Origin of the sequence: Bifidobacterium aerophilum, assembly GCF_010667685.1 — a bacterium.
GTDB lineage: Bacteria > Actinomycetota > Actinomycetes > Actinomycetales > Bifidobacteriaceae > Bifidobacterium > Bifidobacterium aerophilum.
Map to the genome: position 1 here is coordinate 1 of NZ_WHZW01000012.1, position 57,671 is coordinate 57,671.

General features: G+C 65.1%; 40 protein-coding genes and 2 tRNA genes (1 of these 42 running past the window's edge). 19 read left to right on the forward strand and 23 right to left on the reverse strand.

The genetic code is table 11. The features are described from left to right. Window positions 1–26 precede the first annotated feature (26 nt). Window positions 27–434: a hypothetical protein gene (locus GFD25_RS06535; RefSeq protein ID WP_163231144.1), complete on the reverse strand. Its 408-nt coding sequence runs from the start codon at window positions 432–434 to the stop codon at window positions 27–29. Window positions 435–694: 260 nt separating this feature from the next. Between GFD25_RS06535 and GFD25_RS06540 the strand changes: the two genes are divergently transcribed. After that, window positions 695–1,744 carry a helix-turn-helix transcriptional regulator gene (locus GFD25_RS06540; RefSeq protein WP_163231146.1) on the forward strand — a complete coding sequence of 350 codons (1,050 nt, stop codon included), beginning with the start codon at window positions 695–697 and terminating at the stop codon, window positions 1,742–1,744. A 156-nt stretch (window positions 1,745–1,900) separates the two neighbouring features. Here the strand turns inward: GFD25_RS06540 and GFD25_RS06545 are convergent, their stop codons facing one another. After that, window positions 1,901–2,509: a hypothetical protein gene (locus GFD25_RS06545; RefSeq protein ID WP_163231148.1), complete on the reverse strand. Its 609-nt coding sequence runs from the start codon at window positions 2,507–2,509 to the stop codon at window positions 1,901–1,903. 653 nt (window positions 2,510–3,162) lie between these two features. Further along, entirely contained in the window at window positions 3,163–4,230 is a 1,068-nt protein-coding gene (locus tag GFD25_RS06550) for a hypothetical protein (RefSeq protein WP_163231150.1), read from the reverse strand. A gap of 77 nt (window positions 4,231–4,307) precedes the next feature. Between GFD25_RS06550 and nusA the strand changes: the two genes are divergently transcribed. The 5 genes from nusA to ribF all read left to right on the forward strand — a co-directional run bounded on the left by nusA (window position 4,308) and on the right by ribF (window position 11,789). Beyond that, window positions 4,308–5,336, forward strand: a complete 1,029-nt coding sequence (gene nusA / locus GFD25_RS06555) for a transcription termination factor NusA (protein ID WP_163231152.1) — start codon at window positions 4,308–4,310, stop codon at window positions 5,334–5,336. Window positions 5,337–5,629: 293 nt separating this feature from the next. Next, window positions 5,630–8,536, forward strand: coding sequence for a translation initiation factor IF-2 (infB, locus tag GFD25_RS06560; RefSeq protein ID WP_163231154.1), 2,907 nt, complete (start codon window positions 5,630–5,632; stop codon window positions 8,534–8,536). Window positions 8,537–8,687: 151 nt separating this feature from the next. Continuing rightward, window positions 8,688–9,224: a 30S ribosome-binding factor RbfA gene (rbfA, locus tag GFD25_RS06565; RefSeq protein WP_163231156.1), complete on the forward strand. Its 537-nt coding sequence runs from the start codon at window positions 8,688–8,690 to the stop codon at window positions 9,222–9,224. A 5-nt stretch (window positions 9,225–9,229) separates the two neighbouring features. Further along, on the forward strand, window positions 9,230–10,378 hold the full coding sequence (gene truB / locus GFD25_RS06570) for a tRNA pseudouridine(55) synthase TruB (protein WP_204314807.1): 1,149 nt from the start codon (window positions 9,230–9,232) through the stop codon (window positions 10,376–10,378). A 196-nt stretch (window positions 10,379–10,574) separates the two neighbouring features. Next, window positions 10,575–11,789, forward strand: coding sequence for a bifunctional riboflavin kinase/FMN adenylyltransferase (gene ribF / locus GFD25_RS06575; RefSeq protein ID WP_163231158.1), 1,215 nt, complete (start codon window positions 10,575–10,577; stop codon window positions 11,787–11,789). A 246-nt stretch (window positions 11,790–12,035) separates the two neighbouring features. Here ribF and GFD25_RS06580 read toward each other — a convergent pair whose 3' ends face one another. From GFD25_RS06580 to radA, 7 genes are all read right to left on the reverse strand, one after another. Then, window positions 12,036–12,830, reverse strand: coding sequence for an amino acid ABC transporter ATP-binding protein (locus GFD25_RS06580; RefSeq protein ID WP_239512450.1), 795 nt, complete (start codon window positions 12,828–12,830; stop codon window positions 12,036–12,038). Beyond that, on the reverse strand, window positions 12,827–13,714 hold the full coding sequence (locus GFD25_RS06585) for an amino acid ABC transporter permease (RefSeq protein WP_163231160.1): 888 nt from the start codon (window positions 13,712–13,714) through the stop codon (window positions 12,827–12,829). The genes GFD25_RS06580 and GFD25_RS06585 overlap by 4 nt, the downstream gene beginning before the upstream one ends. A gap of 37 nt (window positions 13,715–13,751) precedes the next feature. Next, window positions 13,752–14,621 carry an ABC transporter substrate-binding protein gene (locus GFD25_RS06590; RefSeq protein ID WP_163231162.1) on the reverse strand — a complete coding sequence of 290 codons (870 nt, stop codon included), beginning with the start codon at window positions 14,619–14,621 and terminating at the stop codon, window positions 13,752–13,754. Between the two features lie 241 nt (window positions 14,622–14,862). Next, window positions 14,863–15,444, reverse strand: a complete 582-nt coding sequence (locus GFD25_RS06595; RefSeq protein WP_163231164.1) for a cupin domain-containing protein — start codon at window positions 15,442–15,444, stop codon at window positions 14,863–14,865. Between the two features lie 131 nt (window positions 15,445–15,575). After that, window positions 15,576–16,973, reverse strand: coding sequence for an amidohydrolase family protein (locus tag GFD25_RS06600; protein ID WP_163231166.1), 1,398 nt, complete (start codon window positions 16,971–16,973; stop codon window positions 15,576–15,578). A gap of 50 nt (window positions 16,974–17,023) precedes the next feature. After that, complete coding sequence (locus GFD25_RS06605; protein WP_163231168.1) at window positions 17,024–18,487, reverse strand: adenosylhomocysteinase; 1,464 nt, start codon at window positions 18,485–18,487, stop codon at window positions 17,024–17,026. Window positions 18,488–18,588: 101 nt separating this feature from the next. Continuing rightward, window positions 18,589–20,046, reverse strand: coding sequence for a DNA repair protein RadA (gene radA, locus GFD25_RS06610; protein ID WP_163231170.1), 1,458 nt, complete (start codon window positions 20,044–20,046; stop codon window positions 18,589–18,591). 92 nt (window positions 20,047–20,138) lie between these two features. Between radA and GFD25_RS06615 the strand changes: the two genes are divergently transcribed. Both GFD25_RS06615 and GFD25_RS06620 read left to right on the forward strand, forming a co-directional pair. Next, window positions 20,139–20,795 carry a hypothetical protein gene (locus GFD25_RS06615; RefSeq protein WP_163231172.1) on the forward strand — a complete coding sequence of 219 codons (657 nt, stop codon included), beginning with the start codon at window positions 20,139–20,141 and terminating at the stop codon, window positions 20,793–20,795. Window positions 20,796–20,903: 108 nt separating this feature from the next. Further along, complete coding sequence (locus GFD25_RS06620; protein WP_004268639.1) at window positions 20,904–20,993, forward strand: 30S ribosomal protein bS22; 90 nt, start codon at window positions 20,904–20,906, stop codon at window positions 20,991–20,993. Between the two features lie 286 nt (window positions 20,994–21,279). On the opposite strand, the gene rpiA is transcribed toward GFD25_RS06620, so the two are convergent. Both rpiA and GFD25_RS06630 read right to left on the reverse strand, forming a co-directional pair. Then, on the reverse strand, window positions 21,280–21,978 hold the full coding sequence (gene rpiA / locus GFD25_RS06625) for a ribose-5-phosphate isomerase RpiA (protein ID WP_163231174.1): 699 nt from the start codon (window positions 21,976–21,978) through the stop codon (window positions 21,280–21,282). A gap of 164 nt (window positions 21,979–22,142) precedes the next feature. Then, on the reverse strand, window positions 22,143–23,231 hold the full coding sequence (locus GFD25_RS06630) for an RNase H family protein (RefSeq protein WP_163231176.1): 1,089 nt from the start codon (window positions 23,229–23,231) through the stop codon (window positions 22,143–22,145). Window positions 23,232–23,824: 593 nt separating this feature from the next. On the opposite strand from GFD25_RS06630, the gene GFD25_RS06635 reads away from it, so the two are divergent. Continuing rightward, window positions 23,825–30,127, forward strand: coding sequence for a glycoside hydrolase family 84 protein (locus GFD25_RS06635; RefSeq protein ID WP_163231178.1), 6,303 nt, complete (start codon window positions 23,825–23,827; stop codon window positions 30,125–30,127). Window positions 30,128–30,253: 126 nt separating this feature from the next. On the opposite strand, the gene pgm is transcribed toward GFD25_RS06635, so the two are convergent. Further along, complete coding sequence (pgm, locus tag GFD25_RS06640) at window positions 30,254–31,930, reverse strand: phosphoglucomutase (alpha-D-glucose-1,6-bisphosphate-dependent) (RefSeq protein ID WP_163231180.1); 1,677 nt, start codon at window positions 31,928–31,930, stop codon at window positions 30,254–30,256. Between the two features lie 375 nt (window positions 31,931–32,305). Here pgm and GFD25_RS06645 point away from each other — a divergent pair, with 375 nt between their 5' ends. The 4 genes from GFD25_RS06645 (at window position 32,306) to ptsP (ending at window position 37,372) form a co-directional block, all read left to right on the forward strand. After that, a complete protein-coding gene (locus GFD25_RS06645; RefSeq protein ID WP_163231182.1) occupies window positions 32,306–34,396 on the forward strand; it encodes a glucose PTS transporter subunit IIA in 2,091 nt (696 codons plus the stop codon). 19 nt (window positions 34,397–34,415) lie between these two features. After that, the gene (locus GFD25_RS06650; protein WP_163231184.1) at window positions 34,416–35,261 is read left to right on the forward strand and encodes a PRD domain-containing protein; all 846 of its coding nucleotides are present in this window, start codon (window positions 34,416–34,418) and stop codon (window positions 35,259–35,261) included. Between the two features lie 90 nt (window positions 35,262–35,351). Then, window positions 35,352–35,624 carry an HPr family phosphocarrier protein gene (locus GFD25_RS06655; protein ID WP_163231186.1) on the forward strand — a complete coding sequence of 91 codons (273 nt, stop codon included), beginning with the start codon at window positions 35,352–35,354 and terminating at the stop codon, window positions 35,622–35,624. Window positions 35,625–35,680: 56 nt separating this feature from the next. Then, entirely contained in the window at window positions 35,681–37,372 is a 1,692-nt protein-coding gene (gene ptsP, locus GFD25_RS06660) for a phosphoenolpyruvate--protein phosphotransferase (RefSeq protein WP_163231188.1), read from the forward strand. Window positions 37,373–37,789: 417 nt separating this feature from the next. Here ptsP and GFD25_RS06665 read toward each other — a convergent pair whose 3' ends face one another. Beyond that, window positions 37,790–38,917, reverse strand: coding sequence for a diacylglycerol/lipid kinase family protein (locus GFD25_RS06665; RefSeq protein ID WP_204314808.1), 1,128 nt, complete (start codon window positions 38,915–38,917; stop codon window positions 37,790–37,792). 506 nt (window positions 38,918–39,423) lie between these two features. On the opposite strand from GFD25_RS06665, the gene GFD25_RS06670 reads away from it, so the two are divergent. The 3 genes from GFD25_RS06670 (at window position 39,424) to GFD25_RS06680 (ending at window position 42,276) form a co-directional block, all read left to right on the forward strand. After that, window positions 39,424–40,566, forward strand: a complete 1,143-nt coding sequence (locus GFD25_RS06670) for an ATP-binding protein (RefSeq protein WP_239512451.1) — start codon at window positions 39,424–39,426, stop codon at window positions 40,564–40,566. A 246-nt stretch (window positions 40,567–40,812) separates the two neighbouring features. After that, complete coding sequence (gene serS, locus GFD25_RS06675) at window positions 40,813–42,099, forward strand: serine--tRNA ligase (RefSeq protein ID WP_163231192.1); 1,287 nt, start codon at window positions 40,813–40,815, stop codon at window positions 42,097–42,099. A 92-nt stretch (window positions 42,100–42,191) separates the two neighbouring features. Beyond that, window positions 42,192–42,276, forward strand: a tRNA-Ser gene (locus tag GFD25_RS06680). A 319-nt stretch (window positions 42,277–42,595) separates the two neighbouring features. On the opposite strand, the gene tnpB is transcribed toward GFD25_RS06680, so the two are convergent. Both tnpB and GFD25_RS06690 read right to left on the reverse strand, forming a co-directional pair. Beyond that, the gene (tnpB, locus tag GFD25_RS06685; protein ID WP_163231194.1) at window positions 42,596–43,894 is read right to left on the reverse strand and encodes an IS607 family element RNA-guided endonuclease TnpB; all 1,299 of its coding nucleotides are present in this window, start codon (window positions 43,892–43,894) and stop codon (window positions 42,596–42,598) included. Beyond that, on the reverse strand, window positions 43,887–44,468 hold the full coding sequence (locus tag GFD25_RS06690; RefSeq protein ID WP_163231196.1) for an IS607 family transposase: 582 nt from the start codon (window positions 44,466–44,468) through the stop codon (window positions 43,887–43,889). Before GFD25_RS06690 ends, tnpB begins: the two co-directional genes overlap by 8 nt. A 181-nt stretch (window positions 44,469–44,649) precedes the next feature. Between GFD25_RS06690 and GFD25_RS06695 the strand changes: the two genes are divergently transcribed. After that, window positions 44,650–45,318, forward strand: a complete 669-nt coding sequence (locus tag GFD25_RS06695) for an HAD-IA family hydrolase (RefSeq protein ID WP_239512452.1) — start codon at window positions 44,650–44,652, stop codon at window positions 45,316–45,318. 174 nt (window positions 45,319–45,492) lie between these two features. Here the strand turns inward: GFD25_RS06695 and GFD25_RS06700 are convergent, their stop codons facing one another. Continuing rightward, window positions 45,493–46,194, reverse strand: a complete 702-nt coding sequence (locus tag GFD25_RS06700; protein WP_163231198.1) for a LuxR C-terminal-related transcriptional regulator — start codon at window positions 46,192–46,194, stop codon at window positions 45,493–45,495. A 61-nt stretch (window positions 46,195–46,255) separates the two neighbouring features. Beyond that, a complete protein-coding gene (locus GFD25_RS06705; RefSeq protein WP_163231200.1) occupies window positions 46,256–47,509 on the reverse strand; it encodes an ATP-binding protein in 1,254 nt (417 codons plus the stop codon). A gap of 281 nt (window positions 47,510–47,790) precedes the next feature. On the opposite strand from GFD25_RS06705, the gene GFD25_RS06710 reads away from it, so the two are divergent. Together GFD25_RS06710 and GFD25_RS06715 are read left to right on the forward strand one after the other, a co-directional pair. Next, window positions 47,791–49,692: a PspC domain-containing protein gene (locus GFD25_RS06710; RefSeq protein WP_163231202.1), complete on the forward strand. Its 1,902-nt coding sequence runs from the start codon at window positions 47,791–47,793 to the stop codon at window positions 49,690–49,692. A 23-nt stretch (window positions 49,693–49,715) separates the two neighbouring features. Continuing rightward, entirely contained in the window at window positions 49,716–50,633 is a 918-nt protein-coding gene (locus tag GFD25_RS06715) for a hypothetical protein (RefSeq protein ID WP_163231204.1), read from the forward strand. Between the two features lie 9 nt (window positions 50,634–50,642). Here GFD25_RS06715 and GFD25_RS06720 read toward each other — a convergent pair whose 3' ends face one another. The 5 genes from GFD25_RS06720 to GFD25_RS06740 all read right to left on the reverse strand — a co-directional run. Beyond that, window positions 50,643–51,260 carry a DUF4125 family protein gene (locus tag GFD25_RS06720; protein ID WP_163231207.1) on the reverse strand — a complete coding sequence of 206 codons (618 nt, stop codon included), beginning with the start codon at window positions 51,258–51,260 and terminating at the stop codon, window positions 50,643–50,645. A 128-nt stretch (window positions 51,261–51,388) separates the two neighbouring features. Beyond that, the gene (locus GFD25_RS06725; RefSeq protein ID WP_163231209.1) at window positions 51,389–53,533 is read right to left on the reverse strand and encodes a DUF4037 domain-containing protein; all 2,145 of its coding nucleotides are present in this window, start codon (window positions 53,531–53,533) and stop codon (window positions 51,389–51,391) included. Window positions 53,534–53,695: 162 nt separating this feature from the next. Next, window positions 53,696–54,883 carry an MFS transporter gene (locus GFD25_RS06730; RefSeq protein ID WP_163231211.1) on the reverse strand — a complete coding sequence of 396 codons (1,188 nt, stop codon included), beginning with the start codon at window positions 54,881–54,883 and terminating at the stop codon, window positions 53,696–53,698. A 96-nt stretch (window positions 54,884–54,979) separates the two neighbouring features. Beyond that, window positions 54,980–55,053, reverse strand: a tRNA-Pro gene (locus GFD25_RS06735). A gap of 119 nt (window positions 55,054–55,172) precedes the next feature. Beyond that, window positions 55,173–57,671, reverse strand: partial view of a glycosyl hydrolase family 95 catalytic domain-containing protein gene (locus tag GFD25_RS06740; RefSeq protein ID WP_239512453.1) — the 3' portion only. The gene runs 1,998 nt beyond the window's last position; 2,499 of the gene's 4,497 nt are visible here — the last part of the coding sequence; the start codon falls outside the window, past its right edge; it ends in the stop codon at window positions 55,173–55,175.

The following is a 57,671-nucleotide window of genomic DNA, read 5'->3' on the forward strand; positions in this document are numbered from 1 at the left end:
ATAGGTTTAGGCACCACCCATTCTGCCTAGAAGCCTCTAACTATTCCCACCCCTCCATCAGAACAGCAAACACGGTCCCTGTTCTCGTATTCGGTGAGCAGGTCGAGGCGCTCCAATATGAAGAAGTCGCTCTTCCCGTATTCTGATTCGTCGATAGGGTAGTCGTCGGGGAGCATGCCTTTCTCCAGTGTTGTCCTCCCGTCCATCCGATACAGGGCAACGAGCCTGGTGATCGATCCCTCGCCCGCGAAGACCATCCAATAGCGATGATTCTGACAGTACTTGCGGTCCTTCGGATTCATGATGGCGGTGCATTGGTCGACGAAACCCCGGTTGACGTACTTCTCTGTAATTTCCGTGGAATGCCGTATCAGAACCACATCGTTGGGTTCCAGTCCGATTTTCCTGATCAGATCGATCGTTCCCAGTCTCACGCCTGTCCTTTCGGTTGAGTGATGTCCATCTCCTATTGTCGCCCTGTACTTTGCTTCCATTGTCTCAGCTGCGCATCTCATCCGGTAGATATGTGGCGCACCGTCGCCGCAACCAGGACGACGTGGCCGGCGGCGGATATTCGGGAAAGGGACGTCGCCCGAGGGGTCGGCCGGTTCGCCTGGTTAAAATGAGCGGTAGTTTTCTACCGGTCTTGGCTTGGCGGTTGGTCGCCGTGATGCCGGGGATGGAAGGTGTGCGTATGGCAGTGGTGGCTCGTCCGACTCCTCCCACGTCGCAGATCGTGGTCGGCATCCTCGAATTGCTGGATGGCCACACGGATCGCGAGCATGGGGTGAGCGCGGCCTGGATTGCCGAACGACTCGGGGTGACCGAGAAGACCGTGCGTGGGCATCTACATACATTGGAGGAGATCCAGCCGTTCGGGCGCCGGATCGGACGGATCATGCGTCGTGATCTGGAGCATGCTGAGAGCGCCGATCCGAGGCCGGGCTGGTATATCGAGCCGGTGTTCGGTACCGCGCAGATGCGTCTGCTCGCGGATGGCGCGGGCATCTCCCGTTCGGATGGCGACTACCTACGTGATCTGATCGCCAAGGTGTATTCGTTCGCCGGCCGTTCCGCGCATGTCGACGACATGGGCGGAACGCGCACGCCGCGCAACTACAACCGTGAGTTCCTCAACAACATCGAACTGTTGAACGACGCCATCGACCACGAGAGATCCATCGGCTTCCATTACTGCACGTACGATGTGGACGGTTCGCTCGTGCCGCGGCGTGACACGAAGGGCGACGTAAGGGAATACCGTGCGGACCCGTACCGGCTGATGTACCGGAACGGCAAGTACTACCTGATCTGCCACATGCAGTCGTACGAGAGCCTGTCCTACCTGCATGTGGAGTGTATCCGTGACCTGAGGGTCGACGGGGATGACCATTCGGTCGAGCGTACGCTCGAAAGCTTCAACCCGCATCCTGGCGTCCCGTTTGACCTGGACCGGTATATGGGGGAGCGGCCGTATCCGATGAGCGAGACGGCCGTGCCCATTCACCTGAGGATCAGCAAGACGCTGGAGCCCGTTTATGACTGGTTCGACGACGCCAAGGTCACGCGGCTCGACGGGGACGTGTACGACGTGTGGATCATGGCCAACGAGTACGCCGTCCTGTGCTGGGTCCTGCAGTACGCCTCGACCCGGCTCATCGAAGTGCTCTCACCGCAATCCCTGCGCGAGTCGCTGCGTGATACGGGAGCCTATCTCGCCGGGCTTTACGCCGGGGCCGTGTAGAGAATCGCCGGCTTACGGCCGATCGCGTGATGTATGCACATATATGGATGATGGCCCGTCAAGGAGAATCTGCACAATATCGCCGAACGGTACCTTCTGGACTGAGGCAAACCGGTCTCGTCCGGAGCGGGCCGGTCCGCTCGCAATGGGTGCCGCCTATTCGGTTGCCGTGTGACGGGACATGCGGGAGATCCGAACCACGTCGAGTGCGACGGTCAGCCCACGCTTGAGGTCCCGCATCCATCCGGCGGTCAGGGGCAGCGTATGGCTTGACGATTGTATGGTCAGGAAACCGGTCGCGCATGTGGTCGCGCTCTCCAGTGTGGCGAGATGGTCATTGACGGGTTCCACCATCTGCTCCCATCTGGCCATCCTGACACGACTTCCGTCGGGCAGGGCGCAGGTGCCGGCGGAGAAGTTTATGCCCGTGATGCCCTGCCTGCCGATGCGGGCAAGATTGTCCAGCAAGGCAAGCAGGTCGTCCATCCGCCATTCGGCGTCATCGCAGGAGGATGCCGCGACGAAAGACTTCCACCAGTCGTGTTCGGTCTGTTCCGGTTCGTCCGATTCGAAGGCGGAGATCATGGTACGTCCGTTGATCCGGTCGATATCCGTGTCCGCGCCGATGACGGCGTCGATGAAGGCCTGCAGATGTTCGGTCGCGTGACGGCGGTCCTCCCGGGCCATGCTTTCCAGATGGTCATGGTCGAGCACGTCATACGAGTCGACCTTGATATCGGTTGTCCATTCGAGATAGGTGCACATGACCGGTCCCTCCTCCTGTGGCTGCGGATGTCTACAACATAGGCGGACATCCGATTAGGCGGTACATATCTACCGGGAAATGCGATTGATGAATGCGTGTGCCCTTGGTTCGCGCCCGCGTTCCCTCCGTGTTGCGTGGCGAGTCGCTCAGTTTGCACTTCTTTTGTGCCACGGTAGGGAAAAATCAGCGGAAAATCGTTGCCGTGGCACGCTCGTTTGCCACGGTAACGACGGCAATCGATTAACGCGCGAACCGGGACAATGCATATCTTCGCAAAACCGCGGAATTCCGCCATTCCTCAAAATGACGGCATTTCCCCACCATCGCGGTACTTGCCACGGTAGCCCAAAAACACCCAAAATCCGCTACCGTGGCACATCAACGCACACCAGCACACCCACCACGCTATAGGAATGACGCCAAATAGAGCACATGCCAGAGAACCCACAATTTGCCTATACCCCGTCATTAAGGGTGCGGCGTTCCTGACCAGGTGCTGCACCCGCAACCTTGAACCCGACGCGGCAAACGATCTGCGAGCGCTCGCCGGCCTGCGATGGATGTCGTGCGCAATGACGCGGCGGCACTCGGGATAAAACGCGGTTAACGAGGTACGTAAGTGGGTACGGCGAGCGTCACGTGGCCTGGTTGATCAGTCGAACAGGGCTTGATCGAAGGACGGATAGCCGGCGGAGAGCGCTGCGGCGGCGTGGGCGGCGATCAGACGGGCGAGGGCGCGCATGGATTGCGTGTGGGTTTCGGCGGCGGTGGTTGCGGAAGCCGATTTCGTCGTGGCCGCCGTGTCATTTCCGGTATTGTCCGCCGTCGTGCCGGCGGCATTGCCGGTGTCGCCCGACTGTCCGGCGATGGCGGTCAGTTCCTCACGGGCGCAGTTGATCTCGGTCACGGCGTAGGCGGTGGCTGCAAGTCCGGTGGCGGGGTCGGTGATCGTGCCGGTCGCGTCGGCTGCGTCAATCAGCTTGCTGACGTCATAGACCTTGCGCCGCGGGTCGTCAAGGGAGCCGGACGTGCCGGATTCGGCCAACGACATCAGCCGTTCCCCGATCGCCTTGTGCGTATCGGCCATGGACAGCGTCGCGTCTTCGGCGCCGCGCGCGGTCAGGACCTCCACGGCGAATCCTGCGCGATCCTCGGCCAATGCCATGCCGGTCAGCGCGTTCGGTTCAAGCATGCCGGTCGCGATCCTGTCTAGCTCGTCCCACGGCGAATCGTCGGTGAGCGTACCGTCGCCCGTACCGTTGTTCTCGGCATCCGCGTCGCCGGTTCCGGTTGTTTCGGACGCGTTGGAGTCATCCGAAGTCGTGCCGAACGGACCGGCGATGACAGTGGCGATCAGGTCTGCCTGCGCGGCGCGGATCGTTCCTTCGTCGAACCGGTCGGTGCACGTCGCGGCGACTTCGATCCATTGTGATCGCGCGACGTCGGCGGCATGGTAGCGCAACGGAGTCGGCTGCGCGGCGTCGCTCGCGATATCGTACTGTTCGGACGCCTGATAGTAGGCCTGTTCGCAGTCGCTCAGCGTCTGTTCGGATTCGGCGCGGCCGGCGAATCGTGGGGTCGTGCATCCGGACAACGATGCGAGCAGCGCCGCGGTGCAGATACCGGCAAGACACGCCGTCAGACGACGTTTGCGGACAGTGACCGTACGGCCGCGGGTAGCGGTTTCGCGCGGTGGGAACAACTGTCGGCGTGTCTGCATGATTTCCTACACTAATAGTTGACTGTGACCATAGGGGCCCTAGCGCTCGGAAATAACTTCATAGGAGGTCTTGACCCATGGAACTGGACCTGACGGGAATCCATCAGCTTGCCGCTGGACAAGGCATTGACACCGAGACGCTGGACGCTGCACTGTCCGAAGCGCTTCGTCTCGCTTATCTGAAAACTCCGCACGCCGCCAAGCACGCCCGCGTCGAACTCGATGCGCGCGCCGGCACGTTCACCGTCTGGGCGCAGGATGAGATCCCGTCCGAGCCCACCGAAGACAACCCGCATCCGGCTCCCACGCTGGGCGAGGAATACGACGACACCCCCAAGGACTTCGGCCGTCTGGCCGCCGCGACCGCGCGCCAGGTCATCACGCAGCTGTTCCGCAAGGCCGAGGACGACCGCATCTTCGGCGCGTTCTCCGGCCAGAAGGGCAAGCTCGTCACCGGCATCGTGCAGCAGGATGTGAAGGATCCGAGCAACGTGCACATCGCGATCGGCGACGTCGAGGCGATCCTGCCCCGCCGCGAGCAGGTGCCGGGCGAGCGTTACCGTCACGGCGAGCGTCTGCGCGTGTACGTGGTGAACGTGGCCCGCGGCATCAAGGGGCCGGAGATCATCGTGTCCCGCTCCCACCCGGAGCTGGTGCGCCAGCTGTTCGAGCGCGAGGTGCCGGAGCTCGTGTCCGGCGCGGTGTCGATCATGGCGATCGCGCGTGAGGCCGGCGCCCGCACCAAGATCGCGGTGCGCGCCAACACCGAGGGCGTCAACCCGAAGGGCGCGCTGATCGGCCCCGGCGGTGCGCGCGTGCGTGCCGTCATGGAGAACCTCGGCCCGGAGAAGATCGACATCGTCGACTGGTCCTCCGACCCGGCGAAGTTCGTCGCGTCCGCGCTGTCGCCGGCCGTGTGCACCGGCGTTCAGGTGATCAGCGAGAAGAACAAGACCGCGATCGCGTTCATCCACGACGACCAGCTGTCGCTGGCGATCGGCAAGGAAGGCCAGAACGCGCGTCTCGCCGCGAAGCTGACCGGTTGGAAGATCGGCATCGAGTCCGCGGAGGCGCACGCCAAGAAGCAGGCCGACTCCGCGCAGTGATCTTACGCGGATCTTACGTGTCCCGGTCCTTCTCGTCGAAGGATCGGGACACGTAAACTTCGGGCGTGTTGCACCACGCCCGCACATCCAATGGCACGAGTATGCTTATTTCGGAATCCGAGCATGGTCGCGCCGCGCGGTCATGCCTTGAGACGAATACGAGGTAAGCACGATCATGGTCGCACGATGAGACGTCGAATGATGAAACGTCGCACGGACACTCAATGTAGGCTCTCGACAAACACACAGTGACCGCCGTCTTCATACGCGCGGTTCGGATAGGAGAAAATTTAGTGGCGAAAGCACGCGTGTATGATCTGGCCAAGGAACTTGGCGTGGAAAGCAAGGACGTCCTTGCAAAACTGAAGGATATGGGCGAGTTCGTCAAATCCGCATCGTCGACCGTCGAAGCGCCGGTCGTCCGTCGCCTCAAGGCGGCGTTCCAGGGGGATACCAAGGGCAACGGCAAGGCTGGGGAGCCTGCCCGCAAGCCCGCCAACCATAATGCTCACAATGCCGGCAACGCCGCGCCCAAGGCTCCGTCCGCCCCGAAGCCGGCCGCCAAGCCCGCGGCTCCCGCGTCGTCCGGCCAGTCGGCTCCCGTGCCGACTCCGCATGTCCCGGTCGCCCCGAAGCCGGTCGCTCCGGTCCCGGGCATTCCGAAGCCCGCGCAGCACATGCCGCACCCGCAGCGCGACGACCGTCGTGACAACCGTCGTGACAGTCGTGACGAGCGTCGCGGCGAGCGTCGTGACAACCGCAACGGTCAGCCGCGCGGCGATCGCAACCATCAGCAGCCGCGTTCCAACGGCGGTGCCCGTCCGGGTGCCCCGGTGCCGCACGCGCCGCGTCCGTCCGGTCAGCCGGGCCAGAACGGTTCCCAGGCCGCGGCCGGCAACGGCGTTCCGACTCCGGGCCCGCGTCCGGGCAACAACCCGTTCAGCCGCAAGCAGGGCATGCGTACGCCGACGCCGGGCGATATCCCGCGTCCGCATCCGATGGCGCGTCCGAGCGCGAACAACAACGAAGGCGGTCGTGGCCGCGGCGGTCGTCCGGGTCAGGGCGGTCAGCGCGGTGGCTTCCGCGGTCGTCCGGGCCAGGGAGCGCAGGGCGCTCCGCGTCCGGGCCAGTGGGGCCATAACCGTCCGGGGCAGGGCGGTGCCCAGGGCGCTCGTCCGGGTCAGGGCGGCGGCAACCGCTTCGGTGCCGGCGCGCAGAACAGCTCTCCGAACAACGGTCCCGCACGCGGTGGCCGCGGCGGTCGTGGCGGTGCCGCGGGCGCGTTCGGACGTCAGGGCGGCAAGTCTTCGAAGGCGCGTAAGAACCGTCTCGCGAAGCGTCAGGAGTTCCAGGAGCTGAAGGCTCCGGTCATCGGCGGCGTGCGCATCCCGACCGGCAACGGACAGACCGTCCGCCTGCGTCAGGGCGCGTCCCTCGCCGATCTGGCCGAGAAGATCAACGTCAATCCGGCGGCCCTCGTCACCGTGCTGTTCCATCTCGGCGAGATGGCCACGGCCACGCAGTCGCTCGACGAGTCCACCTTCCAGATCCTCGGCGAGGAAATCGGCTGGAACATCAAGATCGTGTCCGCCGAAGAGGAAGACAAGGAGCTGCTCCAGCAGTTCGACATCGATCTGGACGAGGAGGAGCTGCAGGAGGACGAGAACCTCAAGCCGCGTCCGCCGGTCGTCACCGTCATGGGCCATGTCGATCACGGTAAGACCAAGCTGCTCGACACCATCCGTCAGACCAACGTCGTCGCACGCGAGGCCGGCGGCATCACGCAGCGTATCGGTGCGTACCAGGTGACCGTCGACCTCGACGGCGAGAAGCGCAAGATCACGTTCCTCGATACCCCGGGCCACGAGGCGTTCACCGCCATGCGTGCCCGCGGTGCCGAGATCACCGACGTCGCGATCATCGTCGTGGCCGCGGATGACGGCGTCATGCCGCAGACCGTCGAGGCCATCAACCACGCGCAGGCGGCCCACGTGCCGATCGTCGTGGCCGTCAACAAGATCGACAAGCCGGGCGCGAACCCGGACAAGGTGCGCGGCCAGCTCACCGAGTTCGGTCTGGTGGCCGAGGAGTACGGCGGCGACACCATGTTCGTCGACATCTCCGCGAAGCAGAACATCAACGTGGACAAGCTCCTCGAAGCCGTCCTGCTCACCGCCGACGCAGATCTCGACCTGCGTGCGAACCCGGATATGGACGCCCGCGGCGCCACCATCGAAGCGCGACTCGACAAGGGCCGCGGCGCCGTGGCGACCGTGCTCGTCCAGCAGGGCACCCTGCACATCGGCGACGCGATCGTGGCAGGCACCTCATACGGCCGCGTCCGCGCGATGCTCGACGAGAACGGCAACCACATGAAGGAAGCCGGTCCGTCCACGCCGGTGCAGGTCCTGGGCCTGACCTCCGTGCCGACCGCAGGCGACCTGTTCCTCGTCGCCCCGGATGACCGCACCGCGCGTCAGATCGCCGAGAAGCGCCAGGCCACCGAACGCGCCGCGCAGCTCGCCAAGCGCCGCAAGGTCGTCTCGCTCGAGTCCCTCAAGGAGCAGTTCGCCAAGTCCGAGGTCGACATGCTCAACATCGTCATCAAGGGCGATTCCTCCGGTTCCGTCGAGGCGCTGGAAGATTCCCTGATGAAGATCGAGGTGTCCGACGAGGTCGGCATCCAGGTCATCCACCGCGGCGTCGGCGCGATCACGCAGAACGACGTCAACCTCGCCACGGTCGACAAGGCCGTCATCATCGGCTTCAACGTGCGTCCGAACCGTCAGGTCGCGGACCTCGCCGAGCGCGAGGGCGTGGAGATCAAGTACTACTCGGTCATCTACAAGGCGATCGAGGACATCGAGGCCGCGCTCAAGGGCATGCTCAAGCCGGAATACGAGGAGGTCGTCACATCCCACTCCGAGATCCGCGAGATCTTCCGCTCCTCCAAGTTCGGCAACATCGCCGGCGTCATGGTGCAGGACGGTGAGGTCAAGCGCGGTACGAAGTGCCGTATCCTGCGCAACGGCGTCGCCACGGTCAACGATCTGGAGATCTCCTCGCTGCGTCGTTTCAAGGACGACGTGCAGTCGGTCGCGGAAGGCTACGAGGCCGGTATCAACCTCGGCACCTTCAACGACATCGAGGTCGGCGACATCATCGAGACCTTCGAGATGCGCGAGATCGAACGCAAGTAGCGTCTCTCTTGGCTCCCCCTGATAGGGGGAGCCGGCTGCGAAGCAGACTGAGGGGGGTCCACACGGCATATACGCTGGTGAGCCCCCTCAGTCGTCTACGACGGCATCTCCCTCTGGAAGGGGGGATACGGAACACGAGAAAAGGAACACCATGCCCGGAACCAACCCGCGCGCGGCCCGTATCGCCGCGCTCATCCAGCGCGTCATCGCGTCCAACATGGAGGCGCAGCTGCACGACAAGCGCCTCGCGAACGTGACCATCACCGAAGTGCGCGTCACCAACGACCTGCAGATCGCCAAGATCTACTGGACGCAGCTCGGTCACGAAGGTCACGAGGACGGCGAACGCAAGCGCGCCAAGCAGGCGCTCGAACAGGCCAAGGGCCGTCTGCGCTCGCTCGTCGGCACCAAGGCCGGCCTGCGCCTGACCCCGCAGCTGCAGTTCATCTTCGACGAGGTGCCCGGCGAGGCCACCGAGATCGAGGACATCCTCGCCGTCGCCCGCAAACGCGACGAGGAACTGGCCCGCGCGCGCGAGACCGCGCAGTACGCCGGCGACGCCGATCCGTACAAGCATCCCGAGGAGCGCGACGATGACGACTTCGGGGACGATGAGGACGGTTACGAAGACGACGATTTCGACGGCGATGATTCGTCCGATGACGCCGTTGAGGTCGAAGAGGCCTGAGCGACTTGGCTGATTCGCGACCATCCCAGCCGTCCGGGCTGCTCGTCATCGACAAGCCGCAGGGCGTGACCAGCCACGATCTGGTCGCGGCCGTGCGCGGCGCGTTGCACACCAAAAAGGTAGGCCATGCGGGCACGCTCGACCCGATGGCCACCGGCGTGCTCGTCATCGGATTCGGCAACGCCACGCGGCTGCTCAACGTCATCGTCGACCATGACAAGACGTACGAGGCGACGATTCGGCTCGGCCGGTCCACGGACAGCGACGACGCCGACGGTACGCTGCTCGAACCGGCCGAGGCTATGCCCGCATCGCTCGACGGCATCGACCGTGACCTCATCGAACGTACGATCGCCGAGCGTCTCACCGGTCCGATCGAACAGGTGCCGAACACGTTCTCCGCGATCAAGATCAACGGCCAGCGCGCCTATGACCTCGCCCGTGACGGCAAGGACGTCGAGCTCAAGGCCCGGCCGGTCACCATCCACGCGTTCGACGTGCTCGGCATGCGTGCCGGAGTCACCGATGCGACGCGCACCGACGGACCGCTGATCGGCCCCGACGACGCCGATGACGCCGGCGTGACCGTATTCGATGACGTCGCCGGCGGCGGTACCGACGAACCGTCACGGCAGCACGGCATGGTCCCGGTGATCGACCTCGACGTGCGCGTCAGCTGCTCGGCCGGCACGTATATCCGTGCGCTGGCGCGCGACCTTGGCGTGCTGCTCGGCTGCGGCGGCTACCTGACCCGTCTGCGCCGCACGCGCGTCGGCCGGTTCGACCTCGCCTCGCCGGAGTTCTCCGGTCGCGTCGCCACCGCCCATGTCGAATCGCGCACGTTCACGAACCGTGCGGGCGAAACCGTCACCCGCAACCGCGCCGTGCTCGACCAGACCGGAGACGAGCTGCTGGCATCGCATGCGCTGACCATGGTCGAGGCCGTGAAGATGACCATGCCGACGGTGGAAATCACCGGAGAGGACGCCGCGAACCTGCGATTTGGCCGCCGCATCCCCTATGACGTCCATGGACCGACCGCCGCGTATGTGCCCGATCCGTCCGGCGACGATCGGTCCGGCGACGTGGCCGCCATCATCGAGCGTGCCAAGCGTGGTGAGGCCAAGCCCGTCGTCGTGTTCGCCGCCGGCTGATCTTCCGGCTGATCCTTCCGCGCAGACCAACGCCGACAGTCGGGAACGCGTTGGCTTGCGCGCAGGATGACATCCCTCTAGGCCGCTCTGGGCACACCAGAATGAGGTCGAGTACACTGTCATAGGAACGCAACGCCCCCGAATCATACGAATTCATACGAAGCATACGAACCGAACGCCGAACAAGAGGAACATCATGAACATCACCCGACTCACACCCGATCCGACCGGACTGGTTGACTGGCCCACCCTGAGCAACGACCGCAAGTCCGTGGTGACGGTCGGCGTGTTCGACGGCATGCATCGCGGCCATCAGGCGGTGATCGGACGTGTCGTAGAACTCGCGAAACAGTATGATGCGTTCTCCGTCGTCGTGCTGTTCGATCCGCGGCCGGGCCTCGTGCACGGCTATGCCGCCGCTCACGACGGCGCGGAACCGGGCGACGACGTGCGCGACGTGCAGGCGCTCACCGGTGTGGACGAACGCCTGCGCATGATGCGGGATCTCGGTGTCGATCAGGTGCTCGTCGTACGGTACACGCTCGCCTTCGCGGCGAAGTCGTACCGCTTCTTCCTCGGTCAGATGGTCGGCAAGCTCGGCATGCGCACGCTGGTGCTCGGCCAGGATGCGGCAATGGGCAAGGACCGCGCCGGCGACGTGAAGGCGATCGCCACGCTGTCGGCCGCCACCGGAGTGTTCGAACTCGACGTGGTGGACGATCGCGGGCCGGGCCATGTGCGCATTCCCGCCGACGCAAAGCCGCAGATGCCGTCCGAATGGGGCGAACCGGCCGATCCGTTCGCGGCGATGACCAAGGCCGAGCTGCGCGCGTGGAGCAAGAAGCATCAGGCCAGGTTGCACCGCACCTGGAGCTCCACGAACGTGCGCTACCTGCTCGGTCAGGGCCGCATCGTGGACGCGAACGAGATTCTCGGACACCGCCACGCCATCGAGGGCACGGTGGTGCACGGCGAGGAACGCGGCCGCACGATCGGATTCCCGACCGCGAACCTCGACGAGGCCACGGTGACGGGATACCTGCCGGTGGACGGCGTGTACGCGGGTTGGCTGGTCGACATGGGGCCGGCCGATAGTGCGGACGGCAACGATGATGCGCTGACTGACCGCGTCGCCTCCGATGACAAGGCTCGCATTGCCGACGGTTCCCCGTGGCGTTGGCCGGCCGCGATCTCGATCGGCACGAAGCCGACGTTCAGCGAGAAGACCGGTCTGCACGAGCGCGTGGTCGAGGCCTATGCCATCACCGGCGATTGGCTGGAACTCTATGGGCATCGCGTGCGCGTCGAATTCACCGGATTCCTGCGTCCGCAAGTCAAGTTCGATTCGGCCGACGCGCTTGTGGCCGAACTCGGCCGCAACGTCGAGGAGACCAAGCGTCTGACCGCGTGACCGGTGACGGCGCGATGGCGCGTCGTCGCGCCGAAGTCATCATGATTCCGCCCCGCTGGGATGGTCCTCAGCGGGGCGGAATGCGTGTGAGACCAAGGAACTGCCCCGCTGGGACGGAGCTTTGCGGGGCAGACCGGCGAAGTCATCATGAATGTGCCCCGCTGGGAAGCATCCCAGCGGGGCACAATGCGTATGAGATCGGGAAACAACCCCGCGCGGACCCGCGCAAAGGCAGCTCCCGGTCATTCAGTGCCGGAAATGCGCGAAGAACTCGCGCGTCTCCGGATCCTCGGACTCGTCCATCACCTGCTGTGGCGTGCCGTTCTCGGCGATCACGCCGCGACGCAGCAGCACGATACGGTCCGCGGCGTCATGCGCGAAGCTCATTTCGTGCGTGGCCATCAGAATCGTCGTGCCCTGCGATTTGAGCTCGGCGACCATGCTCAGCACCTCGCCCACCAGCATTGGGTCGAGCGCCGACGTGATCTCGTCGAGCAGCAGCAGTTCCGGATCGGTCATCAGCGCACGCGCGATCGCCACGCGCTGCTGCTGACCGCCTGACAGCTGGTCGGGATACGAGTTCGCCTTTGCGCGCATGCCGATGCGGTCGAGCAGCTCCAGCGCACGCGTCTCGGCGCGATCGCGGTTCCAGTGATGCACCTTGATCGCGGCCAGCGTGACGTTCCTGAGCACCGTCATGTGCGGGAACAGGTTGAACTGCTGGAACACGACGCCCACGCGAGCACGGATCTTGTCCTGGTTCGCCCGCGGATCGGTGATGTCGGTGTCGCCCAGCCAGATCTGGCCGTCGTCGACCTGCTCGAGCAGGTTCACGCACTTCATCAGCGTGGACTTGCCGGAGCCGGACGGGCCGAGCAGGGCCACCACCTCATGCGGCTTGATGTCGAACGAAATGCCGCGCAACACCTGAGTGGATCCGAACGACTTGCGGATGTTGTCCAGCCGCAGCACCGGCGTGGGCGTGGTCGTGACCAGCCCGTCGCCGGCGCCGCTGATGTCGGCGATCGTATGCTCGCTCATACCGTGCCTCCGCTCTGCTCACGTTTGCGCAGCCGTTCCGAATACCAGTCGTTGAGCAGGATGAACGGCACGCTCATCAGGATGAACAATAGGCTCGCCACCACGTACGGCGTGAAGTTGTACGAGCTTGCCACTTCGATCTGCGCCGCGCGCACCGCGTCCACCGCGCCCAGCACGGAGATGAGGCCGACGTCCTTCTGCATCGAGATGAAATCGTTCATCAGCGCGGGTGCGACCTTGCGCAACGCCTGCGGCACGACCACCAGCCATGTCGTCTGGCCGGCCGTCAGGCCCAGCGAACGCGCGGATGCGCGCTGCGAGGGGTGCACGTCGTTGAAGCCGGCGCGCAGCACTTCGGCAACGTATGCGCTGTAGCCCATGATCACGGCGATGGTGCCGAGCAGCGACGGGTCGATGCGCTGCTTGGTCAGCTGCAGGCCGGGGATGCCGAAGCCGATCAGATACAGGATGACGATCATCGGGATGCCGCGCATGACGGTCGTGTAGATCGCCGCCAGCGCGCGCAGCGGGAACATGACCGGGCTTTTGCTGGTGCGCACGAGCGCGATCAGCGTGGCGAAGATCGCGACGCCGATCACGGCGACGACCAGGACCTTGAGGTTGAGCCACAGGCCGTCCAGCACTTCGGGGAACGACTTGGCGAAGTATTCGGCTGAGAAGAACGTCTGCCTAACACGCGGCCAGCCCGGCGACATCTTCAGTCCGACGACGATGATGAGAGCCAGCACGATCGTGCTGACGAGACTCGTGACCACCGACTTGAGCTGCTGCCGGCGTCGGTATTCACGGCGTGAAAGTTCGACCTCGCTCACCGGCGGCGTTGCGTCGGCGGCGAGGTCTTGCTGGATGTGCGAATCGACCATGATAGCGATTCTATTGCAGTGGGCGAACCGGTTCGGCTTACTTCAGCTCGGCCAGGTCGGTGGTGTACTCGGCCAGCCACTTGTCCTGCAGCTGCTTGAGCGTACCGTCGGCGGTCAGGTCGTCCACGGCCTTGGTGACGGCCGCGGTGAGCTTGGAATCCTTCGGCAGCACGATGCCCAGGCCGTCCTTGTCCTCGGAGCCGGCGATGCGGCCGAGCACCTTCGCATCCTTGATCTGCTCGGACTGCACCATGTACACGCTTTCGACGGTGTTGGTCACCAGAGCGTCGATCTGGCCGGCCTCAAGCGCCTGCGCGAGCGAGGCGTCGTCGTTGAAGGTCTGGATGTCGTCCTTGATCTTGCTCTTGACGATCTGATACGCCTGCGTGCCGACCATCACGCCGATCACGGCGTCCTTGAGATCGGCGAGCGACTTGGCGGACGCGAACTTGCCGTCCTTCTTCACGACGACCGACTGCGTGTCCTTGTAGTAGCCGGACGAGAAGTCGACGGCCTGCTTGCGTTCGTCGGTGATGCCGAACTGCTGGATGTTGAGATCCCAGTCCTTGGCGCCCGGGGCAATGGCCGAGTCGAAGGTGGTGCGGATCCACTTCACGTCGTCCTTCTTGAAACCGAGCTTGGCGGCCACGTCGTAGGCCAGCGCGGCCTCGAAGCCCTCGCCGGATTCCGGCTTGTCGTTCATGACCCACGGCTCGTACGCCGGGTCGCCGGTCGCGATGGTGAGCGTGCCGGGGGTGACGGTCTGCTGCGTGATGTCGGAGCTGTCGGCGTTGGAGTTGGTGTTCGCGTTGTCGTTGCCGGACGTGCCGCAAGCCGCGGAGAACGCGAGCGCGATGACGCTGACGGTCGCGGCGACGGCGCGGATGATGCCGTTCTTGTTGAACATGGTTTTCCTCTCTGGATTCTTTCTGTGGTTCTTGCGAACGCGCGTTTTCGGCCGGGCCATGCCGTCGGCCGTTTTGGCGCAACGCGCCAATTCTACGGCCAGCCCGTTACCGCCGCGCGCCTCGGCCTATCGCAATCATCTATAGCGCGTTATTGGCCGCGAAGAAGCTCGTAGTGGCGGAAAACGCTCGGTGAGGTGCCCGTCACCGAGCGTTTTCCGCCACGCGATCTAAGGGGCCTGCCTATTGCAGGGTGAAGCCGTCGAACGTGAAGCCGGGGGAGACGACGCAGGAGACGAGCGCGTCGCCATGGCCGGGAACGGTGCGCTGCCATACGCCGGCAGGGACGATCGCATGGCCGGCCGGGGTCGCGGTTGCCGGGTTCGCGTTGGTCTCGACCGATGACGTTGCCGCATTGACGACGGCAGCATCGTCGGTTGATACGAAGGCCGGGTCGGTCGTCGAATCAACCGTCGCATGACCAGCGGATTTGCCGGCACCCGCGATGCCCTGTCCGAGTACGATCGACTGGATTTCGGCCGGATCGACGGCCGGCTGATCGCCGCTGCCGCCGAGTTCCAGCGTGACGGTGGACGGGCCGTGCCACAGCCAGATTTCGTCGGCGTCGACCTTGTGCCAGGCGCTGGCGTCGCCTTCCGGCAGGAGGAAGTAGATCAGCGATGCGAGCGGCCGTCCGGAGGTAGGGTCGATGGCCGGTGCCTGCCAGTCGCGCGCGTACCAGCCGCCTTCCGGATGCGCCTCAAGTCCCAGCCGTTCCACGACGGAACGCGCGTATTCGCTCATGTTTTCCAGTGCGATGCTCATGATGATTCCTTTGCTCTTCCCTCCCCTGTACTAGGGGAGGGTGTCAGCGAAGCTGACGGGTGGGGTACCGCGGTCAAGGACCGCTGCAATGCGGTATCGGCTTATGGCATATTCCACGTGCGTAAGCCGAATCAGAACGCGCCGTCGTTGTAGACGACGCGGCCGGAGATGACGGTCGCGCGGTTCGTGCCGGCGCCGTGACGCACCAGTTCCTCGAGCGTGTCCTCGATGCCGCGCGGCGTGGCCACATAGACCGGCACATCGAAGAACGCGAGATCGGCCATCGCGCCCGCGTTGATCTGGCCGATGCGGCCGGCGCCGACGTGCATGCCGAGCTCCTGCGCGCCGCCGAGCGTCATCATGCGGATCAGCCGGTGCGTCAGATCGTCGCCGGCATAGCCCTGCTCGCGGGCCAGATCGTACAGCATCGCCACGTCGTCGAGCACGTCCAGACTCGGCGAGCTCGACAGCGAATCGGTGCCGACCGCCAGCAGGTTGCCCTCCTCCAGATACTCGCGGATCGGAGCGTCGCGGCCGGTCACGGTGATCCGGTTCGATCTCGGGCACAACGCGACGCCCACGCCGCGCTGGCGCAGGATGCGGCGGTCCTCGGCGTCCGCCCACACGCCGTGCGCGATGTGCACGTCCGGGCCGAGCGAGCCAAGCTGGTCGAGGAACTGGATTGCGGACGCGCCAAGCCCCGCGTCCTTGAGCTGCTGGTAGCTCGACCAGTCCTCATCGCGCCATGCGGCCGCCGAATACGTCGACAGGGTGTCTTCCTTGCCGTGGGTGCCGGCCTCCATCGGCGTTTCCGCCAAATGGATGTGCAGTCGCATGTCGAGCTGGCGCGCAATGTCCGGCAGGTCCACGAACGGCGCGGTTTCCAACGTGTACGGCGCGTGCGGGCTGATGCCCACGCTCGGCAGGTCCTCGGCGCGCATGCGCCCCAGATGCCGCACGAGCTCGCGCACGCCCACCTTGCGCCAGTCGTCGTTATGCCAGTCCATCACCTCCCAGTAGGCCACGCCGTGCATGCCCTGCGAGGCGAGCGCGCCGGCCGCCTCCGGGTCGGTCACGATGTCGGCCGCGGCGGTGGTGCCCGCCTCGACCATCATGCGCGCGCCCTGTTCGGCCGATGCCTTCCAGTCGCCGGTTTCGCACAGCTGCTCATACACCGGGTTGAACCCGAGCTCCCAGTCGCGGAAGCTCGAATACGTGCCGCGTCCCACCTCGGCCATATTCGTGTATTGCAGATGCGTGTGGGCGTTGATCAGGCCCGGCGTGATGATGCCATGCCAGTGGTGCTCCTCGATGTGGGCGTTCGTGGCCATGTCCTGTTTGAGCGTGTCGAGCACCCAGCGTCGCGTGCCGACATGCACCACACGACTGCCGGCCACGGCGATGGCGCCGTCCATGATCACCGGTCCGGTGACGGGGATGATCAGCGGCGCGCTGTACAGCGTCACCTCATTGAGCGGGGCCGGATGCGCGGCCGCATACAACGGGTCGAAATCGTCGGTGTTGGTCATGGTTCATTTATACCGGTTGGGATGGCGATGCCGTGTCGAGGGGGCGGGCGTCAGGCGTCGGCGAAGCGGGTGAGCTGCCAGTCGTAGCCGTTGTCGGCGACCGCGTGACTGGCGGCGAAGCCGCGCGTGCGCAGCGCGACCGCGGCGATACGGCGGTCGGACGCCGTATCGAGCCGGTGCAGTCCGGGGGACAGCGTCTGTCCGGTCTCGCGCGATTCGAGCAGACGTGCGACGGCGCTCGCCTGTACGGCGAAGCTCAGGTCCATGATCTCGATCGGATTGCCGCCACCGGCCGTGTAGTTGACGCCGTCGCCCTCGGCAAGCAGCGTGAGCGTCGGACCGTCCGGCACGGCGATCGTGGTCACGTCGCGTCCGTTGTCGTGGCGGAATCCGGGAATGTCGTCCAGCGCGATCTCGTTCGCGATGCCGCCGATCACCGACAACACCGCGCCGTCGTGCATGCGGCGCATGTGCTCGACGGCGACCGTATGTCGCACGCCGGTCGCGGACACGACGATATCGGCCCGCGTGACCGCATCGTCGATATCCCGCGCGGCGAACCCGTCGAACACGGCCTTGAGCGCGGCGACCGGATCAGTATCGCAGATGACGACGTTCGCGCCGAGCGCGCGCACGCGCCGCGCGAATCCGCGCCCGACCGGACCGTAACCGATCACGGCCACGTTCGCGCCGTCAAAACACCGTGCGCCGAGCAGTTCCTGCATGGTCGTCACGCAGGTTTCGCCCGTGCCGTGCTCGTTGTCGAAGCCGGTTTTGAGCACGCTGTCATTGACCGCGATCACCGGGAACGTGAGCGCGCCCGCATCCTGCATGGCCTGGAACGCGCGCACGCCGCTGGTCGTTTCCTCGGCCACGCCGACGAACCCGTCCATCAGTTCCGGGCGTTCGGCGGCGGCCAGACGGGCGAAACTCGCGCCGTCGTCGATGATGATCTGCGGGCGGATCGTATCCAGCAACTTCAGCGCGCCGGCCTGCGTTTCCTCGGGCGTCCAGCGCGTATCGGCTTCGACGGCGATGCCCTCGCGGCGCAGCTGGTCGGCGACACGCTGATCGGTTTCCGACGGGTCCGCGAACACGCCGACCGTCGCGCCGGCCGCCTTGAGCTGACGCAGCAGCACCGCGGTCTTCGGCTCCAGTACGAGGCACACCGCAATGCGCACGCCCGCGAAATCAACGGTCTCGCGCAACTGCGCCATCAGCGTGCGCAGCACCGTCATATGGAGTTCCGCGTAGTCGATCGCGTCCTTGCCGCTCAATTCCCGCGCATCCGCCACCTCATCGGCGGGAGAGAGACCGTCATCAGCCGGATCGACGATCATGCCCCATTGGGCGGCCCGTGCGGCGAACGTATGCGTCGCACCGTCGCCGGCATCGTCAACTGCCGTCGGCAACGCGATCCGAGTGCCGGCCAGCGAACGGTTCGTCCGCTGCGAATACCACGCCGCCCACTCGGCGAAATCACGCCCGCCTTCCGCGGTCATGCCATCAGCCATGCAACCTCCCTTGCATATGGTCCTGTATCACAGGACGATCCCGTCTCATGTTGTGCCCCACAATCCGGTATCACGCAAACATCACGCAATCCAACACCGGTTCACAACCCCAACGCGGCCAACGCGTCACGCAACGAGCTCACCTCGACGATCCGAAGTCTGGGAATCGTCACCCGCTTGCGCAACGTCGGCACCACGGCCGTCGTGAACCCGAGCCGCGCCGCCTCGCGTAGCCGGTACTCCAGCCGCGGCGCCGGTCGCACCTGACCGGTCAGCGAAATCTCGCCGATCGCGCAGGTGGTGCGCGCGATCGCCTTCGACTTCGCGGCGCTCGCCAGCGCGGCCACGATCGCCAGATCGCACGCCGGCTCCTTCGCCAATCCGCCCGCGATCGTCGACACGTACAGGTCGTTCGCCAGCAGGTTCACCTTGCCATGCCGGTACAGCACGGCCGTGAGCATGGCGATGCGGTTGGAATCCACGCCGTTGACCGCGCGGCGCGGCGTCGGCAGCACCGAACTCGTCACCAGCGACTGCACCTCGATCGGCAGGCTGCGGTGGCCGTCCAGCGTGAACGTCACGCAGGTGCCTTCCACCGGCGGCTCGGGTTTGCCGTCCGCGCCGACGCCGGCCCCGGACGCCGACAAAAACAGTCCGGACGGATCGGACACCTCCTCGATGCCCTCGCCGCTCATGTCGAAGCAGCCCACCTCGTCGGTCGGCCCGAAGCGGTTCTTCACCGCGCGCAGCATGCGCAGCGCGGTCTGCGCGTCACCCTCGAACTGGCACACCACATCCACGAGATGCTCGAGCGTGCGCGGGCCGGCGATCGACCCGTCCTTGGTGACATGACCGACCAGAAACACCGGCACGTCGAGGCTTTTCGCGGTGTCGATCAGCGCGCTCGCCACCTCGCGCACCTGCGTGGAGCCGCCCGAGATGCCATCGACGTCCTGCGAGACGATGGTCTGCGCCGAATCGACGATCGCCAGCGCGGGCCGTTCCTGCTCGATCAGACCCAGCGCGGTCGCCAGATCGGTGGTGGAGGCGAGCAGCAGGTTCGGTTCCACCGCGTTGATGCGCGTGGCCCGCATGCGCACCTGCGCGAGGGACTCCTCGCCGGAGATATAGAGGACGGACTTGGCGGCATCCCGTACGCCCCGTGCGATGTTGCCGGCCGTCTCCAGCAGCAGCGTCGATTTGCCGATGCCCGGTTCGCCGGCGATCAGGACGACCGAGCCGGGAACGATGCCGCCGCCGAGCACGCGGTCGAATTCGGCGAATCCGGTGGGAACGCGCGTGACGGCGTCGGTGTCGATCTGGGTGATCGGGCGTGCGGCCGCGCTTTGCGGGACCGTGCCGGGCGTGGTGCGTGCGGTGCGTCCCGGCGCGGCGGTGCGTCCGCCGGCTCCGGAACCGCGCGCGACGCCGGCCGCGGCACGCGTTTCGTGGAATTCCTCGATGGTGCCCCATTGCCCGCATTCGGGGCAGCGGCCATACCATTTCGGGCCGCTCCAGCCGCATTCTGAACACAGGTACTGCACGGAGGTTTTCGCCATGCCTCGACGCTATCGAAGTTCGCCGACATCTCGGCCGCGCGTTCCGCCGCCGTCGGTGTTCCGAGTCATGCGGCTGTGAGAGAATCAAAGCCATGTCGAACACTCAACCTTCCTCTTCCACTTCGCCGTCGCACGGCAAGCTGATCGCCGTCGTGGTCGCCGCGGCGCTCGTGATCGTGCTGGCGCTGCTGTCCGCGTTCATCTGGCCGGGCTGGGCGCTGAACAAGGACAACGCGTCGCAGCAGACGACGGGCGGCACGTCGTCGTCCGGAAACACGTCGTCGGACGGCACCAAGGACGAGGAGCCGACCACGCCGAGCATCAAGGCCACCGCGCTGCCGGACGGCGCGAGCGAGCTGCTCAAGGCGATGCCCGATACGGTGCTCAACTACGCGCGCACCAAGGCGGAGGCGAGCACGACGTGGAGCAGCACGTCGCCGTTGGAGGAATACACGCTGACCTATTCGACCGGTGACGAGGCCAAGGACGTGACGCTGATCGTCGCGCAATGGTCGGCTTCGGATGCCGCTAAGACCCAGTACGACGCGCTGTCCGGCGCATTGACCGGCACCGAGCTCGGTTCGGGTACGGTGAAGGTGTCCGGTGAGGCGAAGGGCAGCTACACCGCCAAAACCGACGCGAACGACGACAGCAAGGCGATCGCGGTGTGGCAGAACGACACCGTCGTGTTCCAGGTCACGGGCGCGAAGGCCGCCGTCGAGCGCTTCTACCAGAAATTCCCGCTGTAAAGGACACGTGCGGACGGGGTTTGCGGAACGCCGGTTCCGTTCGTCCCCAAATACGTGTACTATTGGGCAAGTTGCAAACTTTTCGATTAGTTAGGAACGGAGGCTGAGATGGGTTCGGTCATCAAGAAGCGCCGCAAGCGGATGAGCAAGAAGAAGCACCGCAAACTGCTGCGTAAGACTCGCCACCAGCGCAAGTAGTCTTCTCGCTCACTCGGTGAGCAACACGAGAGCCCCTTACGGATTGTTCCGTGAGGGGCTCTCGGCATGTTTGGACACGAACAGCCGGCCGCAACTGAGTCCATGTCCGTGGGCGGCGACTCGGCTACGGCCGTTTCCGGGGTCGGGGACGACCATAATCGAGTGGCCGTGCGTGACAGGGACTCACTTACGGCCGTTTCCGGTGCAAAAACGGCCGTAACTGAGTCCCCTCAATGTATCCGGGACTCACTTACGGCCGTTGCCCGAAATGGTTCGGTCCGTCAGCTCACTTGTTGGAGTTGGTCAGCACGCGCGGGCCGTTCGGGTCGCCGACGATGACCTTGTCGACCATGTTGAGGAACAGGCCGTGCTCCACCACGCCGACCGTGGTGATGAGGTCCTCGGCCAGATCCTGCGGGTGATCGATGCGCTCGAGATGCAGGTCGACCACGTAGTTGTTCTCGTCGGTGCGCACCGGCTTGCCTTCGGCGTCGAGACGCAGCGTCGGCTTGTAGCCCTTGGCCTCGAACTTCTTGATGACGTGGCCGGCGCCGAACGGGATCACCTCGACCGGCAGCGGGAACTTGCCGATGGTGTCCACGACCTTGGACTCGTCCACGATCCACACGATCTTGTCGGAGTTGGTCGCCACGATCTTCTCCCACAGCAGGGCGGCGCCGCCGCCCTTGATGCCGTTGAAGTTCTTGTCGACCTCGTCCGCGCCGTCGATGGTGATGTCGATGTGGTCGACGTCGTCGATGTCGACGATCTTGATGCCGTAGCCTTCGGCCTGCTCCTGCGTACGGCGGGAAGTCGTCACGCCGGTGAACTGGAGGCCTTCCTCCTTGACGCGGCGGCCCAGCTCGTCCACGAGGAACCGCACGGTCGAGCCGGTGCCCAGACCGGCGATCATGCCATCGGTGATCAGCTTGGCGGCCTCGATGCCGGCCGCCTTCTTCAGCGCATCCTGTTGTGCCTTGTCCATAGATCTCTCCTTGTGACGGGAATCATGCCTTGCGCACGCGGCGCTCGGTCCGGCTCCTATACTATCCGATCGCACCGTGCGTCGCGCCGCCGCGTTCCGTTTCCGGTTCGAACCGGAACGGTTGCGGCGGCGTTCGCGATGTTCAGTCGCGGCGATGGCCGGGCTCAGTGCTGGCGGATGATGAACGGCGCGCTGTCGATCGTCAGGGTTCCGTCGCCGTTCACGTAGCCGTCGACCAGCACGTATCCGCTGATCATGCGCGGCTGGCCGTCGTACGTCGGACTGGACGACGGCGGGGGAGTGAAGCGCAGCGTGCCCGATACCGCAAGTCCGGACGGGGTCGACGGGGATGGCGGCTGGAGCGGTCGCGGCGGCGTGGCGACCGTGACGTTCGGGGAAGCCGGAGCGTTCGGCGTGACGGCGGTCGCGTCCGACGAAACCGTTTCGGACATCGCGTCCGAGACGACTGCGGAGACCGCGGAATCGTCTTCCGAGGCCGACCGGTCGGACCGGAACGCATCGGACCGGGAGCCGCGGCCCGTATCGGATTTGCCTGCGTTCTTCGCCACGCTGAAGTCCGGATAGTCGGGCACGCCTTCGGGTTCGGCCTGTGACTGTCCACCAAGCGGGGTCGTTGCGCCGGCCGTGCCGGTCGTGGCCTCGCCGGTGCCTTCCCCGCGGCCGAGATGATATTCCTCGGCGGAGATGCGTCCGTCCATGAGCATCCGGGCGTCCTCGGGAACGTCGGTGCCCTTCGCGTATTCGGAGGCGAGCAGCGACTCCCAGCCCTCCTTGGGCAGGTAGCCGTCGCGGACCCCGGAACGGCAGTCGCCGGCATAGGTGCGCGCCAGCTCGTCGACCTTCTCGTTGCCGGCGTTGCCCGCATGGCCCTTCACCCACACGAACTTCACCGAGCCGGCGCGCGCCGAGATCTCCGCGTCGATCGCCTTGATGAGCGCCGCGTTCTTCACGGGCTTCTTCTGGGCGTTCTTCCAGCCGTTCTTCTTCCAGCCGTGCACCCATTTGGTCGAGCAGTTGATCGCGTACTGGGAATCCGTTTCGATCACGAGCGGCTCGGATCCCGTGTGTGCTCGCAGCGCCTCCAGCACCGCGCACAATTCGCCGATCTGGTTCGTGCCGTTCGTGGCGCCGCCCGCGTCGCAGGCAGGCGTGGCGTGGTCGGCCCAGGCCCAGCCCATGGGACCGTTCGGGTTGCCCAGGGCGCTGCCGTCGGTGGAAACTGTGATGGTCACGTCGAACTCGCTTTCCGGTCAACCCGAACGGTCCCTTCGCGGGCGCCTGTGGCGCGCCCGCTCACCTCGCCTACGGACAGCCTGCTGGACTGTCCGTTTGACGGCTCGGCATTCGGGTTGCCCAGGGCGGATCCGTCGGTGGAAACTGTGATGGTCATGCGCCCCAGCCTATGCGGCGGCATGGAAACGGTGAGAAACACCGCGAAACGCCGTGGGGCGCATGCGCGTGACAAAGTCGCATTATTTTGTTAACTATATATACTGATATAGTGAGTGCCGTCAGCGTGCTCACAACGTTCCCGTCGTCACGGCGTAAAGCGGCATCGTGGCGGCCAGTCAATGGCGACCCGTCAATGATGAGGGATTTGGATTTCCGGTGCGCTTCCATACGCCGGCGAAGAAAGGGCGATCGGGCATGTGACAGAGTCGCGTTATTTTGTTAATTATATATACTTTATGGTGGTCACCGCCGGAGAGTTCACGACGTTCCCGTCGTCACGATGTAAAGCGGCATCGTGGCGGCCAGCTCAATGATGAGAGATTTCAGTTTTTCGGCGCGTTCCCACGCGCCGGCTTGGAAAGGATAATCCAGTATGCGCAGCAAGGCATTAGGCGGTCTTCTCGCGTTGGCCATGGCGGTCACCCCGGTCGCCACGGTCGGCGTGTCCACCGCCGTTGCGGCTGATGATACGGCGACGGCATCGTCCGGCTACACGCTGTATCCGAAGCCGCACTCCATCACCTATGATGACGGGCAGTATATCCTGCGTGACATCAACGTCATCTACGATGATGGCATCGACGAGGCCACCCAGAACCGCCTCGACGAAGTGGCGGCCCTCAAGAACCTCACGGTCACCGAATCCGACGGGGCCGTGGCTGGCAAGACCAACGTCTACGTCGGCATCGACGGTTCGGACGGCGCGGCCGACACCGCCATCGAAAACAAGTACGGCCCGGAGCCGGCCACGTTCGAGAAGAACGACTCGTACTTCCTCAAATCCGACAACGGCACCATCGCCGTGCTCGGCAAGGACGCCGACGCCAGCTTCTACGGCCTGACCACCCTCTACCAGGTGTTCGGCCAGCTCGACAGCCTCACCATCCGCAACTTCACCGTCACCGACTATTCCGACGTGGCGAGCCGCGGATTCATCGAAGGCTACTACGGCAATCCGTGGAGCACGCAGGACCGCATCAACCTGATGAAGTTCGGCGGCTACTACAAGATGAACGCCTACTTCTACGCGCCGAAGGATGATCCGAAGCACAACGCCCAGTGGCGCACGCCGTACACCGAGGACGAGCTCAGGAACAAGATCCAGCCGCTCGCCGAGGCCGGCAACGAGTCCAAGACGCGCTTCGTGTTCGCGCTGCACCCGTTCATGTACAACGCGTTCCGCTTCGACACCGACGAGCACTACCAGGCCGATCTGGCCACCCTGCAGGCCAAGTTCAGGCAGACCATCGACGTGGGCGTGCGCCAGATCGCCATCCTCGCCGACGACGCGGCGAACGTGGGCGGCGCCAACTACACCAGGCTGCTCGCCGACATGGTCGCATGGCTCACGGATCTCAAGTCAAGCGAATACCCGGACCTCAAGGTCACTCTGCCGTTCGTGACCCAGGAGTACATGTACTACGGCGAAACCTACTACCAGGACTTCCCCGAGGACGTGCAGATCGTCATGACCGGCGGCCGCATCTGGGGCGAGGTCTCGCAGAACTACGTCGACACCTTCTACGGCAAGGCCCAGCGCGGACCGTTCCTGTGGATCAACTGGCCGTGCACCGACAACTCCAAGAGCCACCTCATCATGGGCGGCTACGACACGTTCCTGCACCCGGGCGTCGACCCCGGGAAGATCCAGGGCATCATGCTCAACCCGATGCAGCAGTCGGAGCCGAGCAAGGTCGCCATCTTCGGCAACGCCGCGTACTCGTGGAACATCTGGCAGACCAAGGACGAGGCCGACCAGGCGTGGAGCGACTCGTTCAGCTTCGTCGATCACAACACCGCCGTGCCGTCCGCCGCGTCCGACGCGCTGCGCGAGCTGAGCAAGCACATGATCAACCAGAACATGGACTCCCGCGTCACCGCGCTGCAGGAATCAGTGGACCTCGCCCCGTCGCTGACCGAAGCCAGGACGAAGATGACCGCCGGCACCATCACCGCCGACGATCTCACCGGCATCAAGGCCGCGTTCGTCGAACTGCAGAAGGCCGCCAAGACGTACCGTGCCAAGGGCAACGCGCAACTCATCGGGGAAACCGGGGACTACTCGGGCAAGGACGCCAACGAGCAGCTCGGCCCGTGGCTCGACTCCTGGGACGACACCACCAAGGCGGCGCTCGCCTACATCGCGGGCATCGAAGCCTCCCTCAAGGGCGATTCCTCGGCCATGCTCAAGCATTACTCCGCCGCCCAGGCCGCCTACGCCGCGTCCAGGAGCCACGGCTTCTACTACGTGAGCGAGACCCAGTACGCCGAGGTGGGCGTGCAGCACATCGTGCCGTTCATCAAGGCCATGGACTCCTACCTGTCCGCCAAGGTGCAGCAGGACGCCGACCCGAGCGTGGTGACGAAGACGTACATCTCCGACGTGTTCACCAACCCGACCTCGGGCTCCGTGAACGACATCTTCGACGGTGACGACTCGACCATCGCCGAGTTCCAGACGCCGAGCAACCTGTACGAAGGCAACTACGTCGGCGTGCGGTTCAGCAAGCCGACCACCGTCGACTCCGTGCGCTTCGCGTTCGGTCCGGCGGCCAAGAACCACTTCTACCACTCGAAGATCCAGTACTCGACCGACGAGAACAAGACGTGGCAGGACCTGCCGGACGGCGAGACTTACGAGCGTCCGAACGGCAACAGCAAGCCGATCGAAGCGACCGGCCTGAACCTGACCGGCGTGACCGGCGTGCGCCTCATCGCCACCGCCGACAACGAGCAGGACCTGTGGCTCGACCTCGCCGGCATCGATATCAACACGGCATCCGACTCCGGCGACGCGACGGACGATCCGTACACGGCGACCGACGTCGAATTCGAGAACCTCGTCATCACCTACGGCTCCAACAAGAGCGCGATCATCGACAACAACGCCGGCACCATCGCGTATCTGAAGGACGCCGGCGACGATAAGATCGCGGCCGATGCCGCCGTCATCATCGATCTGGGCGAGTCCAGGAGCATCGGCAAGGTCGTGCTCACCGGCGACTCCGGTTCCGCCACCGATCGTCCCGACTCGGGCGTCATCGAGGTGAGCGACGACAAGACCGATTGGACGAAGTTCGGAGACCTCGGTTCTCAGAACGTGTCCACCGTGACCGGCAAGGCCTCCGGACGCTATGTGCGCATCAGGAACGGCGCGGACAAGAGCGTGTGGTGGCGTATCGCCGACGTCGCTGTCTACCCGGCGGCCGAGACCCAGACCGGTCCGTACGCCGTGGCCGGCGCGACCCTCACGAACATGGTCGTCGCCAGCGGCAAGACCGAAACGGCATACAACGGCAACGCCTCCGACGTCGTCATGTTCAAGAAGGGCGGAACCGGCGCGGACCGTGACACCACCGCGGCGGGCGCGTCCATCACGCTCGATCTCGGCGAATCCAAGTCGGTCGGCTCGGTGACCATCAACCACGGCGACGGCCAGGCTCCGGCCGACCGCATCGTCGCGGGCGTGGTCGAGACCAGCACCGACGACGCCACGTGGACCAAGCTCGGCGACATCCAGGACGCCACCGACCTCACCGTGACCGGCACCGCGCGTGACGCCCGTTACGTGCGCATCCGTAACACGGAATCGATCGCGAAGTGGTGGCGCGTGCGCGAGATCACCGTGAACCCGCCGGCCGCCGTCGACGCGACGAAGTACGTGTACACGAACGTCGTGAACTCCGCGTTCACCGCGACGAAGGACGACGACAAGGCCGAACTGTCCGCGGGCACCGTCTCGCTCGCCAAGGGCGAGTACGTGGGCCTCGACCTCGGCGCCATCACGAAGCTGAAGGCCGCCAACCTCGCCGTGGGCGACGCCGCGGGCCTCGCGCTGCAGTCCTCCGACAACGGCCTCGTGTGGTCCGGCATCGCCACCGGCGACCTCGCCGAGGGCACGACCGCGCGCTACATCCGCGTCGTCAACACGGCCGACGCCGCCGCGACCGCGACCATCACCGCGTTCGACGTGACGCTCGACACCATCGGCGCGTACGGCACGATGATCAACTCGGACATCCCGATCAACACGAGCTGGGGCACGGACACCCGTAACACCCTGAACGCGTTCGACGGCGACATGAGCACGGTCATCAAGTTCGCCGGCCAGCCCTCCAAGGGCAGCGTCGCCGACTTCGACCTCGGCCAGCCGATCGACGTCACGTCGCTGCGCATCTACACGTCCGACAGCCAGTACGACTACATCCGCGATTCCGTGATCCAGATGTCGGCCGACGGCACGACGTGGGTCGATGCGTTCACCATCGGCGACGGCATCGCCGACACCGACGTGGCCTCCTCGTTCGGCGACATCAACGATCCGGACAAGCGGATCGACTCGCAGTATCCGAACGTGCTGTACTACGGCAAGGACGACATCGCCGACGGCAAGGGCATGCGCTACCTGCGCATCAAGGCCACCGCGGACTATCCGGTGCGCGCCCTCGCGTTCAACGAGTTCGTGGTGAACCGCGGCGCGTACGTCTCCACCGAGTCGAACGCGGCGTTCTCCGCCACCGTCACCGAGGAGCGCGGCCACACGCCGAGCGCCATGATCGACGGTGATCTGACCACCACGTACAAGCCGGGCGCCGCAGACGGCTCGCTCACGTACAAGATCTCCGACCCGGCGAACGTCAGGTCCTTCCGCTTCGTGCAGGCGGGCGACGCCAGCGACGCGACCGTGACCGGCCACGTCTACGACGCCGCCACCGGCGACACGCAGAACGTGACGTTCGGTACGCTCGCTCAGGCGATCAGCGCCTTCAACGTGCCCGACGGCAGGCAGCTCATCGACGTGACGGTCGCCTGGGCCGACAGGATCCCCGAGATCTCCGAGTTCATCGCCGTCGCGTCCGCCGACGCCGCGGCCGACGTGACCGCCGCGAAGGCGGCCCTCAAGGCCGAGCTCGACAAGACCGTCGACACCGCCACGTGGACCGCCGACTCCAAGAGCGCATACGATGCCGCCAAGGCCGCCGCACGGAAGGTGTACGACAGTCCGCAGGCCGCGGCCTCGTCCATCGACTCCGCCAGGCAGGCGCTCGCCGGCGCCGTCGCCGACGCGCAAACCAAGGCCGATGCCGATGCCGTTGCCGTGCTGCGCAAGCTCGTGGACGAGGCGCTGAACAACGACGGCCACTACTACACGGCCGTCACGTTCGCCGCCTACTCCGACGCGCTCGATGAGGTCAAGGAGGCGCTCAAGAGCGCCGACAACCTCTCCGCGACCGACGCCGCGGCCCTGAAGAAGGCCGTGGACGACGCCGTCGCCGCGCTGAAGCACTCCGACTACCAGCGTGAGCTCGCCGTCATCGCCGTCGAGGACTTCGCCACGATCTCCGCCGACGACTACACCACCGACTCCTACGACGCCCTCAAGGACGCGAAGGATGCGGTTCAGGCGCTCATCGACGCCGACGGCACCGAGCCGTCCGCGTTCGCCGGCAAGGTCGACGCGTACCGGACCGCCAAGGCTGCGCTCGTCAACGTGGTGGAGCTCAAGGCGCAGATCGCGCACGAATCAGACTACGCTCAGGCCGACTATACGGCCGACACGTGGAAGGCGTACGCCGACGCGCTGAAGGCCGCCAAGGCCGCGCTCGTCAACGGCACGACCGAGTCCGTCGCCGCCGCGCTCGCTGCGCTGAAGGCCGCCGAGAACGGTCTTGAACGTTCGACGCCGGCGCCCGACACCACGGAGCTCGACCAGACCATCGCCGACATGGAACGGATCTCCAACGACGACGGCGAATACACGACCGACAGCTTCGAGGCGCTCACCGACGCGATCGCGAAGGCCAAGAGCGACAAGGCCGAGGAGGACGCCGATCTCAACGCGGCGAACATCAAGGCCATGAAGGACGCGAAGGCCGCTCTGGTCTCCGTCGTCGCGCTGCGCGCCAAGGTCGCCGAGGCCGGCAAGATCGACGCCGACGCGTACACCGTCGCCAGCTACGCCAGGATCGCCGCTCTGATCGCCGCCGCCGATGCCGATGGCGTCAAGGGTCTCGACGCCCTGTACGCCTCCGGCACGGCCGAGGAGGTCGCCGACCGCGTGGCCGCGATCGACGCCGCGGTGAAGGTGCTCGCTCCGGCTGCGAAGGCCGCCGACATCAAGGCCTATGTGGATGGCATCAAGGTTGTCGCCCAGGGTGACTACACCGACGCTAGCTACCAGGCCTATGTGGACGCCTACGACGCGCTCAAGGCGCTGGCCGCCAAGGGCGAGCGCGAAGTCGGCCTCGACGAGTTTGCCGCCGCCAAGGACTCCTTCGAGAAGGCCGAGGCCGCGCTGGAACTCAAGCCGGTGTCCGACGAGGTGGCCAAGCGCGAACAGGACCTGCTGGCCAAGATCCCGTCCGATCTGAGCGGCTACACCTCCGAGTCGGCCAAGAAGGTCACCGATCTGGTCGCCAAGATCAAGGCCGGCCAGTGGAACGCCGCGAACCAGAACGAGCTCGTCACGCTGCTCGACCAGCTTGAGGCCGCCGTCAAGGGGCTGACGCCGGTCGATGACGGCAAGGGCTCCGACTCCGGCAAGGACAATGGCGGCAAGGACAAGGGCGCCATCTCCGACACCGGCGCCAACGTGCGGACCGTGGCGATCATCGCCGCGATCGCGCTGTCGCTCGGCCTGATCGGCTTCGCCGCGGCTCGCCGTCGTCGCGCCTGAGACGGTCGAACCTACCGAACGCAAGAGGGCGGGTTCCCATCTTCCGAATGGGAACCCGCCCTCTTTGCATCTACGGAAAACAACCGGCCGTACTCGTAACAGCGGTTCGGGGTACGGTCGTCCGGCTTACTCGCCCAGCGCCTTGTCGACGACCTGCTCGGCCTCGGCAAGCACCTTGTCGAGCGCCTCGGGGGACTCGAACGACTCCGCGTACACCTTGTAGATGTTCTCGGTGCCGGACGGGCGGGCGGCGAACCAGTTGTCCTTGGTGGTGACCTTCAGGCCGCCGATCTTGGCGTGGTTGCCCGGCGCCTCGGTCATCTTGGCGGTGATGTCCTCGCCGGCCAGCTGCGTGGCGGTCACGTCGTCGCCGGTCAGGGAGGCGAACTTGGCCTTCTGCTCAAGCGTGGTCGGCGTGTCGACGCGCTTGTACCAGGACTCGCCGAAGCGGGCGACCTGCTCCTTGTGGAGCTCGGCCGGGTTCTTGCCGGTCTTGGCGGTGATCTCGGCGGCCAGCAGGTCGGGGATCAGGCCGTCCTTGTCGGTGGTCCACACGCGGCCGTCCTTGCGCAGGAAGCTCATGCCGGAGCTCTCCTCGCCACCGAACGCGACCTCGCCGCTGAACAGCGGGTCGACGAACCACTTGAAGCCGACCGGCACTTCGATGACCTTCGCGTTGATCGACGCGGCCACGCGGTCGATCAGGGACGAGCTCACGAGCGTCTTGCCGACGGCCGCGCCGGCCGGCCAATCCGGACGGTTGCCGCCGAACAGGTACTCGACGCACACGGCGATGTAATGGTTCGGGTTCATGACGCCCCAGTTCGGGCAGACGATGCCGTGGCGGTCGGCGTCTGGATCGGTGCCGCCGACGAGGTCGTACTTGTCCCAGGCGCCGCCGTTGAGCTCGTCGACGAGGCCCTTCATCGCGTACGGGGAGGACGGATCCATGCGGATCTTGCCGTCGTGGTCGATGGTCATGAAACGCCAGGTTGGGTCGACTTCGGGGCGCACGACGCCGATGTTCAGGCCGTACTTCTCGTTGATGAGCGGCCAGTAGTTGACGGACGCGCCGCCGAGCGGGTCGATGCCCAGACGCACGCCGGAGTTGCGGATCACGTCGAAGTCGATCACGTTGCCGAGGTCGGCGACGTAGTGCTCGCGGAAGTCGAAGCCCTCGACGTACTCGGACTTGACGGCCTCCTCGTACGGCACGCGCTTGATGTTCTTGTAGTCGCCGAGCAGCTCGTTGGCGCGCGCGGCGATCGCATTGGTGACGTCGGCCGGGGCCGGGCCGCCGGTGACCGGGTCGTACTTGAAGCCGCCGTCGGTGGGCGGGTTGTGCGACGGGGTGACGACGATGCCGTCGGCGAGGCCGTCGCCGGTGAAGCGCTGCGTGCCGTCGGCCGCGCGGTTGTGCGTCAGGATCGCCTGCGAGACGACCGGGGTCGGCACGAAGTCGTCGCGAGAGTCGATGCGCACGTGCACGCCGTTGGCGACGAGCACCTCGATGGCGGTCTTCTTGGCCGGGCCGGACAGCGCGTGGGTGTCGGAGCCGAGGTACAGCGGGCCGTTGACGCCGGCCTTCTTGCGGTATTCGGCGATGGCCTGGGTGATGGCTACGATGTGGGCCTCGTTGAACGAGGTCTTCAGGGACGATCCGCGGTGGCCGGAGGTGCCGAAGATGACACGCTGCTCGGGAACGGACGGGTCGGGGACGAGGTCATAGTACTTGCCGATAACCTCATCGACGTTGATCAGATCAGCTGGGGTGGCGGGCATGCCCGCATTGTTTGCTACCATAAGTCCTATTGTGCCACGGTTTGTTCCGGTCATCGTTGACCGTTGTGTTAATTTTTGTCATATTTTGTGCGATGGTGTGTCGTTGGTGTCGGAAGATGGCTGTCGAGCGCACCCGCATATGCGTTTTTGATGACGGATTTCAATCAAGCGTCAAGACACACCGAGGATTGCGTTTTTATCGACGTCAGATATATATTGACTCATGAACTTCTACTTTTGCAGGGTTGCAAGTCACCATAGACGCAAGACCTGAGACGTTGCCATGCGCATAGCCATATGCGCGGACGATGTCTCGGGTCTTTTTTGTTGTCGGGTAGCTCTGCGAGGGCGGAGAGCATACCGGAGAAAAACAACATATCCAAGGAAGGAAAGAAGATGGCCGATTCCACTGCTTCGCAGATCATCGAAGCCATTGGCGGCTCGGGCAACGTCAAAAGCCTGACCCACTGCGCGACGCGTCTGCGTTTCGAGCTCGTCGATGCGGGCAAGGTTGACCAGCATCGCCTCGAGACCATGAAGGGCGTGCTCGGCGCGGTCCCGCAGTCCGGCGACCGCTACCAGGTCGTCATCGGCGGCGCCGTCGCCTCCATGTACGAGGAGATCATGCACCTGCCCGAGATGGCGAACGTCGGCACCGCGAAGAAGATGACCGACGCCGAGGTCAAGGCCGCCGAACGCGCGAAGGCGCGCGGCAAGGTCGCCTGGCTCGACTCGTTCTTCGAGTACCTGGCCGACTCGTTCCGCCCGATCCTGGGCGTCCTGCTCGGCGCGTCCATCATCATCGCGCTCGTCAACCTGTTCATCTCGCTCGGCGTCATCGCCGGCGACGAGGACAACACCTCCCTGATGTTCATCAAGGCGATCTGGAAGGGCGTGTTCTACTTCCTGCCGATCATGGTCGCCTACAACGCCTCCAAGAAGCTGAAGGTCGACCCGTGGCTCGGCGGCTCCATCATGGCCATGCTCATGACCCCGCAGTTTGCCGCGCTGTCCGACACCAAGACGTGGGGCGACGCCGTCCAGTGCGTCGAGAACACCACGCTGGGCACCACCGACTGCACCGCCACCGTGTTCGGCCTGCCGATGCAGCTGTCCGACTACTCCGGCAACGTGTTCGTGCCGCTCATGATGGCGGCCGTGCTCGCGCTCGTCTACCACGGTCTCAAGAAGATCATCCCCGACAGCGTCCAGCTCGTGTTCGTGCCGTTCTTCTCCATGATCATCGTCGGCGTCCTCACCGCCTTCATCATCGGCCCGCTGGGCGTGTGGGTCGGCAACGGCCTCGGCGTCGTCCTCGCTTGGATGAACGGCCACGCTCCGTTCGTCTTCGCCATCGCGATCCCGCTGCTCTACCCGTTCCTCGTGCCGCTGGGCCTGCACTGGCCGCTCAACGCCCTCATGCTCATGAACATCCAGTCCCTCGGCTACGACTTCATCCAGGGCCCGATGGGCGTGTGGAACTTCGCCTGCTTCGGCGCGACCGCCGGCGTGCTGTTCCTCTCCATCCGTGACCACGACAAGGAAATGCGCCAGACCTCCATCGGCGCCCTCGCCGCCGGCCTGCTTGGTGGCGTCTCCGAGCCGTCCCTCTACGGCATCCACCTGCGTTACAAGCTGGTCTACAAGCGCATGCTCATCGGCTGCGGCACCGGCGGTGTCGTGATCGCCGTCCTCGGCTGGCTGTTCCCGTCCGTCGTCGCCTCCGGCGATACCGTGCGTGGCGTGACCACTACCGCCTTCGCCTTCACCTCGCTGCTCACCATCCCGGTGTTCAACCAGATGTGGGTGTACGGCATCTCCATCGCCGTCGCGTTCGCCGTCTCCATGTTCCTGATCGTCACCCTCGACTACCGCACCCCGGAGCAGAAGGCCGAAGTGCTGGCCCGCGTCGCCCAGGAAGAGGAGGATCGCAAGCTCGAGGCTCAGGCCGCCGCCGCTCCGGCTCCGGCCGCTGAAGCCGCTCCGGCCCCGGCCGCTGCTGCCGCCGAAGCCCCGGCCGAACCGGCCGAGCCGACCAAGGAAGTCGTCTCCCCGTGTGCCGGCCACGTCATCACCCTCGAGGAGACCGGCGACGCGGTGTTCGCGTCCAAGGCCCTCGGCGAAGGCGTCGCGGTCGTGCCGACCGAATCGCAGATCAAGGCCCCGGTTTCGGGTACACTGAAGACTGTGGCCAAGACCGGCCATGCGTACGGCATCAAGACCGATGACGGCGTCGAGGTCCTGGTCCACATCGGTATTGACACCGTGCAGATGAACGGCGACGGCTTCACCGTGGCCGTCTCCAAGGGTCAGCGCGTGAACGCTGGCGACCTGCTGGCCACCGTCGATTTCGACAAGGTCAAGGCCGCCGGTTACTCCACCGCCACCATCATCGCCGTGACCAATACCAAGAAGATGGCTTCGGTCACCCCGCTCGCGGGCAAGGATGTCACGACTGGCGATCCGGTGATCGAGGTCGAACACTGACGTCGAGCGATGGGGTGCCATGGAGATACTTCGGGTATTCAACAACAACGTCGTCCTCGCGAAGGATGACGATGGGGGAGAAGTGATCCTTACCGGCCGTGGCCTGGGATTCCAGGCCCGGCCGGGGCACCCTGTCGATACCGCCAAAGTCGTCCGCAAGTTCGTTCCGGCCGACGGCCGCGACCCCGACCACCTTGCGCAGATGCTGTCGGACATTCCGCCCGAGATCATCCGCATCGTGGTCGACGCCATGCGCGAGGCCGGACTCAGCGAACAGGACATCGCCAGCACGACGCTGGTCATGGCACTGGCCGATCACGTGGCCGGTGCCATTTCGCGCGTCACGCAAGGTATCAAGGTCGTCTATCCGTTGCTCGGCGAAGTGCGCAACCTCTATCCGCAGGAATACGCGCGCGGCTGTGCGCTGCTGACCGCGATCAACAAGCGGCTCGGATCGATGCAGCTGCCCGAAGGCGAGGAGACGGCGCTCGCGCTGCACCTCGTCAACGCCGGGTTCCTGACCGGCGACCTGTCCTATACATATACGATGACCGGCGTGATCCAGCAGATGCTCGACATCATCGCGCAGACCTACGGCATCACGCTCGATCAGGGATCGGTCAGCGTTGGACGGTTCATCACCCACCTGCGCTACCTGTTCGTCCGCATCCACCAGCACAAGCAGCTGGACAGCGAACCCGAGCCGATCGTCAACGCGATCCGCGAATCCTATCCGGAAGCGCTGCACTGCGCGATGACGATCGCCTCAGTGCTGGAACTGCGACTCGGCGCCGACATCAGCGACGACGAGATCGCCTACCTGACGCTGCACGTCGCACGCGTCACCAACCAGCTGAAACGTTAGACTTCCCCGGCTGTGCCTCCGGCAATCGTCGACGGCACGGCCGGGAACGAATATCTGTCAACATAACCAAACAAGTGAAAGGAAACCATCATGATCACCCGTACCGCAGTCATCGGAGCCTCCGTCGGTCTTCATGCCCGTCCGGCCGCCCTGTTCGCGCAGGCCGTCGACGACAAGGGCATCGACGTCACTCTGTCCTTCGACGGCGAAGAGGCGGATGCCGCCAGCGCCCTCGAGATCATGACCCTCGGCGTCAAGGGCGGCGACACCGTCACCCTGACCTGCGAGGAGGATGGCCCGGAAGCTGAAGCCGCGATGGACGAGCTCGCCGAGATGCTGACCCGCGATCTCGACGCCGAGTGAGTCGTCCGATCCGATAGGCTGACATTCCAGACTTTCCATACATAGGAGCACCGCATATGGCAAGTGAACACAAGATTCTGCATGGTATCGGCGTGTGCGCCGGCACGGCATCCGGCCCGCTGGCCCTCGTGCGCGAGGCGCCGGGCGTGGACGAGCACGAGCCCGCCTGCACCGATCCGGCCGCCGATACCGAGCGCGTCAAGGCCGCGATGGAAGCGGTCGTGGCCAGCCTCAAGGCCCGCGCCGAGAAGACCACGTCCGACAAGTCCCGCGCCGTGCTGGAGGCAACCGCCCAGCTCGCCGGCGACCGCGGTCTGGCCAAGGCCATCACCAAGCGCCTCAAGGCCGGCGACGGCGTGACCCACGCCGTGTACAACGCGGTCGAAGGCTATGCCGAAATGCTCAAGAAGCTCGGCGGCTACATGGCCGAGCGCGTCACCGATCTGCACGACGTGCGCAACCGCACGATCTGCGAATTGCGCGGCCTGCCCGCGCCGGGCGTGCCGGACATCACCACTCCGGTCGTGCTCGTCGCCCGTGACCTTGCCCCGGCCGAAACCGCCACGCTGAATCCGGAGACCGTGCTCGGCGTCATCACCGAGGAAGGCGGCCCGACCAGCCATACCGCCATCCTCGCCGCCCAGCTCGGCATTCCGGCGGCCGTCAAGGTCTCCGGCGTGCTTGAATCCGTGGCCGAAGGCGACACCATCGCCCTCGACGGCGGCGTCGGCGAGATCATCGTCTCCCCGACCGAGGAAGAAGCCGGCCAGCTGGCCGAACGCTCCCGTCGCCGTGCCGCGGCCCTCGCCGGTTCCAGCGGCGAAGGCAGCACCCGCGACGGCTTCAAGGTCAAGCTGCTCGCCAACATCGGTACGGTGGCCGATGCCGAAGCCGCAGCGAAGTTCGACCTCGAAGGCTCCGGCCTGTTCCGCACCGAGTTCCTGTTCCTCGGCCGCGAAACCGCTCCGACCCTCGAAGAGCAGACCGACACCTACACCAAGGTGCTCCAGGCGTTCGGCGACCGCCGCGTCGTCGTGCGTACGCTCGACGCCGGCGCCGACAAGCCGCTCGCCTTCGCCAACCTCGGCGAGGAGGAGAACCCAGCCCTCGGCGTGCGTGGTCTGCGTCTGAGCCAGCGCCGCGAAGACCTGCTCGACACCCAGCTGCAGGCGCTCGCCAACGCCTACGAGGCCACCCACGGCGATCTGTGGGTCATGGCCCCGATGGTCGCCACCGTGGAGGAAGCCGAATGGTTCGCCAACAAGGTGCGCGCGCTCGGCCTGCCGAAGGTCGGCGTGATGATCGAGGTGCCCGCCGCCGCGATCCGCTCCGCGCAGGTGCTGTCCGTCGTGGACTTCGCCTCGCTCGGCACCAACGACCTCGCGCAGTACACGATGGCCGCCGACCGACTCAAGGGTGAACTGGCCAACCTGCTCACCCCGTGGCAGCCGGCCGTGCTCAACATGATCAAGGCCGCGTGCGACGGTGGCAAGGCCACCGGCAAGTACGTGGGCGTGTGCGGCGAGGCCGGCGGCGATCCGCTGCTGGCGCTCGTGCTCGCCGGCCTTGGCGTGCAGTCGCTGTCGATGGCCCCGAAGAAGGTCAACGCCGTGCGTGCCGCCCTGCGTCTGCACGACATGTCGACCTGCCAGCAGATGGCCGCCTACGCGGTCGACGCGCGTACCGCCGCCGACGCCCGCGCCGCGGTGATCGCCCTGGCCGACCCGATGCTGCTCGATCTGCTCTGATCGAGTGAGTCTCGTCTGATCCGGTAGGTTGTTCGCCTATCTTGTACCTGCCGGATCGTCTTCCTTTATGCGTGTGCCCTCGCCTCCGAATCCGGAAGCGGGGGCACACGCATATCCGGGATATTGGCGGGACGGGCGGGATCGCGCTTTGTGATGCTGTGTTTATTTGCGACACTTACGTGCCGCGTACCCCAACCCGCCCGGCCTGCGCCGGGCACCCTCCCCTAAGAGGGGAGGGAAAGGGGCAAACCCTCAGAGGAGTCTATTCGGCTGATCGTCGCGGCGGCGACACGTTTCCCTCCCCTCTTAGGGGAGGGTGTCAGCGAAGCTGACGGGTGGGGGTACCGCGGCGAAGCCGCCAATAACGCAGTATCGCGCGAAAGCGCGATACCATCGTCAGCCGCTGACAGCTGACGACTAGTCCCTGATCGACGGAATGATGCCGGTCGCGGAGAAGTCCGGGTCGACCTCCGGCACGCGCACGCACAGCGCCCTGCGCTCCACGTCGAAGCGCAGATGCTGCGTGGGCGGCAGCATGTCGCCGTCGACCTGCGCCGGCACCGGCTTCTCCAGCGTGATCTCGGCGCTGACGCCTTGGATGTTGTCGATCGACGAGCTGACCGACAATGGGCTGGAACCGGACTTGCCGGTGATCGTCTGATGCACCACGTCGCCGAACAGGTTCGCCCATCCGATGATGCCGCCCGACGTGTCGATGATCTCGAAATCAAGGATGCCGTCGTCGTACAGCGCGTCCGGCATCAGTGAGAACATCGGGATCTGACCGCAGTTGCCGGCCATGAACGTGCGGAACTGCAGCCCGCGGATCGTGTGCGAGCTACCGTCGGCGCTGCGGATCGTCACCGCGCCGCGGAACTTCGGGATGAACAGGTTCTTCACGCCCGACACGAAATACGCCAGCCAGCTGATGTTTTTCTTGAGTTCGGGATCGGTGTCGTCGATCATCACCGCGTCGAAGCCGATGCCGGCGACGATCAGGAACGCATGCCCGTGATCGGTGTTCGGGTCGTCAAGCAATGTAAGCCGTCCCACGTCGACGTGCCGCGAGCCGTGCGAGGTCGCCACCGACAGCGCCGCGTCGATATCGTCCACCGGAATGCCCATATTGCGGGCGAACAGGTTGCCCGTGCCGATCGGGATGATGCCCATCGCGTGACCGGTGCCCGCGACCGCGCTCGCCACCGTGCGCACCGTGCCGTCGCCGCCGACCGCGACCACCACGTCCGCGCCGTGGGCCAGCGCCTCCTTCGCGCACGCACGGCCGTCCTTGTCAAGCTGCGTTTCGATGAACTCGACTTCCTTCAGCCCCTTCTCCTTGCAGAACTGCTTGATGTGCCGCTTGCGTTCCTTCGCCTGCGGTTTCGACGGGTTGACGATGAACGCGTAATGCACCTGGTCGTCGTCGCGCTGGTCGATGCGCTCGGCGAGCCGACGTTTGCGGTAGGCGCGGACCGCGAACAGCGCGGCCGCGGCGATGGCGGCGATGCCGAGAAGGACTGCGATGATGATGACGACTGTAGGCATGGTTTCCATTGTGGCGTCCCGGGCGGAACAATCCGGCCGCAACACGGCGAAAATCGACGATTCCTGCACGATCGCCATAGTGCGGTCGGAGCATGCCTCTGCGACGGGGGGCGTGTCCGGTCGGCATGACGCCCGATACACTGGAATGTATTGTCCCGAGACATGCGTCAACTATCCTTCGCGAAGCGGGTGGAGGGGATTGCGGCGGCGCGGGCGAAAGTCGAGCGGGTGCTTGCCTTGGACGATGAGCTCTTCGCGTTCCTCCGGTCCCGCGCCTTCCGCGGTTCCCTATAGTCGATCGTCGCAGATGATTTCCTTCATGCAATGCGTCGCCGGCTGGATATTTGAGCTGCAACGCGCTGTTCTATTTGTTATATTTGTTCTATTTCGATGAGCTTGTATGGCTTGTTATCGTTGCGATATCAACGATAACAAGCCATACAAGCTGAGTTGATGGGTTTGTTCTATAGATTTTCTATTTGTTCTATAAGCGGTATAGTGGGGATATGTCGAGCAACCGGCGCTGCGAAGGGGGCATCATGGCGTTTCCCGCGAATCCGTTCAAACCCACGGCCGGCGTCATGCCGCCGGTGCTGATCGGCCGAGAATCCATCGGATTGGATTTTTCCGAAGGGCTGGATGATGGGCCAGGTGCGCCTGACCGGTTGATGTTGGTCACAGGGCCGCGAGGCAGCGGCAAAACCGTGATGCTTACGGAGCTGGGGCTGATCGCCGCCCGTCGACATTGGATGGTGGTCGACGAAACGGCGTCCGAAGGCTTGACGGAGCGACTCATCGCACGTATCGCCCCGGAATCGAGTCGCATCGCCGGAGTAAGCATCAAGCCATCGTTGATGGGTGCCAGCTTGGGAGAGGTGAATATCGCGCCGGCGTTGCGCCCTTCCACGCTGCGCGATGCCATGACTGCGCGTCTTCGTTCCTTGGGCAAGGGCAAGGGGCTGCTCATCACCGTCGACGAAACCCAGGATGCATCCATGGAGGACATGACCGCCATCGCGACCGCCGCCCAGCATATGCTGCGAGACAACGCCGAGGTGGCATTCGTATTCGCCGGATTGCCCTCCCTCGTATCCGATCTGCTCAATGCCAAGGTGCTGACCTTCCTGCGTCGTGCCTCGATCAAAGAACTTGGCGACGTACCGATGAACGAAGTGCGGGATGCATTCGCCTCCACGATTCGCGGCGCCGGACTGTCGATCACGGACGAAGCATTGGATCTTGCCGCGCAAAGCACAGGCGGATATCCGTACATGATCCAGCTGGTCGGATACAACATGTGGCGCATGGCACGACGCCGCGCCGACGGGTTGGGACTCTCCATCTCATTGGATGACGTACAGGCCGGTGTGGAACAGGCGCGGGCGAAACTGGGGGAGGGCGTGTGCGCTCCCGTGATCAAGCAGCTCTCCGACCGGGCTCTCGATTACGTGATGGCCATGGCACGGGATGACGGGCCATCATCGACTTCGGACATAGCCGCGCGTATGGGCGAAAGCATGGACTACGCCAACATCTACCGGCAACGGCTGATCGAAGACCATATCATCACGTCTCCGGCACGAGGACTTGTCGATTTCGCCATACCGTTTCTGCGCGAGTATCTGAGGGCCTCGCATCGTTCGGATTAGCGGCCGCATTTCCGACATGACGCATGCAATGTCGGCCGCACACGACGACCATCCGAACATCAGCGAACAAGCGGCGCCCGCCACCGTGCGCGAACTGTTCCACATCATCATCTGGACCGGGTACCATCTGACCGTCGCCTACGATAAAGTACCTGTCTGCGCGAGAAAGCCACCGCTTTCCTGCGCAGCCTGGACAATAACATTGTGCGCACTCGCGTGTCGGCTTACGGCGGTAGGCTTGGGCCTATGCTTGATATTCAATTCATCCGTGAACATGCCGACGTGGTCAAGGAATCGCAGCGCAAGCGCGGCGAATCCGTCGAACTCGTCGATGAGGTGCTCCAGTCCGACGAGACGCGTCGTGCCGCCCTCAAGGAATTCGAGGCCGCCCGCGCCCAGCAGAAGGAGATCGGCAAGAAGGTCGCCGCCGCGCCGGCCGACGAGAAGGCCGCGCTGATCGCGCAGACCAAGGAACTCGCCGCCAAGGTCGCCGAGTACAAGGCCACCGCGGATTCCGCCGCCGAGGAATACACCACCGCCATGTGGAAGCTGTCCAACATCGTCGAGCCGGAAGCTCCGGAAGGCGGCGAGGACGACTACGTGGTCGTCAAGAAGGTCGGCCAGATCCGCGACTTCGCGGCCGAAGGCTTCGAACCGAAGGATCACCTGACCCTCGGCACCGAGGTCGCCGGCATCGACATGCGCCGCGGCGTCAAGGTCGGTGGCTCCCGCTTCTACTTCCTGCGCGGCGCGGTCGCCCGCATGCAGATCGCCATGCTCACCATGGCCGTCGACCAGGCCGAGCAGCACGGCTTCGTACTCGCCATCACCCCGACGCTCGTGCGCCCCGAGGTCATGCGCGGCACCGGCTTCCTCAACTCCCACGCCGACGAGATCTACCGCCTGCGCGAGCCCGACGACCAGTACCTCGTCGGCACGTCCGAAGTGGCGCTCGCCGGCATGCACGAGAACGAGATCCTTGATCTTGGCAACGGCCCGCTGCGCTACTGCGGCTGGTCGTCCTGCTACCGCCGCGAGGCCGGCGCCGCCGGCAAGGACACCTCCGGCATCATCCGCGTGCACCAGTTCGACAAGGTCGAAATGTTCGTGTACGCGAAGCAGGAGGACTCCTACGCCGAGCACCAGCACCTGCTCGAGATGGAGCAGGAGATGCTCGCCAAGGTCGAGGTGCCGTACCGCATCATCGACACCGCCGCCGGCGATCTCGGCTCCTCCGCCGCCCGCAAGTTCGACTGCGAGGCGTGGGTGCCGACCCAGGGCCGCTACCGCGAGCTGACCTCCACCTCGAACTGCACCGAGTACCAGGCCCGCCGCCTCAACATCCGCGAGCGTACCGAGGACGGTTCGACCCGCCCGGTGTCGACTCTGAACGGCACGTTGGCCACCACCCGCTGGCTTGTCGCGATCCTCGAGAACCACCAGCAGAAGGACGGCTCCATCGAGATCCCGAAGGCCATGCGTCCGTACATGGGCGGCAAGGAAGTCATCGAGCCGACCAAATGGGAGGCGTGACGGCGTCACGCCTGCACCGTGAGGGCTTTTCGTCCCCGCATGTATAATTGAACATCGTGCGCATCCGCGACTTCGTCGCGCGGCGCGCGTAAGGACAGATGTCTGAGCGGTCTAAAGAGACGGTCTTGAAAACCGTTGGAGCGCAAGCTCCCGCGAGTTCGAATCTCGCTCTGTCCGCGGCAAGAAGGGTTCCGGGGTGCTTCCCCGGAACCCTTCGTCATATCGAAAGCCTATCGGGCTATCGGGCGTCAGCGCTCGATGCCGTATTCCGCGTACATGTAGGCGTCGTACTGGTTGTCGCCGGAGTGGTGCGCGTCGCTGTGGTGCATGTCGTGATGAATGGCGTGTGCTTGCATGATCGTTCCTTTGTCTAACCTCTATTTCATGTCACCATATGGTTTGCCACATCAGCATTTCCGGATGATGTGGCGAAAGCCACGAACAGGTGAATTCGTTCCGGCGCGAAGCTGAACATATGATGGTCGGCCGTTGCGAGCTAGTTTGTTTTAGCTTGCAGAACGCTCTTGCGGGCGTTCGCTCCAAGTCTTATGTCACTTGCGTGGCTGCTTGGTTCACGTTTCATCGGGGTCTGCCTTCCATCCTGGCGGGTGGCTGGTCTTGCGTCCCCTCCGCGTGCGTTTAACGTCTCCGGGGCACTCCCGGCGACTTGGATGTTGATGGCCGCGTTCAGGTCACGGTCGATGGTCAGACCGCAGCTTTCGCAGTGGTAGGTTCGCGCGTTGAGGGAGAGCTTGGTTTTCACGCTCCCGCAGTTCGAGCAGAGTTTCGAGCTGGGATGCCAACGGTCGATGACATGCAGCCTCGCGCCCGTGCGGACGGTCTTGTATTCGAGTTGCCGGCGGAATTCCGCGAATGACGCGTCCTCAATGGCTTTGGCGAGGTGATGGTTTTTGACCATGCCGGCCACGTTCAGGTCTTCGATGCAGATGTCCGAGTACGTGGACGCGAGCATCGTGGTGAGCTTGTGCAGCAGGTCGCGGCGCTGCCCGGCGACATGGGCGTGGAGGCGCGCGACCCGCTCGCGCGCCTTGCGGCGGCGGTTCGAACCGCTGGTTTTGCGGCTCAACGCCTTCTGCATACGTTTCAACCGGCGTTCGTTGGATGCAAGCGTATGCGGATTCGGGATGACGGTGCCATTCGAGAGCGTGGCAAGCGTTTTGACGCCCAAGTCGATGCCGACCGTTCCGCCTGTCGGCATCCGGCCTAATGTCATGTCCGGCCGCTCCACGGTCAGTGACGCGTGCCAGCGGCCCGCATGTCGGCTGACGGTCATGCGCAGCACTCTCGCGTTGCCGACCCGTTCCGCGACGTTCTCCATGCAATGCACGCGTCCGATTCGAGGCAGCTTCAACGCTTTCGGGTCGCCGTCGATGAGACCGAACGAGCCGGTCGTGTACGCGAAACGCGGGGCCGCCTTGTCCTTGGACTTGAATCTCGGGAAACCGACCTTGCGTCCCTTGCGCCGTCCCTTCCGGCTTTTCGACCAGTTCGACAACGCGTCCGACAATGCTTCGAGCCCGCTGTTATACGATTCCTTGCTGTTCTCCCGCCACCACGGCACGCCATCGGCATCGACCGCCAGAGTATCCTTGCTCGCGTTCCACCAGCGGCGCAACGCGTACAAAGACCATGCCGGCTTCTCCTTGGCTTCAAGCATCTCCCTGACGTGAGCCAGCCCGGCATTGAACGCGAACCGCGCCGCACCCGCATGGGACAGCAGCAACCGTTCCTGAGATGGCGTCGCATCCAACGCGACCTTGACGGCCTCAAGCATTCTCCACCGCCTCCAACGCCGCCCGCGCCTTGTTTTTCGCGGCGCGACGCCCGTACAGTCTCGCGCAGAACGAGGTCAACACCTCGGTCATGTCACGTACCAGATCATCGTCCAATTCCGTATCGTCCACGACGATGAGACGACGTCCCTGCGCCTTCAACGCGGACTCGACCAGCCCCGCGTTCATACGAGCCAGACGGTCACGATGCTCCACGATGATCGTGCCCACGCTCGGGTCGGCAAGAACACGGTTGAGCTTGCGACGCCTGTCGTTCATGCCCGAACCGGTCTCCATGACCACCTGAATGTCCGATGCGCCGAGACTGATGGCGAACGCCTTCAACCGGTCCGCCTGACGTTGCAAATCCGCTTTCTGATCGGCCGACGACACGCGCGCATAACACACGGTACGGGAACCCGCGACGAGCGTATCGGATTTTTCGTATTTCGGGTCATGAATAAGCCACACGCCCCCGGAACGCTCGAACGGCACGGGCATACGATTCTCACGACACCACTTCCACACTGTCTGCTCGTTCAACCCCTCACGAACAGCCCACTCCTTAACACGCATGAATAAACCATAACACAGTCAAACAAGGTAAAACAAGTCAAAAACACAACAGCTCACAACCCCCACGCGCACGATCGCGGTCCTCGATGGGTCCGCTCCGGCCGGCGCCGTGTGCCGCGAACCCGTCCGTCTCGTGAAGAGGCCGGTCGTCGCCGGGACCCCGCGCGCATACGCTGGAGGCATGAGCGAAATTACCGAAACGGCCGCCGACATGCCGTTCACCGACGTGATCTTCGACTACTGCGACGTGCTGCTGGACTGGAGGCCGCGCCTCGCGTTGGACGGCCTGTACCCGGACGCGGAATTGGACGGGTTCTTCGACCGTGACGCCGAATACGGGTTCTGGCATTACGACGTGCTATCCGATCTGGGGTGGAGCGAGAAGCGGATCATCGCCGACTATGCGGCGCATCACCATGCCGATGCCATGGACGCGGGCTATCCGGTGCAGGTGTTCCGCGACTATTTCGACCGTCAGCAACTCGCCCTGTACGACATGATCGACGGCATGCCGACCCTGTTGCACGATCTGGATGCCGTCGGGGTGCGGCTGTGGGGGCTGACGAACTTCACCGCTAAGTTCGTGCACGCGGCGCACGCCAAGTTCCCATGGCTGGGACTGTTACAAGACACGGTCGTCTCGTCCGAGGAGCGGATCCACAAGCCCGACCCCGAGATCTACCGTCGTGCCATCGTCCGGTTCGGCGTCGATCCGGCGACCACCGCGTTCGTGGACGACAAGGCCCGCAACGCCGATGCCGCCACCGCCGTCGGCCTCGACGGCATCCGGTTCCTCGACGCGGGACAGGTGCGGGAACGTCTGTTGCGGATGGCCGGAACCGAATCATGATCGATTGACGAGGACTCAGTTGCGGTCGTTTCCGGGCAAAAAACGACCGTGACCAAGCCAGGACGGCGGAACACGGACTCAGTTCTGGTCTTGTATGGCCGAAAAACGACCGTGACTGAGTCGGCATGCCGGAACAGGGACCCAGACAGGGTCGGACCGGGGCCGGAACCTCGTTTACACGATGCGGCGGTCGGCGGCCCAACGGGTCAGCTCGGTGCGGTTGGACAGCTGAAGTTTGCGCAGCACCGAACTGACATGGGTTTCGACCGTCTTGATCGAGATGAACAGCTCCGCCGCCACTTCCTTGTACGTGTAGCCTCGCGCGATCAGCCGCATGACCTCCTGTTCGCGGGCGGACAGCCGATCCAGCTCCTCGTCATGGCCGCCGGCGGCACCGGCCCCGCCAAGCCCGTCGCCACCGACCGGCACGCCCTGGAATGCCGACAGCACGAATCCGGCCAGCTTCGGAGAGAATACCGCGTACCCTTCATGCACCTGGCGAATCGAATTGATGAGATCCTCGCCGGTGATCGTCTTGGTCACATAGCCGCGGGCACCCGCGCGGATCACCGATCCGACGTCCTGCGGCGAATCGGACACCGACAGCGCGAGGAACGCGGAATGCGGCGAATAGGCGAGCGACTTGGCGAGGATCTCCGCGCCGCCACCGCCTTCGCCTCCCGGCACATGCACGTCGAGCAGCACCACATCCGGCTTGGTCGCGGCGATCATCGCCACCGAACCCTCCACGTCCGGCGCCTGCCCGACGATCGTGAAATACGGCTGCAGCGTCGCGATCACGCCCGCCCGGAACATCTCATGGTCGTCCACTACGGCCACGCGAATCGGCGCGGCGTCCTGTCTCCGCTCTTCCATCGTTTGTCCTTACCCTTCCCGAAATCCTGTCGAACCGTTCGCCGATCCCGCGGCGTGCGGCTCACTCGCTCGCATGCGTGCCGGTGCCGCCGCCATGCGGATCGCCCGCGATCGGCATGTGCATGCGCACTTCCGTGCCCCAGCCCGGCCTCGACACGATTTCCACCGTACCACCGCGCCGCCGCACGCGTCCGATGATCGATTCACGGATGCCGAGCCGGCCTTCGGGAATCGTATTGACGTCGAATCCGTCGCCGTGGTCGCGCACGAACACCTCGACCTTGGACGGTCCGGCCTCGCAGTATACGGAAACCGGCTCGCCGCCGTGCGTGACCGCGTTGACCAGCGCCTGACCGGTCGCGTCGAGCAGCGCGTCGGTCTGCGCGCTCGGCCGCGCGTCGCCCACCGTCACCACTTCGATCGGCTTGCCATGCTCGTCCTCGACGCGAGCGGCGATGTCCTTGATGCCTGCGCTCACCGACCGGTCGGTGGTGGTGCGTTCCTGATACAGCCATTCGCGCAGCTCGCGTTCCTGCTGCCTGGCGAGTGCGAACACGGTCGCGGGTTCCTCGCTGTGCAGCTGGATCAGCGCCAACGTCTGCAGGACGCCGTCATGCAGATGCGCGGTCATGTCGGCGCGTTCCTCCTCACGTTCCTTCAGCGCGCGTTCGGTGCCCAGATCGCGGATCAGCGAACTGATCCACGGCACGATCGCGAAACACACTGCGACCAGCAGCAGAAAGCCCGCAAGAATGATCTGCCTCGGTGACGCGCCCCACCCGGGGACCGCCGCATTCATCACGAACACCGCATACGCCACGAACAGCAGTGTCACACTGCCCAGCATCGACCACAACTGGCCGCCGTCCTTCGCGTTGTACTGCAGCCACGCCGCGCCGATGCCGGCCAACGCGAGCAGTACCGGCAGGATCAGTCTCGATTCGACGCCGCCGAGCGACAACAGCACGGCGACGGCGATGCTGCCCATGCCGGCCAACGCGACCAACGCCGGTTTGGGTGCGCGGCGCAACGCCTCGCCGAGGCTTTCGGACGTGCCGTGGTCGGGTGACGGACCGGAAGCGGCGTTGCCTCGTGACAACGGCGACTGCGCGACGGTCCGGGTCTGCGCGGCCGCCGCGGCGACCGGGTCTCCGACCGGCACGAACAGCCACAGAAACAGATATGCGGCGGCCCCGGCTCCGAAGAAGCACGTCGAGACGAGGAATACAAGCCGTACCAGCCATACGGGAATGCCCAGATGCAGGGCCACGCCGCGGCACACGCCGCACAGCATGCGGCCGCGCTTCGGTCGCATGAGCGGCAGCCGATCGGGACGCGGCGGGCGGACGGCGCGCGGCGTCCCATACGGCGGGCGGTTGTCATATGGCGATCTCGGGGACGATGCCGATGCGTATGGTGGCGCATATGATCGCGCGTACGCCCCATGCGGCGACGTCTGAGGGGAATGCTCGGGCTGGGTCATGCTTCCATTGTGCCGCCTGACGGGGAACGTACGGGGTCGCATACGTCATGTTCAGGGGAGAATCAGGGTGTTCCCCGATCCGATTCGCGTGGTCGGACTGCTGTAATGGAACCATGAGCAATTCGTATGGTCCCTATGCTCCGCAGGATGGCGGAGCCAGTCAGTACACGTCCGGTCCGCAACCCGGCGCGCAACCAGGTCCGCAACCCGGCAATCCGTACGACCCATCCTCGTACCCGTACAATGCGTATCCGCACGACGCCAAGCCCCGTGATGTGAACGGCGCTTGCGCGAAGTTCTTCGGCTGGATACGGCGCAGCGGCATCATCCGATCCGACGACCGGTGGGTCGGTGGCGTATGCGGCGGTCTGGCCCGGTATTTCAACATCAGTCCGGTATTGATGCGGGCGATCATGGTCGCGGCCATGCTATGCGGCGGGTTCGGCGCGGCGCTGTACGCGTTCGCGTGGTTCCTGTTGCCGGACGAACGGGACGGTGGCATGCTGTGCGAACGCCTGATCGCCGGTGACTGGGACTGGGCCTGCCTCGGCGTGGGTCTGTGCTTCGTGATCGGCGTCGGACTGCCCGGAGCCGGAATAATCGCGACGGCCACCGCCGCGTTCGTGCTGTGGCTGATCGTCGAACGTGAACTGCGCCGACAGCGCGGGTACGGTGCGGGCAGGCCGAATTCCGGCAATCCCGGTGGTTTCACGGGAAACATCGGGATTGGAGATCCCCGTACCGGGTGTCCGAACGACAGCGGATCCGGTGATGCCCGCTCGTACGGTCAATCGGGCACCTATTCAAACGTGCCTCCGTATCAGGCCGCATCGGCCGGCGCGACACCGGCGTCGCCGGCTGGAGCGTACCCGTTCGCATCCCCGGCGTCCGGTCCGTCCCCGGCGCCGTCCGGCAGTCCGTTCGTCGCGGCGGGTAGTGCCGATGCCGTGCCGGACGGTCCCGCCGTGCCAATGACCTCCCCCTACCGCGCGCCGCAACCCAAGCCGGTTCCGATACGCGCCCGTCGCAAGCCCGCCGGACCGCTCGTAGTCGCCGCGGTCATCGGACTGGCCTGCATTTTCGCGGCCATCGCACTGTACCTGACGAACGACTACACGCTCACCTCGCTCATTCGATCGGCGACCCTGTGGATCGGCGCGACCTGCGTGCTTGTCGGCCTGGTCATCCTCGTGCTCGGCATTCGCGGTCGCCGCGCGGGCGGACTCGTGCCGCTCGCCTGGCTCGCCGGCATCACCGCCCTGTGCGTGCTCACCGTCAACCTGAGCTACGGCTACATCGCGTCGCACTACGCCGACGCCTACCGGTCGTACGAAACCGTCTCCGTCCACGGATACGTCGACTACGACGGTTCGATCGCATACTCCGCGAACGACCTGCTCGACGGCGACAGCGCACAGTTCAAGCATCTGAGCGACGGCGTCGTCTTCGACGGCTCCGACTACGACAACGATCTCGCGCACATCGACCTGTCCGGCTACGCGAGGCGCCCTGCGCATGCCGCCAAACTGCACAACGGCACCACCGTGCGCACGAACTGTCCGAGCGGCACCATCCATCTCGCGGCCTTGCAGACGCGTGTGGTCATCACGCTGCCCACCGGCTGCCCGTTCGCGTTCGGCAACGACGACCTGTCCACGTTCGGCGGCAACGCGTACGGCGGACGGTATGCGGCGCTGGTCGGCACGCAGTCGGACGGCATCAACCTGGGGAGCTCCACGTTCGCGCAGCAGTCGTATCTCGACAGTGACGATTCGCGTGACGGTGCCATCCGCGGCCGGTCCGCAACCGATGGCCTGACCCGCGCGAACGGGGCGGACGCGCCGGCATGGCTGCGCGACTACGACTATTACCCGGCCGACGGCACGGAACTGTTCATCGACGTGAAGTATCTGCTGAGCGGGCGCGTGTTCGTGCGATATCCGGATCGGACCGTGGGTGACAACGCCGATCTGTTCGGCGCGAAAGCGGCCGCCCAGGACCGGGATGACGATTGATTCGAGTACGTGAAGGAGCGATGATGACGAACGATCAGGACGACAAGACGATGCCGCTGACCACGCCGCTGCCGACGGTTGCCGGACCGGCCGACGGGGAGACTCCTGCGCCGACGGCCGTGCTGCCGGAAGTCTCCGACGACAAGATCACGGTGCTTCCGGTCGACGATCAGGAACCTGCCACGATGGTGCTGACCACGGCCGCCGACACGTCGAACACGATGGTGATGGACGCGGTTGACGGCGATGCCGCGCCGCACTCGGACGATCCGTTGCATCTGCGCGATGTCGCGGATATCGAGCCGACCGAGTCGATCGAGCCGGCCGATCCGACCGGGACGGTTGAGCCGACTAAGCCGATTCGGGCAACGGCGCCTCTGCCGATGAGCGCAACCGATACGTCATCGACGATTCCGTTGTACACCGCGGTCCGCTCGCCGCAATCCGACCCGTTCGCCACCGATGAACGGAATACTCCGGCGACGGGGGCGTCCGAAGCGGTCGACGCGTCCGGAACGGTCGACTCGGCCGCTTCCGCTGCCGGCGCGGCGTTTGGCGCCGGTCCGAGCGGCGCGGCGGATACGGGACACCCGCAGCCGCCGACAGCCGGCCAGTCCTACGCGCCGACGCCGGGTGGTCCGATACCGCCGATCACGACGCCGGCCGGGTCCGCGGCACAACCGGAGATCATCCGCAAAACCGGACCGAGCGCCGCGACGATCATGCTGGGCGTATGTGTGCTGGTGCTGGGAGTGATCAGCACATTGCTCGGCATGTATTTCCCGCTGGGCTGGATCCTCCAGTCATGGACGCTTGACCCGCGCATCACCGCGGCGATCGGATTCGCGGCGATCGGCGGCATTCTCGTGCTTGTCGCGGTGATCTGGTCGATCGCCTCCATGATCTCCTCCCGCAAACGGCCGGCGCCGGAAGACAAGTAACGTTCGCCGTCACTGTGCGGCTTCGGCTTCGGCGAGATCCGAGAAACCGCCGAACCGCACGGTCGCGCGAATCGTCTCCTCGGTGAGATTGCGGCCGGCGGCTCGACAATCGTCGATCATCCGGCCGTACAGATCGAGCGTCGCATCGGAATACGTGCCGAGTTCGCCGCGCAGATACGTCTCGAACGACGTGGCATCGGCGGTGTCCTCCGCAGTGGTCAGCACGCGCATCGCCCGGCCGAGCTTCGGCCAGCGCTCGCGGAACTCCGCCGCCCATGCGACCTGTGCGGCGATGATCCGTTCCTGCTCGGCGATGCGTTCGTCGGACAGGCGCGGAATATACGGTTCGATGTTCGTGTGGTACTCGGCAGGCGCGGTCGAAGCCATCATGCGGCCGTATTTCTCGGTGACGAGATTGCGCCCGGCGCGGTCCGCCGCGATCAGATCGTCGAGATAGCTGTCGAGCAGCGGTTCGGGCCAGGTGAGGAACTGGCTGGTGCGCATCTGGTTGAACACCGGCCAGTTGCCTTGGCAGGCGGCACGCCCGCCCTCGTTGTTGGTGCGCTGGAACTGGTTCCATTCGAGCCTGACGATACGGGCGATCAGCGCGGTGTTGTCCTTGGTCATGATGATCTCCGATGTCTTGTTGGATTTCGTGTGTTGGGGTTCACCCCATCAGTCGGCTTCGCTGACAGCTCCCCCTTCAGGGGAAGCATGAGCTAGACCAGTACTCGGCTATAGATGGTTCCCTTCGTTCATAGACTGTGCAGGCAGACGGCGGGGTTCTGGATATGCTCCTCGACGTACGGCCGTTGCCATTCGAGGAACGTGTCGTCGCTGCGGGTCAGGCCTTCGCGTTTCAGCTCGTCCACGACCTCGGCGCAGACATGCTCGATGGTCCGCGTCACCTGCGCCGCGGCCGGAGCCGCGCCCTTGCCTCCCTCGCCGAATCCGACGCCGCCGTAGCAGGCCGCCGAACTCAGCCTCAGCAACGTCTCCAGCCGATCGCACACGTCCGGCAGACGGGTCGCCATGCGCCGCGACAGTCTTCGCAACGCCGCGAACCGCCACTTGTAATACGGCAGGTAGCCGGCCGTCACCGGTTCGTTGATCAGGAACACCAGCGACGCGGCCGCGTCCGCGAACTCGCCGATCGCCAGCCATGCGGCCGCGCCGTCGCCGCGTTCCAGCATGCGCGGCACGTTGTACTGTCCGGCCTGGGCCATCATGCCCAATCGGCGCGAGATCAGCGACAGCCGCACGTCATCCGGCATGAACGTGAACGACTGACGTGCCGCGGAAAACGCGCCCAGCGGATCGGCGAACACCGCGCCGTTCGTCGCGGCGGCCAGCGTCGCCTCGTCCAGCATCAGCCATTCGTGCGGCCTGTCGGCGGCCGGGGCCTGACCGTAGCCGGTGATCGACTCGAAGAAGCCGCCGATCGTGAACACGCCGTCACGCCGGCCTTCTCCGGCGCTCGCGGCACGCGGCGTGGTCGTCGCCGCATCGGCGCGCCTGTAGCCCATGAACTCCTTCGGCAGCGCGTCGTAATCGGCCTGCAGTTGCGCGCCGATCGCCGCATAATCCTCATCGGTGAGCCACAGGCAGAACCGTGGGCCGAAATCGTGGTCCTGCGAGATCGCGTCGTCGAATCCGTAGCATTCCGAACCGTGGCCGACCAGACCGGCGGCGATGCGGCCCTGATACCGCGGGTATTTCTCGGCGATCATCGGCTTGCCGTATGTCTCCCAGTACGCGCGCGCCAGCTTGAGCCCGGACACGGCCGGCCGTCCGGGAACCTGCGCGCGGTCGGAGACGTCGGCGCGCGGAGTCGCCGTATCCCGCTCGCGTTCCGCAACGTCGGCGGTCACCGGAGCCGTGCCCGCGTTGACCTCGTCGGATGATGCGGATGCTGAGGAGGAGGTCTGATCGACGTCGATGCCGGCCTGCCGCGCCGCATCCTCGGCCTGCTTCAGGTTCGCTTCGGTGACCCGGTAGTAATCGGTGTCACGGCCATAGCATTCGTCGATCACGGCCAGCGACCGCCGGTACAGCTCGGTCGACGCCGCGTAATCGCCCGCCGCGAACCGCACCTGCGCGGCCCCGGCCAGCGCGGACGCGTAATGCGCGCTGTGTTCGAGATGACCGGTGCGGTAGATCTCCAGCGCGTGCGTCGCATGCCGGTCGGCCTCGGCAAGGTTCTTTTCGGCGAGCAGGACGAGCGCAAGATTCGTGTTCGTCGACGCGACGTCGAGATCGGCGCTCGCGTCCGGACTGGATTGTTCGAGGATGCGCAACGCCTCGCGCAGCTCGGATTCCGCCTTGTCGTTGCGGTTCGTTTCGCTGTAGACCATCGACAGGTTGTTGTGCAGCGCGGCGAGCCGGCGGTCGGTGGGGGAGAGGGTGCGTGCGGCCGAATCAAGCGCCATATGGTACAGGTCCTCGGCCTGATCGTAGTTGCCGGCCGCGCGCTGTCCGGTCGCCGCGTTGATCAGCGTGGTCGTCCACGCGTCGGTGCCTTCGATGCCCATCTTTGCCGCGAGTTCCAGTGCGCGCTGGATGATCCACTGGTTTTCCTTGTGCTTGCCCTGCGATCGGTAGAATCCCATCGTTTCGTTGAGCACGGTGAGCAGGCCGGCGTCGTCGCCGGCGTTTTCCGCGTCTACGGCCGCCTGCTCGAGATACGGTCCGGCCTTGGTCGAAGCCTCGTGCGCGTCGAAGATCGCATCGAGTCCGGCAAGGAACTTGTCCGCATCGAACGTGGCCGGCTGGTCGTCGGTATCGTCCGTGTCATCCGCGACGTCTGCCACGGCATCGTCGGCGGCTTTCGCGTATCCCTTCGCGTCGTCGATCGCATTGCCGAACGTTTCCAGCCGTCGCAACAGTTCGCTGTCATCCATAAACGCAAGCCTCCTTGCCGATTCACTGTGTTCCAGTGTACGGGCAAGGAGGCTTGCGCCGGGTCGGGTCCGGTGTGATTTCGCCGACGGCACCGTGCGCAAACCAACGCATAAACGGCCGTTCGCGTTGGTTTGCGCACGGTTAAGCGTGGCGGTACAAGCTCACGCTTCGATCTGGCGCATGCGCGCCGCGGCGTCGGTGTGCGTTTCGCAGCGGACGGAGTAGAACGCGAGCAGGCCCACGGCGACCAATGCCAGCGGGATGCCGCCGAGACCGGTGAACCGGTAGTTCATCGAGAACGTGGTGAGCATCGCTCCGCCCACGATCGAACCGACCGCATTGCCGAAGTTGAACGCCACCTGCACGGCCGCGCCCGCGATCAGCTCGCCGCCGCCCTGACCGGCCTCGGTCATGAGCAGCTGTTGCGGCGCGGAGATGAAGAACAGGCCGAACGCGATCCAGAACGTGAGCAGCGCGGTCGTGAACTGGTTGCCCGGAAGCAGCAGCACCATGAACAGGCCCGCGCACGAGATCGCCTGGCCGAGCGCCGCAGTGCCGGCATGACGCCACCGATCGGTGATCTGCCCGCCGATCAGGCCGCCGACCACCATGCCGAACCCGGCGAGCATCATCAGCATCGGCACCAGCGAAGCCGACCAGCCGCCGGTCTTCTGCAGCCACGGCGAGACGTAGCTCCACCAGCAGAACACGCCCGCGTTGCCGGTGAACACGGCGGCGAGGATCACCCACGGGCCGGGCTTGGTAAGGAAGCGGAACTGGCCCTTGATGCCGGCGTCCCTGATCGGCGCGACGAACGGGATCCACGCGGCGGCCAGCACAATCGTCATCGCGGCCCATGCGGCAAGGATGCCGAACGCGAGCCGCCATGAGAGGAATTCGGCCATGAGCGTGCCGGCGGGCACGCCGAGCATGTTGGCGACGGTCTGCCCGGTCACCATCATCGAGACGGACTGCGCCTCCTTGCCCTTGTCGGCCAGGGTCTTCGCGATGAGCGTGGCCGTGCCGAAGAACGCTCCATGCGGCAGGCCGGAGATGAACCGGGCCGCGATCAGCATCGGGGCGTTCACGGAGAACGCGCTCAGCAGGTTGCCGGCGAGCGCGATGATCATGAACAGGATGATGAGGTTCTTCGGCGGTACCTTGCGGCCGAAGACGAGGATGAGCGTGCCGATGCACACGCCGATCGCGTAGGCGGAGATGAAATGGCCGGCGGTCGGGATGTCGACGCGCATCGCGTCGGCGGCCTGCGGCAGGATGCCCATCATCACGAACTCGGCCGCGCCGAGGATGAACGCGCCGGATGCCAGCGCCAGCAGACTTTTCTTCATGTCGCCTGTGCTCTCTTTTCTTTGTGCTTGGACGTTGCGGTATGTGGGATAAAAAGAAAGGGAACCACCGGATGAACCAGTGATTCCCTTGTGCGGTCGGGCTGGCGAGATTTGAACTCGCGGCCTCTTCGTCCCGAACGAAGCGCGCTACCAAGCTGCGCTACAGCCCGTTTGGCAACGTCCGCTATATTACATGCTGACAGTCGAGAGTCAAACTTCGGCGTGTCGCGCCGTGTCGGGGCCGGCGCCCTTCCCCGATGATCCTCGTTGGGGAAGGGCGCCGGCGGTATCATCGACGGCCTTGGCTTCCGCCGCCCGTGCCGCGTCTGCCATGCATGGCGACGACGACGAAGCAGCCGGCCAGTGCGAGTCCGACGGCGACATACGCGACGACGGCGATGCCCGCACCGGTGTCGGACAGGGTCGGTCGCTGCTCATCCGGTTTGGACTGCGGTTTGGATTGCGGCTTGGACTGCTGTTCGGTCCGTGCCTTGAGCGCGTCGACCGCCGCGTTGAGTTCGACCGTGGCCCGGGTCACTTCGGCCTGCGTGGCGTCGGCGTCGGCGAACACCGTGCGGGCCGCGTTGAGCTTGGCCTGCATGGCGGTCCAGGATGCCGCCGTGTAGTCGGCTTCCTTCTTGGATTCGGCCTTGTCGATCGCCGCACCGAGGGCGCTCTTGTCGACCGTTTCCGGTGTGGGATCGGGATCGGGATCCGGTGTGGGGTCCGGATCGGGTTTCGGATCCGGGTCAGGGTCAGGATCTGGATCCGGATCGGGATCGGGCGTCGGCTCCTTGTCCGTCACGGTGATCTCCAACGTGCCGGACACGCCCGGATCGGACTGCGACGTGGCCGTGATGACCGCCGTGCCCGCGGCCTGGGCCGTGACCCGGCCGTCGGCGTCCACCGTGGCCACCGAGGCGTCGGACGAGGTCCAGATGACGGTCGAATCGGTCGCGTCGGCGGGCGTGACCGTCGCGGTCAGTGCGAACTCGTCGCCCACCGTGGCGGCCGTCTGTCCGGTGACGACGATGCCGGTGACCGGCGTCGTGCCGGGGTCGGGGCCCGGTGTCTCCTCGGCCTTGACGATCGTGTACGACGCGCCCTTGGTCGTGTCGAAGACGAGCAGCGACGCGCCGTCCGCGTTGCTCACCGTCCTGGCGTCGACCTTGTCGTCGCCGAGACGCACCTCATAGTGCTCGGCGCCGCCTTCGGTGATCTTGACGGCCGCCCGTCCGCCGTTGTTGGACGTGAGCGTGACCTTGGTGGCCTCGCCGTCGGCCCAGTCGACGCCGACGACGAAGTTGCCGCGCGCCACGAGGCCGTTCACGCTGCCCGAGGCCCAGACGGACGGCAACGCGGGCAGGATGTTCGTGTAGTCCTCGTACGCGGTGCCGTCGGTGGCGGTGAACGTCGAGTTGGACTGCATGAGCATTTCGTTGACGCCGGACGTGTTGCCGAAGTTGCCGTCGATCTGGAACGGCGGATGCGCGTCGAACAGGTTCGCGTACATGGCGCCCTTGAGCTGCTTCTGGATCAGCAGATAGGCGTGGTCGCCGTCGCCGGTGCGTGCCCACGAGTTGATGCGCTGGCCCACGCCCCAGCCGGTCGCGTCGTCGCCGCGCTTGGTCAGGGAGACTTTGGCCGCGTCCATGTACTCGGTGTTGTCCACGGTGATCAGGTCGCCGGGGAACAGGCCGAGCATGTGGGACAGGTGCCGGTGGCCGGTTTCGTAGCCGGAGATGGCATTGCCGTTCTCGTCCTTGCCGAGTTCGCCTTCGAAGTACCATTCCTTGATCTGGCCGCTGGCGCCGACTTCGATCGGGTTGAGCAGGCTCTTCGCGCACGACCACGACCGGTTCGCATCCGCGTCGATGAACGCGCCGTCGTCATCCTTGGCCCAGTTGTCGGTCGAGCATTCCTTGAGGTCGCCGACCAGTCCGTCCGGATCGCCCTTGGCTTCGGCCGCTTCGATGGCGTCGTTGAGCATCTGCCACACGAGCGAATTCTCGTACGCGTTGCCGTCGGTGCCCTGCGGGCCGTGCTCGGGCGAGTAGGCCGCGCCGGTGGTCAGCCGCTTGCCGTTGCCGGCCTTGTGCAGCATGTAGTTTACGTAGAAGTGCGATTCCTCCTTGAGCAGGGCGTAGACGCGGTCGAGCAGCCGCGCGTCCGCCGAATACTCGTAGGCTTCGTACACGTTCTGCAGGATCCACGGCACCGCCGCCGGGCTCCAGCCCCACGAGAACTGGTATCCGGGCGCGGTGAAGCCGTATGCGGTGTTTTCGGTGTGGGCCATGAAGCCTTCGCCGTCGCCGATGGCGGCGTCGGCGTCCGCGGTTTCGGCGCCCGCGTAGATCCGCGCGGTGACGCGGCCGGGCTTGACCAGCCCCTCCACGTAGGCGATGAGCGGTTCCGCCAGTTCGCCCATGTTGCCGGAGTAGGTGGGCCAGTAGTTCATCTGCAGGTTGACGTTCATGTGGAAGTCGGATCCCCACGGCGTGGCGCTGTTGTGGCCGTTGTCGGACGCGGTGACGGACCAGATGCCCTGCAGGTTGCTGGGCATCTGGCTGTTCTCGCGCGAGGATCCGATGGTCAGGTAACGGCCGTACTGGTAGACGAGCGTTTCCAGTTCGCGCTGCTGCGCGGCGGTGGCGGTGCCGTTGCGGTAGGTCCTGACGAGGCGGTCTGTGGCGATCGCGCCGTCCGACGCGTGGCCGCTCTGGCCGAGATCGAGCGTGACGCGGTCGTAGATGGCCGTATGGTCGGCGATATGCGCCTGCTTGACGGC

Bases quoted from the DNA above. Each gene is read 5' to 3' on its own strand.
- GFD25_RS06655 (WP_163231186.1), top strand. From the start codon at position 35,352: ATGATCACCCGTACCGCAGTCATCGGAGCCTCCGTCGGTCTTCATGCC.
- GFD25_RS06670 (WP_239512451.1), top strand. From the start codon at position 39,424: ATGTCGAGCAACCGGCGCTGCGAAGGGGGCATCATGGCGTTTCCCGCG.
- radA (WP_163231170.1), bottom strand. From the start codon at position 20,046: ATGGCGAAAACCTCCGTGCAGTACCTGTGTTCAGAATGCGGCTGGAGC.
- GFD25_RS06725 (WP_163231209.1), bottom strand. From the start codon at position 53,533: ATGGATGACAGCGAACTGTTGCGACGGCTGGAAACGTTCGGCAATGCG.
- GFD25_RS06690 (WP_163231196.1), bottom strand. From the start codon at position 44,468: ATGCGTGTTAAGGAGTGGGCTGTTCGTGAGGGGTTGAACGAGCAGACA.
- GFD25_RS06545 (WP_163231148.1), bottom strand. From the start codon at position 2,509: ATGTGCACCTATCTCGAATGGACAACCGATATCAAGGTCGACTCGTAT.
- GFD25_RS06650 (WP_163231184.1), top strand. From the start codon at position 34,416: ATGGAGATACTTCGGGTATTCAACAACAACGTCGTCCTCGCGAAGGAT.
- GFD25_RS06585 (WP_163231160.1), bottom strand. From the start codon at position 13,714: ATGGTCGATTCGCACATCCAGCAAGACCTCGCCGCCGACGCAACGCCG.
- serS (WP_163231192.1), top strand. From the start codon at position 40,813: ATGCTTGATATTCAATTCATCCGTGAACATGCCGACGTGGTCAAGGAA.
- GFD25_RS06605 (WP_163231168.1), bottom strand. From the start codon at position 18,487: ATGGCTGATGGCATGACCGCGGAAGGCGGGCGTGATTTCGCCGAGTGG.
- GFD25_RS06595 (WP_163231164.1), bottom strand. From the start codon at position 15,444: ATGAGCATCGCACTGGAAAACATGAGCGAATACGCGCGTTCCGTCGTG.
- GFD25_RS06600 (WP_163231166.1), bottom strand. From the start codon at position 16,973: ATGACCAACACCGACGATTTCGACCCGTTGTATGCGGCCGCGCATCCG.
- GFD25_RS06710 (WP_163231202.1), top strand. From the start codon at position 47,791: ATGAGCAATTCGTATGGTCCCTATGCTCCGCAGGATGGCGGAGCCAGT.
- GFD25_RS06615 (WP_163231172.1), top strand. From the start codon at position 20,139: ATGTCGAACACTCAACCTTCCTCTTCCACTTCGCCGTCGCACGGCAAG.
- GFD25_RS06580 (WP_239512450.1), bottom strand. From the start codon at position 12,830: ATGAGCGAGCATACGATCGCCGACATCAGCGGCGCCGGCGACGGGCTG.
- GFD25_RS06705 (WP_163231200.1), bottom strand. From the start codon at position 47,509: ATGCGACCGAAGCGCGGCCGCATGCTGTGCGGCGTGTGCCGCGGCGTG.
- GFD25_RS06700 (WP_163231198.1), bottom strand. From the start codon at position 46,194: ATGGAAGAGCGGAGACAGGACGCCGCGCCGATTCGCGTGGCCGTAGTG.
- GFD25_RS06620 (WP_004268639.1), top strand. From the start codon at position 20,904: ATGGGTTCGGTCATCAAGAAGCGCCGCAAGCGGATGAGCAAGAAGAAG.
- ribF (WP_163231158.1), top strand. From the start codon at position 10,575: ATGAACATCACCCGACTCACACCCGATCCGACCGGACTGGTTGACTGG.
- tnpB (WP_163231194.1), bottom strand. From the start codon at position 43,894: ATGCTTGAGGCCGTCAAGGTCGCGTTGGATGCGACGCCATCTCAGGAA.
- GFD25_RS06550 (WP_163231150.1), bottom strand. From the start codon at position 4,230: ATGCAGACACGCCGACAGTTGTTCCCACCGCGCGAAACCGCTACCCGC.
- rbfA (WP_163231156.1), top strand. From the start codon at position 8,688: ATGCCCGGAACCAACCCGCGCGCGGCCCGTATCGCCGCGCTCATCCAG.
- GFD25_RS06635 (WP_163231178.1), top strand. From the start codon at position 23,825: ATGCGCAGCAAGGCATTAGGCGGTCTTCTCGCGTTGGCCATGGCGGTC.
- GFD25_RS06645 (WP_163231182.1), top strand. From the start codon at position 32,306: ATGGCCGATTCCACTGCTTCGCAGATCATCGAAGCCATTGGCGGCTCG.
- rpiA (WP_163231174.1), bottom strand. From the start codon at position 21,978: ATGGACAAGGCACAACAGGATGCGCTGAAGAAGGCGGCCGGCATCGAG.
- ptsP (WP_163231188.1), top strand. From the start codon at position 35,681: ATGGCAAGTGAACACAAGATTCTGCATGGTATCGGCGTGTGCGCCGGC.
- GFD25_RS06665 (WP_204314808.1), bottom strand. From the start codon at position 38,917: ATGCCTACAGTCGTCATCATCATCGCAGTCCTTCTCGGCATCGCCGCC.
- GFD25_RS06695 (WP_239512452.1), top strand. From the start codon at position 44,650: ATGAGCGAAATTACCGAAACGGCCGCCGACATGCCGTTCACCGACGTG.
- GFD25_RS06715 (WP_163231204.1), top strand. From the start codon at position 49,716: ATGACGAACGATCAGGACGACAAGACGATGCCGCTGACCACGCCGCTG.
- GFD25_RS06590 (WP_163231162.1), bottom strand. From the start codon at position 14,621: ATGTTCAACAAGAACGGCATCATCCGCGCCGTCGCCGCGACCGTCAGC.
- GFD25_RS06540 (WP_163231146.1), top strand. From the start codon at position 695: ATGGCAGTGGTGGCTCGTCCGACTCCTCCCACGTCGCAGATCGTGGTC.
- GFD25_RS06720 (WP_163231207.1), bottom strand. From the start codon at position 51,260: ATGACCAAGGACAACACCGCGCTGATCGCCCGTATCGTCAGGCTCGAA.
- nusA (WP_163231152.1), top strand. From the start codon at position 4,308: ATGGAACTGGACCTGACGGGAATCCATCAGCTTGCCGCTGGACAAGGC.
- GFD25_RS06730 (WP_163231211.1), bottom strand. From the start codon at position 54,883: ATGAAGAAAAGTCTGCTGGCGCTGGCATCCGGCGCGTTCATCCTCGGC.
- pgm (WP_163231180.1), bottom strand. From the start codon at position 31,930: ATGGTAGCAAACAATGCGGGCATGCCCGCCACCCCAGCTGATCTGATC.